This is a genomic window from Micromonospora sp. NPDC047812, from assembly GCF_040704175.1.
Taxonomy (GTDB): domain Bacteria; phylum Actinomycetota; class Actinomycetes; order Mycobacteriales; family Micromonosporaceae; genus Micromonospora.
This window is the reverse complement of sequence record NZ_JBEYRY010000002.1, coordinates 1,455,288-1,512,958: the sequence shown is the minus strand read 5'-3', so window position 1 is coordinate 1,512,958 and position 57,671 is coordinate 1,455,288. Positions and strand designations below refer to the sequence as shown.

The window sequence follows — 57,671 nt, the reverse complement described above, 5'->3', positions numbered from 1 at the left end:
CAGCGCCGGATCCGCGATCAGGCCGGCGCGCCGGGCGTGCGCGACGATCCGCACGGGTGCGGCCTGCTCGATCATCGCCGTGATCCGCTCCTGCGGGTAGGTGACGTCGATCGGTACGCACGCCGCACCGGACTTGGCAATGCCGTAGATCGTCGCGATCATCTCCGGCGACCTGTCCATGGCGATGCCGACACACGTGCCCGGACCCGCGCCGAGCGACACGAGCCGCCAGGCCACCCGATTGACGATCCGGTCGAACTCGGCGTAGGTCCAGCGCTCGGTCCCGTGCGCCACGGCGATGGCGTCCGGAGTGCGCGCCACGTGGCTTTCCAGGCGCCGCACGATGTCGCTCGGCGGGTCGACGGCGGGCAGCGGCTTGGTCGGCGGGTCGGCCAGGAACGTGAAGTCCACCGCGCCGTGCGGATCGTCGACGATCCGGCGCAGGATCGCGAGGTAGTAGTCGATCAGAAGGTCGGTCTGGGCCGGCGTGATCGTGCGGCCGTCGGTGTCCACCCGCAGCGAGACGCGCTCGTCCGTCGGGCTGACGACGGCGTTGAGCAGCAGCGTGAAGTTGGTCTCCTCCCGGGTCTGGAAGTCCAGCAGCTCGACGCCGGGCAGTTCGAAGATCGGCGTGAGCACGTGCATGTGGACGTAGTTGAAGACGGTCTCCAGCACCGGCGCGCCGCCCCGGTCGTTCTGGATGGCATGCAGCGGGTAGCGCCGGTGTGGGTGGATCTCCCGCTCCTGGCGGTAGACCTGGCCCACCACTTCCAGCCAGGTCTCCGCCGCCGGGCCGACCCGCAGCGGCACGGTGTTGAGGAACAGTCCGGCGATGCTCTCCGCTCCGGGTCGCTCAGGGCGGCCGTGCGTGATCAGGCCCGTGGTGACATCGTCCGTCCCGGACAGTAGCCGCAGCGTCAGGCAGTGCGCGGCGAGCAGGACGGACTTCACCGGAAGCTCGTGGGATCCGGAGAACTGCCGGACCCGTGTGTCGAGCCCGTCCGGCAGGCTGACCCAGCGGGTGTTCAGCTGGTCGTCACCGGGCGGCTCATACTGGCGGAAGCCGTCGAGCTGGGTCAGCTCGGCACCCTCGAGCGCCTCTCGCCAGAAGCGCCTGCTGACGGCGAACTGGATGGTGCGGCGCTCGTCGATCACGTACGCCGCAGCCGAGGGCAGCGCGGCAGCCGGAACCGGTGCGATGTCCACGCCGGAAAGATGCAGGTAGTCGCGCAGCAGCTCGCTGACCAGGTTCGCGACGCTCCAGCCGTCCAGGATCACGTGGTGGAAGCTGAACACCAGGTCCACCGCGGACTGCCTGACGTGCGCGCGGATCAGGTAGAGCGGCGGCCGGTCGAACTCGTACCGGTGGCGGCAGCGCTGCTCGATGTGCGCGGTGACCTCAGCCTCGGCGGCGTCCTCGCCGCCCGCGCGGAGATCGGCTATCTCCAGCCCACCGCGCGCCCGCGGGTGGACCAGCTGGAGGGGCTCGGAGAAGCTGCCCAGGTCGAAGGAGGACCGCAACACCGGGTGCCGCTCGACAAGCCGGTCGAACGCCTCCCGCAACGACTCTTCGCGCCACGGCATCCGGACCTTGTAGCGGAAGACGTCGTGGTAGACGGCGGATCCGTCGTGTTCCGCGCCGTGGTAGAGCAGGCCCAGCTGGAGCTGCGTCGCCGGGTAGGCGTCCTCCGCGCCGGACAGGCGCGACCTGTCCATGCTCGACACGAGCTGGAACGGGACGAGGTCCGGGATCGGGTCCGCCGGCGCCTCGGTCGAGACGCGGCGCGCCAGTGCGGCGATGGTCGGATACCGCACCAGGTCGGCCAGCTCGAAGTAGAGCCCACGCTCCTCGGCCTCGGCTCTGACCCGCAGGGCGAGGATCGAGTCGCCACCGATGGTGTAGTAGTTCCGGTGGATGCCGATCCGCTCCACGCCCAGCACATCCGACCAGATCGCCGCGAGCGCCGCCTCGGCCTCGGTGCGCGGCGGCTCGTCCGGCACGTCCACGGCGGCCGGGGACGGGAGCGCGGACCGGTCCAGCTTTCCGTTCGGCGTCAGCGGGATCCGGTCGAGCCGTACGAAGAACGCGGGAATCATGAACTCCGGCAACGTGTTCGCCACGTGCGTCCGGAGCCGGGCCGGGTCGACCTCCTCGCTGGCGACGTAGTACCCGACGAGACAGGTGCCCCGCGCCTCGGACCGGTGGTCGATCACGATCGCGTCGCGCAGACCGGGGAACGTGGCGAGGCTGTCGCGGACCTCCCCCAGCTCGACGCGGTTGCCCCGGATCTTCACCTGACCGTCGACACGGCCCAGGAACTCGAGGTTGCCGTCGGCCAACCAGCGCGCGAGATCGCCGGTGCGGTACATCCGCTCGCCCGGGTGGAACGGGTCTTCGACGAACCTCTCCCCGGTCAGCTCCGGGCGGTCCAGGTAACCCCGGGCGACACCGGCGCCCGCCACGCACAGCTCGCCGGCGACCCCGGCCGGCTGAGCCTCGCCGTGACGACCCAGGACGTAGAGCCGGATGTTGTCGATCGGCCGGCCGATCGGCACCCGGGACACCGGCCCCGGCGGGCAGTCGAAGGCAGACACGTCGACCGTGGCCTCAGTCGGCCCGTACAGGTTCACCAGCTTCGGGCCGCCAGCACCGAATACCCGGGTGAACTGCTCGACCCTGCCCGGCGTCAGCTCCTCGCCGCTGCAGAAGACCAGCCGCAGCGTGCCGGCGGCGTCGCGCAGCCGCGGCGAACGCTCGATCAGGTCGAGGAACGGCCCGAGCATGGACGGCACGAAATGGATCACCGTGACGCCGTGTGCGGCGATCGCGTCGAGGATCGCCTCCGGGTCCTTCTCCGCGCCGGCGGGTGGCAGCGCCAGTCGCGCTCCGGCGAGCGTCCACCAGAACAGTTCCCACACCGAGACGTCGAAGGAGACGGGTGTCTTCTGCAGCAACACGTCGGCGTCGCCGATGGGATAGCGCCGCTGCATCCACACCAACCGGTTCACCACCGAGTGGTGCTCCACCATCACGCCCTTGGGCTTTCCGGTCGAGCCCGATGTGTAGATGACGTACGCCAGGTCGTCAGCGGTCGCCACCGGCTCGACCGGCGCTCGCGAGCCGGTCAGCGCATCGACGTCGCGCACCGCGGCATCCACGGTGGGCGGCCGTGTCGCGCCGGACACGAGCACGACCTTGGCACCGCTGTCTTCGATGAGAAACCGGATGCGGTCGGCCGGATAGCTGGGATCGACGGGCACGTAGGCACCGCCGGCCTTGAGCACGCCGAGGATTGCGGTGAGCATCGTCGCGTCACGCTCGATCAGCACGGCCACCCGGTCGTCCGGCCGGATCCCGTCCTGCCGCAAGGCCCGGGCCACCCGGTCGGCGCGAGCGTTCAACTCCGCGTAGGTGAGGGCGCCGGTCACGACCGCTGTCCGGTCGGGCGTACGCGCAACCTGCTCCTCGAACAGGCCGGGCAACGTCTGGTGCCTCGGGTACCCGATCCGCGCCGGGTTCGCTGCCTGTACGAGGCGTGCGTGCTCGGCCGGCGCCAGCATCGCGAGACTCGACACCGGTGCGTCGGGCGCGTCCAACGCGTTGCCGATCAACGTCGTGAGATGGCCGGCCAGCGACTCGATGGGAAAGTCGTCGTCGAACACGTCCGCGGCGTAGTCGATGTCGATGACGACCGGGCCGTCCGCCGTGAACTCGTTGACGACGATCGCCAGCGCGTCGGTCTCGTGGGCGTGGCCGTACACCATCGTTTCGCGTGCCACTCCGGGTATCTCCGCGGAGTCGGGCCACCGCAGGGACGACAGTGTCACGTCGAACAGGTGGCGCGGCCCTGAGTCGGAAGGCCTGAGGTCCCGGAGCAGTTCGCCGGCCGGCAGGCGTTCGTGGGCGCGCATGGCACGGGTGGAGGCGCGAAGGCGCGTCACCAACTCCCGAAACGTCTCCCGCCCGGTGGTGTTCATCCGCAGGGGCATCGCGTTGGCGAAATGCCCGACGGTGTTTCGCTCGGCATCGGTGCGCCGGTTCAGCAGCGGGACGCCGATGACGACGTCGTCGGCGCGGTGGATGCGGGACAGGTAGATCGTCAACGCGGCGGCGACAATGGCGAACATCGAGCCGTACTCGCCGGTCCGGGCCCGTTCGACGGTGAACGTGTGGCGGCCCGTCCGGTAGGAGCCGTCCGGCGCCTTCCTCGTGAACAACGCCGGCTGGACTCCAGCGAGCTCTTCGCGGTAGAACGCGATGTCCGCGGCACGCTCGTCGGAGTTCAGGTAACGGCCCGCTTCCGTCACGAAATCCAGGTACGACGGCGCCCGATCGGCCGACTCCTGCTGGTATTCGGCCCTGATCTGGCTGATCAGCAGATAGATCCCCCACCCGTCGCACACCAGGTGGTGCACGTTGAGGTAGACGTACACGCTCGACTCGCTCTCCTTGAGCAGAGCCACGTCGAACATCCTGGCGCGTTTCAGGGAGTACGCGCGGGAGAACGGTCGACGCATCCACGACAGGCACGCCTGGCGGGGGTCCCGGTCACCGGACAGGTCGACGACCTCGATTTCCGGCACGTCCTCATCCACCCACTGGTACGGCGTCCCGTTCGCCTCGTCGAACCGAAGCCGCAGCCCGTCGTTGCGCCGCACGACCCGCTCGACACACGCTTTCAGGAGGGGCAGATCCAGTTCTCCGGTCAGTCGCTCGTAGACAAGTGTGTTGAACTGCGGAAGATCGGGACCCAACGAGCTGGCAAACCAGAGTTCAGACTGGTAAGCCGTCAGGGGAATGCGAGGGGAGAGACCCACGCCATGAGACTGCCCAAGGTGATCGACTGCCGGCACCTTCCAAAGTGCGTGGACTACGGGAGGCCGACCCGGCGGCTCACGGCCGGCGGCTGAAGACCGGCGTGAGGTGGGCGAGCGCGCCGTTCACGGCAGGTGGCGCCCATGGCTGGGCCAGGTGTGACGCGAACACCGAGGCCTGACCCGGCCGCAGGCAGAGTCCCGGCACCTGCCTTGTTTCCGGATGCTCTCGGAGCACTCTGTGAGTATTTCCGGACCGTTCTTCGGTCTACAGTGGGTCTCGCTCGGTGGAGAAGTGGGTTCTGCGCAATCCGTGCGCTTCTGGCCTGCCCGAAACGGGTCAGCGTTCCATTGTTCGCCCGAGCCGATTCCTGAACGCGCCCAGTTCTGCGATGAGGGGGAATTGTGGGTCGAAGGATCGCGAAGGGCCTCGCCCTCCTCATCGCCGCGGCGACCGTGGCAGTCGCACCTGCGGCGATCGGCGCCTCAGCGGCGCCCGGAGCGGACACGGCAGAGGCTGCCAGGATCACCTGGGAGCCCTGCGGGACGCCCGACCCGCAGGGGGTCGGCGCCGAGTGCGGCCTGCTCGACGTGCCGCTGGACTACGGCAAGCCGAACGGCAGGAAGATCCAGATCGCCGTCTCGCGGATCAGGTCGACGGTAGCCGCCAAGGACTACCAGGGCGTCATCCTGGCCCTTCCGGGTGGCCCCGGAAACTCCGGGCTCTGCACGTCGCCGGCAGCATGCGTCCCCACCAGCGTCGGGGGTGCGTACGACTGGATCGGCTTCGACCCGCGTGGCGTCGGCTCCAGTGTGCCCGCGCTGTCCTGCGACAACGACTACTTCGACGGGCCACGCCCGGAGTACGTCCCGTGGAGCCGGAACATCGAGCAGACCTGGCTCCACCGGTCGAAAAACTACGCCGACGCCTGCCGTGCGGCCGGCGGCGCGCTGCTGGACCACATGACCACGCTTGACACGGTCAAGGACGTGGAGTCGATCCGCAAGGCGCTCGGCGTCGACCAGGTCAACCTGTACGGCGTCTCCTACGGCACCTACATCGGCCAGGTGTACGGCACGCTGTACCCGGAGACGGTGCGCCGCATGGTGCTCGACAGCAACATCGACCCGCGCAAGGTCTGGTACCTGACCGGCCTGGATCAGGACGTGAACTTCGAACGCAACCTGCGCATGTGGTTCGAGTGGGTGGCAAGGTTCGACGACGTCTACCACCTCGGCAAGACCGCCGACCAGGTCAGACAGCGGTGGTACGCGGTGCAGAACAACCTGCGCACGGCGCCGGCCGGCGGCGTCGTCGGCCCGGCCGAGTTCACCGACATCTTCATGTACGCCGGCTACTTCCAGTGGATCTGGCCGACCCTGGCCGAGTTGTTCGTCAACTCCGTCAACGATCCCGACGCCGAGCTGTTGGTCGCGGCGTACGAGAGCTCCTTCCGCCCTGCCAACGACAACGGCTACGCGGTCTACAACGCGGTGCAGTGCACCGACACCCGGTGGCCGCGCGGCTGGAACACCTGGCGGCGCGACAACTGGCGCACGTTCCGCGGCGCACCGTTCGCTACCTGGTACAACGCCTGGTACAACGCGCCGTGCCTCTTCTGGCCCGGCAGGGTCTCCAAGCCGGTCGAAGTCGACGGCTCGAAGGTCAAGAGCGTGCTGTTCGTCAGTGGCACGCTTGACGCGGCCACGCCGTTCGAGGGCAGCCTCGAGGCGCGGCGCCGCTTCCCGAACGGCTCGCTTCTGGCGGAGGTGGGCCAGACCACCCACGTCAACTCGTTCAACGGCAACCCGTGCGTCACCAGCGCCATCGCCGACTACCTCGCGACGGGCAAGTTGCCGCAGCGCAGGCCCGGCAACCGACCTGACGCGACCTGCGACGCCCTGCCGCCTCCCGACCCGACCGCAACGTCGCCGCAGGCGACGTCCCCGCGTACCGACAACGGAGCGGTGCGTGCGCCGCTCTACGCAGTGCGCCGCTGAGACCTGTCCGTCCAGGTTCTGTGGCTCCGCATCGGGCTCTGACCCCCGCCACGACATCGACGAGGCCCGGGGGGTGCGCCCAGGACGGGGCCGAGCGCCGCCCGGCAGAGAGCAGCAAGCCGCAGTCGAGGCTCCAGAAGCAGCCTTGATACATCGGGCCGGAACTCTTCCCACTCCACGCCGAAAAAGACCTCGATCGATTAGATAATCGAATTCTGCGATGGAACCCGACCTCATCCCGACTGTACGATCCGGCAAAACCGTTCGGACCATTCAATCGGCGCGTCGTGCGCCCGCCGGAATGGCCGGAACAAAGGGAGGCTGGGAGATGAGGCTCCACCGCCACACGATCTTCGCCCGCGAGCGTCGAGCCGGAGCGGCCGTCATGGCCACGCTCGCCACCACGGTCATGCTCCTCACCGTGGCTGCCGGACCGGCCACTGCGACACCCGCCACGGAACCGCCGTCCGGAACGACCGCCGAGATCCTCGGCACCGGCAACGCCACCCCCGTGCCCGGCAGCTACGTGGTCATCCTCAAGGACAGCGGTGGTACGGCCGGCGACCGGCAGGCTGGCGTGTCCCACCTCGCCGACCGGTACGGCTTCCGCCCGGACCAGGTCTGGCGCGACGCGCTGAACGGCTTCTCCGTGCGGACCTCCGAGCTGGTGGCCCGCCGGCTGGCCGCCGACCCGGCGGTAGCGGCCGTGGAGCAGGACCGTTTGACCAGCCTGGCCACCACCCAGACGAACGCGCCGTGGAACCTCGACCGGATCGACGCATCGCTGGGACTCAGTGGCACCTACAACTTCACAAGTGTCGGTACCGGCGTCCGGGCGTACATCGTGGACAGCGGAATCCAGATCAACCATGTCGAGTTCGGCGGCCAGGCGGTGTACGGCTACGACGCCGTCGACGGCACGCTCCCGGCCAACGACTGCAGCGGGCACGGCACCCACGTCGCCGGCACCGTCGGCGGGACGACCTACGGGGCGGCCAAGGACGTCGTGCTGGTCGCGGTCAAGGTGTTCGACTGCTCCCTGCCGAGCACGCTGTCGATGTTGATCAACGGGATCAACTGGATGATCGCCAACCATCCCGCCGGGCAGCCGGCCGTGGCGAACATCGGCGTGCTGACCAGCCCCACCGTCGCGCTCAACACCGCAGTGACGAACGCGGTCGCCGACGGCATCACGGTGACGGTTCCGGCCGGCAACTCGAACGTGAGCGCCTGCACCGTCTCACCCGCGTCGGTGCCGACCGCGCTGACCGTAGGCGCGACGTTGACGAACGACAACCGGGCAAGCTGGTCGAACTTCGGTCCCTGCCTGGACATCTTCGCTCCCGGCGATCGCATCACGTCGGCCTGGTGGAACTCGGTCACCGCGACCCAGACGATCAGCGGCACCTCACACGCCGCGCCGCTCGTCGCCGGAGTCGCCGCTCGGGTGCTCAGCAACAACCCGACCTGGACACCGGCCCAGGTGGCCAGCTACCTGTTCAGCGTCGCCAGCCCGGTCGTGATCAACCCGGGGGCCGGCTCGCCCAACCGGCTCCTGTACCTGTCCCCGGCGCTCTGACCTGGCCCTGTCACCGGCCGGCCCACGCGGTCAACCGCTCGCCAGCGGAAACGGAGCGAGCAGGCCGCGCAGGGCCGGCCCGGGTCGCCCCGACCGGCTGCCCGCTCCACGGCCTGCGGCGGCGGTGTGGGGTCGGTGGTGTCTGCAGTGAGGGAGCCTGCGGAGAGCCGGAAGGGCGTACCGCTCGGACAAGCGCGAGGACGCCGCGCGCTGGGCCCGAGCTGGCTCGTCGAGGCTCCGCAGTGCCGGTACTGCGGTGACCGGTGCCGGCTCCGGTAATGTCGGGCGTTCGTCCGGGTATTCGCCGACCGTGACCTTCTCGATCGCCGCACGATGTCCGCGCACCGGCCAGCTCGGGGTGGGAGCCCTGACGGCCAGACCCGCGGTCGGCAAGCTTGTCGCACACGTCCACCCCGGTGGTGCGGTAGCGACCCAGGCCACCCCCAATCCATTCCTGGCCTACGACGCCCTGCCGCTGCTGGGCGAGGGCCGCTCGCCGCAGGATGTCCTGACCGAACTGCTGGCCCGGGACCCGGGTCGGGAGGTGCGGCAGGTCGGCATGGTCGACCGCCAGGGGCGCTCGCACGCCTTCACCGGATCCCGTACGAGGGACTGGGCGGGGCATCACACCGGGCCGGGTTACGCGGTGCAGGGCAACCGCCTGGCGGGCCCGGAGACCCTCGCGGAGATCGTCCGGGTGTTCGAGGACAGCCGGGAACTCGACCTGGCGGAGCGGCTGGTGCTGGCCATTGAGGCTGGCGAGGAGGCCGGCGGTGACCGGCACGGCGCGCGGTCGGCGACCGCGACGGTGATCGGCGATCAGCCGTACCCGCTCTGGGACGTGCGGGTCGACGACACCGAGCATCCGGCGCGGGAACTGCGCCGGCTGCACGGCGTCTTTCAGGAGGAAGTGCTGCCAACTGTCCAGGGGATGCCCACCCGCGACGACCCCATGGGTGAGGCCGCCCGGCAGGCGCTCGGATAGCCCGCGCTCTACCGTTGCCTGAGCGTGCGGCACACGGTGTCCGCAGCGGCGCCCGGACCGGGGAGTGCCGCGACAGCGGCACCGCCAGCGCCGGCAGCAACCGGGCCCCGCCATGCCCGGCCTCGTGGTGCTCGTGTGCACGACACCGCGAGGAGTAGCGGGCCGCCTCAGGTCACCAGGCCGCGGCGGTACGCGTACACCACGGCCTGCACCCGGTCGCGCAGGTCGAGCTTGGTGAGGATGCGGGACACGTACGTCTTGACCGTCTCCTGGCTGATCACCAGTGCCGCGGCGATCTCGCTGTTGGACAGGCCCTCCGCGATGAGGCGGAGCACCTCCAGCTCGCGCGGGGTCAGCACGCCGCCGCCCAGGTCGCCCTCGGCCGGGCGGATGCGCGCCGCGTAACGGCCCACCAGCTGCCGGGTCACCTCCGGGGCCAGCAGCGCGGAGCCCGTCGCGACCGTGCGGATGCCGTTGAGCAGCTGCGCCGGTGGGGCGTCCTTGAGCAGGAAGCCGCTGGCGCCCGCGCGCAGCGCCTCGTAGACGTACTCGTCGAGGTTGAACGTCGTCACCACGAGGACCTTCACCGGCTCGGGGACCCCGGCACCGGCCAGCAGGCGGGTCGCCTCGATGCCGTCGAGCACCGGCATCCGGACGTCCATCACCACCACGTCCGGCCGGAGCCGAACGGCCAGGTCGACCGCCGCGCGTCCGTCGCCGCACTCGCCGACGATCTCCATGTCGGGCTGGGCGTCGATGATCGTCGCGAAGCCGGCGCGGATCAGCTCCTGGTCGTCGCAGACCAGCACCCGGACCGGCGCGGTCACGACGGGTTTCCAGCCGGGATCCGGGCCCGCACGAGGAATCCGCCGCCGGCCTGAGGGCCCGCGCTGAAGTCGCCACCGACGACGGTGACCCGCTCGCGGAGCCCGGCGAGACCGCGCCCGCTGCCGCCCGGGGACGCGCCGCCGGATCCGGAGCCGTCGGTGCTGATCTCCACGGTCGTCTCCCCTTCCCCGTGGTGGACGCGAACCCTGGTCCGGCTGCCGTGCGCGTGCTTCAGCGCGTTCGTCAGCGCCTCCTGCACCACCCGGTACGCCGCCTCCTCGGCGCTGCCGGTGGCCGCCACCGACGTGCCCTCCCGGACGAACTCGACCGGCTGCCCGGCCTGCCGGGAATGGTCGACGAGGGCGTCCAGGTCACCGACGGAAGGCGTACGCGGATCGCCTGTGCTGTGATCCGGGTTGAGCAGGTCGAGCAGCTGCCGCAGGTCGCCGACGGCCCGACGGCCGGTGCCGGTGATCGCGGTCAGGGCCTGGTCCAGCTTGTCCGGTGCGCCCGTCAGGTAGCGCGCCGCCTCGGCCTGCACGACCATCGCCGTCACGTGGTGGGTGACGACGTCGTGCAGCTCCCGGGCGATGCGCGTGCGCTCCGCGGTACGGGTGGCCTCCTCGACATGGCGGCGGCGTTCCGCCTCGGCGGCCCGGTTCTGGCGCAGCCACGCCCCGACGCCCCACGCGAGCGCCAGCAACAGGTAGAAGGTGGTGAACCCCGCGACGCCCTCACCCGATCCGAGCCGGTCGAGGGAGATCGCCAGGGGCACGTACGCTGCCGAGGCGAGACCCGCGACGACCCGGCGGCGCCGCTCCAGGTGGGCGCCGGCGCTGATGAGCGCGATGGCCAGTCCCGTACCCGCGATGGTGTGGTAGCCGCGGAGCTGGTCGATCGCGAAGCCGAGCGACACCAGCGCGAGGCAGACGGCCGGCCACCGACGGCGTACGGCCAGCGGCAGGCACTCCAGGGCGACGACACCGACGGTCAGCGCGTCGTACGGGCGGTCCGGGAGGTCGCCGAGCTGCGTACCCTGCCGCTCCAGAGCCGGGACCACCGCCGCGAGGGCGAGGGCCAGGGCGAACGGGAGGTCCCGGACCGTGATCGGCCACTGCCGCCACAGATCCGGGAGCCTCCGGAGCCTGATCACTGAGCGACTGTAGCGGTTGCCGGGGCCTGCGCCGTGCGGTGGCGACGCGGGACGATGTGCCCGCGGCGCTTGGCCAGCCACAGGAACACCAGGGTCAGCACCACGCCGGCCAGCACCGCGTACAGGCTGCCCTCCGGCCCGAAGGCGCCGCCGCTGAGCGCGACCGGCCCCGACGTCGAGGCCTCGAGCAGCCCCTTCGACTCGCCGTTGCCCGAGACCACGACGCTGAAGATACCGCCGGCGGCGAAATTCCAGCCGAGGTGCAGGCCGATCGGGACCCACAGGTTCCGGGTGGCGGCGTAACAGGCGGCCAGCATGAACCCGGCCTCGATGGCGATGGCGGTCGCCCCCCACAGGGTGGCGTCCGGGTTCACCAGATGGATCGCGCCGAACGCCACGCCGGTCAGGGCGAGAGCGATCCAGGTGCCCGTACGCTCCTCGATGATGCGGAACAGCACCCCCCGGAACAGCAGCTCCTCGGTGACCGCGACGGCCGCCATGAACCCGAGCAGACCCAGCGCTCGCGTCGGCGAACCCCAGCCTTCGACGTGGTAACCGCCGAGGAACGCGATGGTGGCGATGACGGCCGCGAACATGGCGAAGCCGATCAGCGTCCCGCGGCCCAGCTTCCCGCCCCAACCGTCCTGGCCGAGCTCAATCGGCTCACGGCGCTCGGTGCGCCGCACGACCCACCGGTAGACGACAACGCCCAGCACCGCCGTCACAGCGCCGATCACCAAGGTGAGGAAGAAATTGCTCTCGGCTGCGGCGACGCTCTGCCCGCCGACGAGGGCGACGGCGGCGACAGCGAGAAGCTGTTTGACGACGCGCATGATGACTCCTTCGCAGACCGCGACCGGAGCGCCGCGGACACGAAGAAACCTATGGAGTTCCGCCGCCACAATCGTCACCGTGCGGTGGACACTTGCGGGTAGCTCGCACGGGGGACAAGACCCCTCCGGAGCCCGGCCACCCGGTTGGACATGACGAGATCCACCGCTCGCCGCTAGGCAGAAACATCGGAAAGCATGCGGCCATCGTCGATCGCTCCCGACGGGCGCGCGGCCTCCTCCCAACCACCCGTTGGCGTCCGAGGTCACGTCAGCGGACTGGCGCGCCGCGAACAAATGGAGCGGATCGCGGCATGAGCGTGCGCCTGGGTTCCATGTGTCATCGACCTGACCGAAACTGGCTGCGGTAACGTCCGGGGCCGGCAGCATCAGGAAGTTGCAGGCGTGGCTCGTCACGATCACGCGATGACATGGTTGCAGGGAGCAGACCCATCGACGCCTCCGACACGATCACCCTGTGGCGGCCCACCGGACAGGCTGAACTCGACCTTGTCGCGGCGTCCGGATGGCGGGCATGGCCACCACGCCTGCCGGACCAGCCGATCTTCTACCCGGTACTCAACCGCTGGTACGTCACAAAGATCGCCCGCGAGTGGAATGTCCCTGCCGGTGGCGTCGGCTACGTGACCCGGTTCGAGGTCCAGCGTGCGTACCTGGACCGTTACGAGGTTCATCAGGCCGGTGGCCGCGACGTGCTGGAGTACTGGATCCCCGCAGAGGAGCTTGCCGACCTCAACGCCCACATCGTCGGCGCGATCATCGAGGAAGCCGACTACCGCGGTCCCGTGGGCGACCAGGAGTTCACCGACGCCCACCACGCGCTGGGCAGAGAGCTACCGGCCGCGTGGCGGGCCTACCTGCAAGGTGCGTCGTGGTTCCGGCGAGGGTGGATGGCCGGCGGAGCCTATGTTTGGCTCAACACGCCGCGCGAGATGATCGAGCTGCACCAGGCATGGGACGAGAGCACCGACGCGCACCCCGGCATCGCGATCATCGGCGGTGACGGATCCCGCGAACAGCTCGTGCTTGACCTGCGCAGCGACCCCGCACCGGTGCTGCTGGTCGACATCACCAGCAGCGGATGGGACAACGCCATCCGGCAAGCCGATGATGTCGGCGAGTTCATCGACCGCATCGAGGCGGGCACCTTCGCGTTCGACTTCGAGGATTAGCGGACATCGGCGAGCGGCCCAACGCGCCCTCGCGGCAGATCCGGATGGCTGCGAGTTGACGAATTACCCGAATTTCGTCCATTGCCCTTCAGAAATCACCTCGACGGAGCCGTCGACGACCTTGATGGCCGTCTGTTCGTCGATGGCGTAGGCCGGGACGCCGATGTCGGCCGCCCACCGCTCGGCGTCGGCCAGGGTGTTCGTGGGGAAGAGGTTCAGGTGCGGGAAGATCGAGAAGTCGACGACTCCCAAAGCCCGGTCGTCCGGCGCCGACGCCCATTCGACGAAGTACGACCCGATCCGGGGGGTCATCACCATGCTTCCCGCGCTCACCCCCACCCAGACGGTGTCGGGCAGCGAGGGCAGCAGATCGGCCAGCCCGGACTCTCGCATCCAGTGGCACAGGTACGTCGCGTCGCCACCGTCGACCAGCAGCACATCGGTCTCCCGGACCCAGGGAATCCATCGCTCCGCGCCGATGCTGGGCAGCGCCGTGAGCTCAAGGACACCGAGCGAAGCCCAGCCCAGGCCGGACAGGTACCGCCAACCGGAAGCGGGGTCGGCGGCCACGAAGCCCTGCACCGATGCCGGTCCGCACATCGGGTGACCCCACTGTGCCGTCGGGACGCAGAGGGCCCGGCACTCAGAGACCGGCTTACCGAGAAGCTGCACGAGCGCCGAGTGGATGCTTGGGTTCGTCACACCGCCGGACGTGAGCAGAAGCTTCACGTTACCTCCAAGATCGTGAGCGGAGTCGAACGCGCTCGATGGGCAGGCGGACCGGGCCGGGGCACATCGTAGGCGGAACGTCCGCCTCCGCGACGTCCGTGAGACTGCTGCGGCGAATGCCGCGTCCGGTCCCACCTCGCACAACACATGCGCCTGACCGGGACGCGTCGGGCGGTCCTGTCGCGACGACCGCTCATTGGCGTGAGAGGGCACCGCCGGGCTGTCCCCGGCGGCAGTCCCCATGCCACAGGAGGGGCTGGATCGGCGTGCGCATGGTCGATCCGAATCCGCCGCCACCCCTGTCAGCGGCCGATCCCACTCATCGACGCTCGCCGCGCCGCCATTCAAATGCAGCGACCCCGCACCCACGCGCAGGTCACGGCCACTCGTGCTCCAGCCCGACCGGACCCGTCGCACACCAGCGCACCACTACCGACAGTTGTGGCTCAGGACAGCACAGGCCGCGCCGAAGCAGAGGGGCACCAACGGGAGCATCAAGCGTTCGCATCCGGAAGATCACGGCACATGCCGGGAAGCGATCAAGGCCGTGACCGGCGTTTCCGCTGTTCACGGCCTTAATCGTGAAGTGCGCCCGAAGGGACTCGGACCCCTAACCTTCTGATCCGTAGTCAGATGCTCTTTACGCAACCGGACGATCACCGCCGCGAGTGGCAACGGCCCACAGAGGCCCTCGCTGATCGCGCGGGGTTGTCTCGCTAACGGCACCTCTCTGTGTCAAGGCGTTGGCAGCAGAGAGGTCTCCGTTAGATCCACAGACCCCACGACGGCCGTCGCTGCTTGACAGTTACGCCCATCCGATATCTTGTCCGCGGAGGTCATCATGTTGCGCTGGTCAGCACGTCGATGATGCCGTGGATGCGGGCAGCGGTCAGGTCGTGAGCCGATCCCGGTAGCGCTGGCGAAGCCCAGACGAGGCGGCCCGCTGCGTCGGCGATGACCTGAACATTCACGCCGTGGCGCTTGTGCTTTCCTGAGTAGTAAGGCTTCTGGTCGGCGACCCGGTCGATCGGGATCAGGGTGCCGTCCAGGATCGCGTACGCCAGCATGCGGATCCGCTTCATCGCGGTGATTAGGTCGTCGGCGGATGCCGCGAGCAGGGCGATCGCTTCCTGCACGCAGCGCCAGGCGGTGGCGACGCCGATCGCAAACCCGCAGGCCAGCCGGGTGTACGTGTCGCCGTTACGCAGATGGGCAAGGGCGAGTAGTGCCTGGCGTCCCCGCATCGAGGCGCCGCCATCGCGATCGTTGCTGCTTACGGTGCTGGCGGATGCGGTCGGCGAGGTCGTTGAGGGTCCGGCTCGACGAACGAGATCGTGGACGGTAAGACAGCACAGGCGAGGCTCCCGGTCGGGCATCGGGCCGCCGCACCGAACGCACGACGGGTCATGCGCTGGCTGTCAGTACTGCCGACGCCACGTAGGTCCCGACGTCGGGAACGTAGTCAAGGTAAAGATCGCCATTACTCCGCAGCCTCAGAATGACTGTCGTGGGACTGTCACAGAACTTTACCTTGGTGGTGATGCGCTCTCTGATCTCCAACGATTCGCCGATTATCCGCGCCACCGACCATGTGCCCGTGCACAGGCCGGGGTAATAGACAGTTGCCGCTCGGGAACCGGCCGCGATGGTCACCCACATGTCCCAGGAGCCACTACCCCCAGTCTGCTCCAGCGTCCCCTCCCACGATCCTTCGAAGCTGGCAGGAAAGGTGAGGGCTGCTGACTCCGGTGACCGGGACGCGGGTCGATCCGCCGACGGAGATGCTGCGCCACCGCTCGGAGTCTCCACCGGGGGCGTGACGCCGCTCGGGGCGGAACCCGGGCTGGCAGGCCGGGGGTGGCCGTCATCCTGAACGGCCGCGACCACCACGCTGACAACAAGGAATCCAATTACGCTGGCGACCAGCACGCGAATGGCCACCGGAGGCAACTTCTGATTGATCATTCCTGCGACGACATTGCTGGCGATGCCGACGAGCGCCAACACGGCAGCGGAGATGAGCAGCTCCGGCTGGAAGATGGACACCTGGGCATGATACGGGTGTGGCGCAATGAGCCTTCCTCAAGCTGATCTTGTAGCTCAAGATGGTGCGGCGAGCCAGACGTCTGAGTCTCGGCGGCAGGTCAGAAGCCGCCTACGGGAAGGTGCCCCGCTCGCCTCCAGTGCACTCGCGCCAACCGTCGAAGCGTCACTCCATATGCTTCTCAAGCGCCCTCTGCCCGGAAGGTGCCGCCGCAAGTCCGCCACGGCGACACCTTCCGGGCAGGCTTATGAGGGGGGACAGCTCGCCGCATGCGGTTCACTGCACGTGGTATCCGTAATTTTCCCGGATCGGGTAGGTGGCATTGCAGTGCCTTACTGACTGACCGTCGCCGCTGGCGCGATCCATCCAGGTCCCGTACAGGGTGGTCTTCCTGCCGTTGTCGTTCCAGCAATCGATCCAGACTCTGTACTGGCCGTATCCTGCGGTGCATATCGCGTACGCCCAATTGCCGCCGTCTGTACCGGCATGGCAGTTGGTCGGCACGGCTGAAGCTGGCGCCGCCGAGAGCCCCACTGCGGCGACGACCGTAGCCAGTCCGAGTGCAAGTTTCCCCGTGAATTTGATCATGTGAGCGATGATAGCATCGGGGGCTTCCCCATAACAATAGGCGGGCGACTATCTCCGGAGCCCGGCGTTCAGTTCTGCTCCCTGCTGCAATGCGACACCATCACCCGCGCCCTTGCCGCCTGCCCGGCGCGGTATCTGATGATTGAGCAATCGCTTGTCCAGCGTGAAGTTGAGGAACAGAGGCGAAGTAAGCGGCCCCTCAGCTTCGACTCTGTCGTCACCACCGTCCGCTTGCGGCCTTGGCTGCGTTGGTTGCTCACGTCCGCTTCGTTTTCCATCACCACCGTCGGCTCGACCTGCACGTACCGCAGCGGTTCCGGCCGATCCAACTGCCCCGACCACGATGCCGGCAGCGGCTCCGGCCACGGGTGCACCACTGGGGCGCGGCGCTGCTGCAAAGGCCGCAGCGGAGACAGCAGCGTCGTGAGTTCCTGGCGCTGTTAGGCGTCCAGCGGATGGGTGCGGCCGGTGTATCGAAGCCGGCCTCGCCGGTCGAACCGGCCCAGCAGCAGCGTGTCTGGGTTGCGGAGGCTGCCCGTTACGCCGCCAATGATCGCTTCCGCGCACGACGGGCAGCTTGGATCTCGTCGCTGTTGGCCATTGCTTCTAACTCCGATCGCCCTGCAGACGCCGCAGCCCCGACGCGTGCAGACCACAGCTGCCAGCTCTGACAGTCACCGATGCGCCCGAAGGCCGCGCGTCGCTGCCGAACGCAGGTAGTGCCAGGGTCGTGCCCACAGCACATCTGTCGTCGGTCTCATTGTGAGACCAGCGGCGCCCCTGCAGGGCAGTTTGCGGTGTCAAAATTTGTCGGAGTTGATGTCGGCAGATGCCGACAATGTTGCAACTGGCCAGCGGCTCGGGTACCCCGCCGCCACCGGAAGCGGACCATCCGGCTTGATGTCGTTGACGGCCCGTCACCCGCCCTTCACGACCGGGCGGATGAAGCGACGATAGTCAACTGCCGCACCACACCGCGCGGCGGAAGCCCGGGCACCGAGGATCGCTGCGAGTAAAGCCCAGCGGCTCAGTCTTCGCGCCAGCGTTCCTCGTAGTGCCACTCTTCCTCGTACCAGACTTCTTCGTAGCCGCCGTCGTAGTCGTCGCCGCGGTCGCGGTTGAACCACGCGTAGCCGATGCCGATGGCGGCGAGGAGTCCGACGAGGCCGGGTCAACCGCGACCGACGCCCCGGGCATCCACCTCGGCACACAAGATCCACGACACTGACCACAATGGACACCGGTTCCATCAGGCACCGGTGTCCCGACCATGATCCAAATCAGCAGACACGCAAACGCACTCGGGCAGCACCGACCGGCACGGACCCCGCCTGGACAGCACGGCGACAACGGAGCACCATCGGAGCACCGGATTCCAAATCCTGGGACGCTTCGTACCAACTTGCAGAAGCGATCAAGGCCGCGGCCCCGCGTTTCCGCTGGCCACGGCCTTGATCGTGAAGTGCGCCCGAAGGGACTCGAACCCCTAACCTTCTGATCCGTAGTCAGATGCTCTATCCGTTGAGCTACGGGCGCTCGGTGCTTGGCCAGTCTACACACCCGGCTTTCGCGCGGAGACTCCGGGATTCGAACCCGGGAGGGGCTTTAAGACCCCAACCGCATTAGCAGTGCGGCGCCATAGACCAGACTAGGCGAAGTCTCCCTGGTGGCCCTGCAGACCACCGCGCCCGAGGATACAGGGCCTCACCCATCGGGAGCAAAGCGACTTCCCCGGTCCGCCCCTCCGCCTGTGCGCCTGGCCGTCGCCGGGCGGGGCCGGGACTCGCCCCGGCCTCGTCTTTCTCTGCTGTGCGCGGGCGTGATCGGGACTACGCTCCATCGATATGCAGGAGCAGCCGCCGCGCGAGCCGACCCGCCGAGAGCCTGCTGAGGGAGCGCGCCGACGCTCCCCGAAGGCGACCTTCAGTCCGCCCCCCGTGCCGCCTGAGCCGGCCGGGACGGAGGATTCCGGAAAGCGCCCCCGGCGGGCGAGGCCGGCGCCCGCGGTGCTCTTCCAGCCCCCCTCGGCCGATCCGCCGCTGCCCCACCAGGCCGATCGCGCAGCTGGACCGGCGTCACGGGAGCGGCCCGGCCGGGCGGAAGAGACCGGCGGGAGTGACGTCGCACACACCGGTGGTGGCGCGTCCGCCGCCGCCGGGGATCAGCCGGGATCCGCCACCGCTGCGGACCCGCCCGTCCGGGGTGCGGAGACCTCCGGCGCCGCGCCGAAGTCCCCCGCCGCGAGGAGATCGCCCACGGGTCGGCCCGCCCCGGAGACGCAGACCTCCGGCGGGAGCGCCACCCCCGCGCGCGGCGTGCCCGGGAAGAGGGCGGTCGCGAAGAAGGCCACGCCGGCGCGACCGGCGACGGCGGTGGAGGCGACAGACCGAGCCGAGACACCGACGGCGGCGCAGGCCACCGAGCCGGGGACAGCGGCGAAGGCCACAGGGCCGGGGACGGCGGAAGGCGCGGTGCCCCCGGCGGCGACGAAGGGCACGCCCGCCCGGAAGACCACCACCGCCCGGAAGGCCACGCCCGCGAAGAGAGCGACGCCCGCGAAGAAGGCCACACCCGCCGCAAGGACCGAGCCCGCCCGGAAGGCGACGCCCCCGAAGGAGGCGACGCCCGCGAAGAAGGCCGCCCCGGCGACGCTCACCCCGGCACCGGTCGCTGCCGAGGTCTCGGTCCAGGCCCCGGCCACCGCGCCCCCACAGGTGGTCGAGCCGCCCACCAGCGCCGAGGCGGCGGGCGCACCGCCGGGGCGTACGCCGGAAACGGTCCTTCGGCTGGCCGTCGCGCGGGTGCTGGAGCATCCCGCCTTCGCGCCGGAGCTGCTGGCCCTGGCCGCCGTCGAGGCGGTCGGGCCGCGCGCCCGCGACTGGGCGCAGCGGCTCCGCGACGCGTACCCCGATGCGGGAGCGGACGGCTTGGCGCGGCTCGCGACCCGGCGGTTCGTCCGGCAGGCCGGGGCGGGCGGGGCGACCGCCGCGCTGGCGGGACTCTTCGCGCCGGTGGCCGAGTTGGCGGCGGTGTTGTGGGCGCAGGCCAACCTGGTGCTGCACCTGGCTGCGGCGTACGACCGGGACCCGGCCCATCCGGACCGGGCGGTGGAACTGCTGGTGCTGACCCGCGTGCACCCGGACGCGGAGAGCGCGCGTGCCGCGTTGGTGGCGGCCCGGTCGGCGGAGGAGCCCGACGCGGCGGGCTGGCCGCGGGCGGCCGAGGCCGCGTGGCGGCTGGCGGCGCCGCTGGTCGCGCAGGCGGGCGGGTGGCTGGCGCTGCGGCTGGCGTCCCGGCTGCTGCCCGGCGCGGCGGTGCTCGTGGCGGCGGCCGGGGACGCGGCGGCGGCCGAGCGACTCGCCGCCCGCGCGGTCAACGCCTACCGGCGGGCCGCTGGTAGATCTTGGTAGGAGACGGCCCCTGGCGGGGCACTTTCCGACCAAGATCTGCCGAGGCGGCACCCGACGGCGGCTCCGGCGGAACCGGAGCCGGGCGGCGGTGGCGGAACGGCCGGGCGGCGTCAGAGCCAGTCGAACCACTCCCTCGGCAGCAGGGCGTAGCCGACGAAGGCGACCACGTCGAGCAGCGTGTGCGCGACGACCAGCGGCATGACCCGGCGGGTGCGCAGATAGAAGAGGCTGAACACGACGCCCATCACCACGTTGCCGAGGAACGCGCCGAAGCCCTGGTAGAGGTGGTACGAGCCGCGCAGCAGGGCGCTCGTCGCCACGATCGCGCCGACCCGCCACTGGAGCTGGCGCAGCCGGGTGACCAGGTAGCCGACCACGATCACCTCCTCCAGCACCGAGTTCTGCACGGCGGCGAGGACCAGCACCGGCACCGTCCACCAGAGTTCGGGCAGCGCGGCCGGCACCAGCGTGGCGTTGACGCCGAGCTGCGCCGCCGCCCAGAAGAGCGCCAGGCCGGGCAGGCCGATCAGCGCGGCCAGGCCGGCGCCGCGGGCCAGGTCCTGACCGGGTCGCCGGGCGTCCAGGCCGAGCGTCCGTGCCGGATCGCCGGGGTCCCGCGCCAGCAGGTGTACGGCGAGCAGCACCGGCAGCAGCGCGAAGACGATCCCGAGCAGCTGGTACGTCAGATCCAGCCACGGCCGGGGCGACACCGAGGTGTTGAGCGCGGCGGTCTGCTTCGACAGCGGCCCGTCTGCGGTCAGCTTCGCGACGATCGACACCGTCGCGTAGACGGCGGACTGGCCGAGCGAGAGGCCGAGCACGAGCAGCGTCTCGGTGCCGAGCATCCGGTGGGTCGCCGGGCGTTCCAGCTCAACGGTCACCGCACCACTCTGCCCGACGCCGACGGCCGGCGGCACCGCCCGAACGAGCCTCGCGAGCCGATCGCACATTCTGTGCGACCGGTCGACACGCTCCGTGGACATTCTATGGGTGCCCGATCCGCCGTCAGGAGAAGGAGCGCGCCCGTGGACGACTTCGCAAGGCTGCTGAAGGAGAGCTGGACCCTGGTCGAGGAGCACCGGGAGCGGCTGAGCGGTCACTTCTACGCCCGGCTCTTCCTCCTCGACCCCGAGCTGCGCAAGCTCTTCCCGGTGGAGATGACCGGGCAGGGCGACCGGATCCTGGAGGCGATCGTCACCGCGGCCCAGACGGTCGGCGACCCGGAGAGCTTCGACGAGTACCTGCGCGCGCTGGGCCGGGACCACCGCAAGTACCACGTCGACGCGGCGCACTACGAGACCATGGGCGTGGCACTGCTGGACGCGCTGCGCAGCATCGCCGGCGACGGCTGGAACCTGGAATACGACCAGGCGTGGCGGGACGCGTACGCGGCGATCTCGGAGAAGATGCTGGCCGGCGCGGCGGCCGACGACAACCCGCCGTTCTGGCACGCGGAGGTGCTGACCCACGAGCGGTACGGCAGGGACACGGCGGTGCTGACCTGCCGGGCGTTGCAGCATCCGCTGTCGTGGAAGGCCGGCCAGTACGTCAGCCTGGAGGTGCCCCGCCACCTGCCCCGGGTGTGGCGCACCTACTCGGTGGCGAACGCCCCGAACGACGACAACCTGCTGGAGTTCCACGTCCGTACGCCGGCGGGCGCCGGCTGGGTGTCCGGGGCGCTGGTCCGCCGGGTCAAGCCCGGCGACCTGCTCCGGGTGGCGGCGCCGATGGGGTCGATGACGCTGGACCGTTCCTCGGAGCGGGACATCCTCTGCGTGGCGGGCGGCGTCGGGCTGGCTCCGATCAAGGCGCTCGTGGAGGAGCTGGCCGGCTTCAACCGGACCCGCTGGGTGCACGTCTTCTACGGCGCCCGTACGGCGGCGGACCTGTACGGCCTGGCCGGGCTCCAGGAGCTGGTGGCCACGCACCCGTGGCTGTCGGTCACTCCGGCGTGCAGCGAGGATCCCGACTTCGACGGCGAGCTGGGTGACGTCTCCGACGTGGTCAGCCGGTACGGCCCGTGGACGGCGCACGACTGCTACGTCTCGGGTTCCGCCCGCATGGTCCGGGCCACGCTCCGGGTCCTCGCCGAGGACGGCGTCCCGCCGGAGAACACCCGCTACGACACCTTCGGAAACCTCTAGAAGCGTTCCTCCCCCCGAACCGGGGCGCGTGCTCCTGCCCCCTGGGGCACGCGCCCCGGTCCCCCAACGGGCGGACCGGCACCGCCCCGCACGACCACGTCCGCCCGGCCGTCCTTCCCACCCGTGCGGACGTGGTCGTGCCGCCGGTGCCCGTGCGGGCAGGTCAGTAGCGCCAGGGCCGGCCTGTCTCGCGGTACTCCTCGACCGGCACCAGCGGCACCCCCGGCGTCATCCGGTCGACGTAGAGCCGCCCCTCCAGGTGGTCGATCTCGTGGGCGACGAGCCGGGCCATGCCGAACTCGAACGAGGTGATGATCCGGCTGCCGTCGTACTGGGCGTGCTCCACGTCGAGCCGGAGCGGCCGGGGCACCAGGCCCCGGTGGTCGAAGAAGGAGAGGCACCCCTCGTACTGCTCGTCGCTGTCGGGGGAGGCGTCGACGACGCGGGGGTTGAGCAGCACGACGGGGTCGGCCGACCGGTCGGGGGGCCGCACCACCGCCGCCGCCCGGCCGAGGCCGAGCTGCGGGGCGGCGATGCCCACCCCCTTGCGGAACGGGTGCAGCTCGTCGAGGCGGACCAGGGTCGCCGCGAGGCGGTCGGCCACGTCCCGGGCCTCCCGCTCCTCGCGGGGGAGGTCGAACGGGCGCGCCGGCTGGCGGAGCAGGTCGGCGCCGCGCTGCACGATGCCGATGCCGCGCATCCGGTCGCTGGGCCGGACGCGTCCGGCCTCCTCGGGCTCGGCGTCCGGTCGGCCGCGGAACCGCCACTGCAACCGGTACCGCGCGTTGAGCGGCGGATCCTCGGTCGCCCAGTCGAAGATCACCCGGTCGGCGTCCTCGCGCCTGGTCACAGGCGTGCGCAGCGGGCCCTCCTCCGCCGAGAGCGAGGTCTCCGCGCCCCACACCTGCGGGTCGGCGGCCGCCGGAAGGTCCAGGCGTACGGCCATCTGCCGGGTGGGCAGCCGGACCGCCCGCTGGAACCAGGGGCCCCACTTGTCGTGCCCGACGCAGTACGCGTACTCGATGGTGGCCCGGTCCCCCGGGTAGAGCGGGAAGCGCCGGTCGGCGTTCTCGAAGAGCAGCCACAGCTCCTTGAAGGCGTCGCGGTCGTGCTTGGCCCGCCAGTGCATCGCCTCCCGCTCGTCCCCGTCCTCCCGGTAGGCCCGCAGCCGCAGTTCGGCGAAGGTCAGCGGGTGTTCCCGGTGGTGGAGGTTGGAGCGGCCCGGGTCGTTGGGGTAGCGGTCGACGGCGATCCGCACCAGGTAGCGGGTGACCGGCTCGGTGCCGGCGTTGTAGAGCTCGCGCCGGATGACGCAGCGGTAGGCGTCGCCGAGGTGGGTGAGCGTGGCGAGTTCCCGCTCGACGATCAACCCGGTGCCGGGCGGCATCCACTGCCCGGGTACGGGTGGGTCGCGGTGTGCCCGCTCGGCCCGGGCGTGCCGCAGCTCGTCGTACTCCTTGAAGCGCTGCCAGATCGCGCCGCCGGCCTCCAGCACGGCCTCGGCGCGGCGCGCGAAGTCCTCGGTGGGGCGGTGCCGCCGCCCCTCGACGTGGCTGACGTACGACGGGTCGAAGCCCATCAGGGTGGCGAGCTGTTTCTTGGACAGCCCCCGCCCCGTGCGGTGCCGGGCGATCTCGGCGGCGAAGGAGTCGGCAGCCCGATCGAGCGGTGAGGTCATCAGCTTCCTCGTGGCCGGGAGTATCAGTTTCACGTTCTGTGGCGACGCACACACGGAACTGGCACCTTGCCGACACGAACCTTGACATAAAGCGATGCCTGTCGATACTGGGCGGCGTTTTCCGCCCGGTTGACCGGGTAGTACGCCGGACGCGGGCGGAGCGAGCCGGCCCCTCCGGATCCGACGCAGGCGAGCCTTTCCTTATCCGACGAAGTGTGGTTAGGCTAGCCTTAGCTCAGCGACGGGCGGGTTGCCCGCCGACGGCGACGACGGGTGGGTGAGTCCAGTGACAGCGGTGCTGCCGGAGCGGGACACCGCCGCCACGCCGCTGGCCCCCGTCACCGCCGCCATGCGCGCGATGTTCGGCACCGACCACGTGCCCGGTCTCGCGCCCGGTCTGCTGGTGCACGACGAGTTCGGCTGGAGCCCGGCGACCACCCTGGTCGACGGCACCCTCCTGCCCGAGTTCCTGCGTTCGGCCAGCTCGCGCTGGGGCGGCACCCCGCACGCGTGCGCCGCGCTGGCCTGGAAGTCGTACAGCTACTGGACGGCGCTGCCCGTGGCGCTCGGCTGGGCCTCGGCCCGACGGGTGCCCCTGCTCGACCCGGCCGACGTGCTGATCCACTTCGAGGACCACCGACCGCTGCTCACCATGGGCCTGCGCCGCTCGACCACGGTCGCGGTGCTGCCGAGCGACCCGCTGGCGCTCGCCGGGCTGCCCGAGGTGCGGGTCGTCGCGGACGAGGCGGAACTGCTCCGGGTGCTCCGGGCCTCGCTGCTCGACGCCCACCTGGCCCCGATGGTCGCCGCGATCCAGGGCGAGGTCCGGATCGGCGCGCGCACCCTGCTCGGGTCGGTGGCCTCGGGCATCGCCCACGGCATCCTCCGGGCCGCCGACGGCCTGCCCGGCTCGTCGGTCGAGGCGATCGAGACGCTGCTCGGCGCGCTCGACCTCGCCGACCTGGTGGAGCTGGTCCCCGGCCCCAACGGCGAGCCGACCGTGCAGCGGCGCACCTGCTGCCTCGCGTTCACCCTCCCCAAGCCCAAGGTCTGCCAGGGCTGCTGCGTCCGTCAGGCCTGACCGGCCGCCTCTGGGCCGCCGGCGTCAGTCGGTGAACGGGCGGACGTCCCAGAGCCAGACCCCACCGGTGTACGTGGGGCGGATGCCGGTCAGCTCGGTCATGCCCCGGCGCAGCGCGTCGGCCTGCCGGTGCGGCCCGAGGACGACCGCCCCCGCCCGCCAGTACCGCAGGTCCCCGACCGCGTCGACCCGCGCCTGCGGGGTGATCGGCGGCACCGCGCCGGTCCGCCGGATCTCGGCGAAGAACTCGCTGGTGGGGCGGGGCGGCGCGGAGAAGAGGGCGACCCGGTCCCGACCGGGGCGGGTGTCCGGGCCGAGGAAGTAGCCGCGGGCGATGGGCATGTCCAGCCCGGTCCGCGCCGACCAGCGCAGCGGATCGGCGTAGTGGGTGTCGGGCAGCGGGAGGGTCACGATGCTCCGCCCGCCGTCCGCGTACGGCCGCCAGGCGCCCGACGTGACGAAGGCGGGCACGGAGTCGATCCGGGTGGTGGGCAGCGGGGTCGGCAGGATCGGCAGCAGGGCCATGGCCAGCACCGTGGCGGTGGCGAAGCGGATCTGCGGGCGTGCCCGCGGGTGCCGGGCGGCCAGGGCGCGCACGTGGTCCGCCCCGTAGGCGAGCAGCACCCCGACGATCGGGGTGATCGCCAGCGCCCACCGGGTCGGCACCACCGAGTGCAGGACGGGCAGGTTCTCCAACGCCGCCCACGGGCCGGGTATCCCGGTCCCCCTGCCGCCCAGCTGCACCTCCCGCCCGAGGGAGAGCAGGCCGAAGAGGAGCGCGAGGACGGCGAGGCCGCGTACCACGACGTGCCGGCGCAGCCACCAGACCAGGGCGACGACGAGCACCACCAGCGGCCAGCCGAAGAAGGCGTTCTCCTCGGTGGGGTTCTTCGCCAGCCCCTGCGCGCTGCGGGCGTCGCCGGCCAGGGACTCCCGCGAGTACGCCACGAACGACGCGAGGTCCGTCGAGTAGCCCCGGATCAGCCAGGACAGCCCGTGGTAGGCCCCCGGGCCGAAGAACTGGACGTGGAGCGGGTACGCGAGCACCAGCAGCGCCGCGGCGGCGGCCACCGCCAGGCCCGCGAGGAACGGCCGGGCCCGCCGGCGCAGCTCGGGCCGGCCGAGGGCGAGCGCCCCGACCACCACGCCCAGCCCGATGGCGGTCATCAGCAGCACCTCGAGGTTGAGGAAGGCCTGCCACACGATGACCGCCGCGAGCAGCAGCCCGTTGCGCAGCCAGCGCCCCGGCTCGGCGAGTCGCAGGGTGCGCCAGACGATCAGGGGCACCACGTACTGCGAGACGATGTTGGGGTGCGCGTTTGCGTGCGACACCATCGCCGGGGCGTACGCGCAGAACGCGGCGCCGAGCCAGGCCGGCCCGCGGGCCCCGACGACCACCCGGGACAGCAGGAAGTACCAGGCCGTCGCGGTGGCGATCATGCCCAGGGTGAGAAAGAGCAGAAACGACGCGCGGGTACCGAGCAGGAGCGTGACGGGCGTCATTGGCAGAGATACGGATAATACGGACGTATTCGCCATGAGATTGACGGTCTCCGGCACGTTCATCCGGTCCGACGTGAATGGATCAACAAAATCGGTCACCACGCGCGCGCCGTGCGCCATCATCCACTCGAACTGCGACTGGTCGGTGCGGTTGTCCCGGATGCCGTGCGACGGGCGCAGCCAGAGCCGCGCGGTCACCCAGAAGCCCAGCGCGACGAAACTCGCCACCGCGGCGACGTCCGTCCACCACCCCTTCCAGGGCCGTACGCCCCGGTCGGGCCCGCCCGCCGACGCCCCGGGCCCTGACTCGCCGGCGGGAAGGCCCGATTCAGGAGTAGTCATGACGATTCGTAGAGTAGTCAGGCTATGACGCCGCCGTGACATGTTTCGGGGTACTGGCGTACCATGTGCCGGGTTCGCCGACCGCCGATCACGTGCCCACCCCCGACCGCATTTCGGCCACCACGGGTGCCCCGATTTTTCTGCCGCCCGTGCGGATGATTCACTCAGTCGGTCCAGGCGCGGGTCGAGTTCATATCGTGAGGAATCGACGCATGGCAGAAATCACTGGGGATCAGCGCGTGCAGTCCGAGGTCCTGGAGGGCCTCGCGACGGCGGTCAACCACCGTCGCTGGTTCGTCGAACTGGCCCTGCCGTACCTCGGTGACAACCCGATCGAGATCGGCAGCGGCCTCGGCGACTACGCGCTGGAGTGGGCGGAGCACCTGCCGCGCTTCACCGCCACCGAGGCGGACCCGGACCGGCTCGTCTCGCTGAAGGAGCGGCTGGCCGACCAGCCGCACATCGAGGTCCGGCAGATGCTGCTGCCGCACCCCGACCGGGGCGACTACAGCGCCGCCGTGTCGTACAACGTGCTGGAGCACATCGAGGACCACGTGGGCGCGCTGCGCAGCATGCGCGACCTGGTCCGGCCCGGCGGCAACGTCATCATCATCGTGCCGGCGTTCCAGTTCGCGATGAGCCCGGCTGACATCGCCACCGGCCACGTACGCCGCTACACGAAGAAGACCCTGGCCGCCGCGATGACCGACGCCGGCCTGACGGTGGAGAAGATCCACTACGCGAACGCGCTCGGCCTGATCGGCTACTTCATGGCGACCAAGGTCTTCCGGCTGATGCCGAAGGAGGGCCCGATGGTCAAGGTCTACGACACCCTCGTGCTCCCCGCCACCAAGGCGGCGGAACAGCGCGTCCTCCCCCCGTTCGGCCAGTCGGTCTTCGCGGTGGCCCGCGTCCCCTCCTGAGGTCGGGGCGGGCCCGGGTTACTCCCTGATCTGGTAGGTGGGGCGGATCACGGCCCGGGCCAGGGTGTGGAAGGCCAGGTTGAAGCCCACGTAGGCGGGAGTCGCGTCGGGCGTGACGTCGAGCCGCTCCACGTCCAGCGCGTGCACGGCGAAGACGTAGCGGTGCGGCCGGTCGCCGGCCGGCGGGGCGGCGCCGCCGTAGCCCTGGTCGCCGTAGTCGTTGCGGACCGTGAAGGCGCCGCCGAGGTCGTCCCCGGCCGCGCCGCGCGGCAGCCGCGTCACGTCGGCCGGCAGGTTCACCAGGACCCAGTGCCAGAACCCGCTGCCCGTCGGCGCGTCCGGGTCGAAGCAGGTGACCACGAAGCCCTTGGTCTCGGCCGGGAAACCCGACCAGGCGAGCTGCGGCGAGACGTTCCCGCCCCCGACGCTGCCGTGGGCGTACGCGGCGTCCATCGGCTCGCCGTTCTGCACGTCGTCACTGGTCAGCGTGAACGACGCAACGGTCGGCAGCAGGTCGTACGGGTCCGGGGCGATCGGTCGTTCCAGGGTCATCGGGCGGTCCTTCCGGTGAGCGGTTGTTCCTCCGCCCCTTCTTACCCCGTCGACGCCCGCGATCGAACCGGAAGCGCCGGCCGTCCCGTCCCGTCCCGACCGCACGCACCCATCCGGCATCCCGGGGCCGCGCGCCGCCCTTCGGCCTCCGCCGTGCCGGGTCAGCTCCCGTACAGGCCGTGCTGTTCCCATCGGCGCAACGTCTGATAGTCCCGCTCGACCTCGGCCGGGTCCTCCGCGGCGAGGTACAGGTAGCCGGGCGCGCTGAACAGGTCGACGGTCTGCGGCAGTTCGGCCCCGGGGGAGCAGGTCGCGGCGACCGCCACGACCGCCGGCAGCTCCGCCAGTCGGGAACACCAGTCCCCCGCCTGCGCGGCGACGGGAGCCGGGTTGATCAGCGACACGTTCCGGACGGCGGCGGCCCAGCCCGGCGTACGGTCGTCGAACCGGTCGAGCGACGCCGGCTCGACGAGGTGCTGGGCCTGCAGGAAGGTCTGCGACACGCCGCAGAACTTCGCCACCACGTCGGGCAGGGTCGCGCCCCCGAGGCGGGCCCCGGTCTCGATCAACACCGGCCCCCGATCGGTGAGCATGAGTTCGGTGTGTGCCGCCGAGGACCGGATACCGAGCGCGTCCAGCACCCCGAAGACGAACTCACGGAGCTGCCGGGCCAGGGCCGAGCCCCGGTCGACCGGCTCCTCGTAGTCGTAGATGGGACCGCCGCCCGGACCTGGCCGTTTCGTGTACCGCCAGATCTCGGCGACCCGGTGCGTCCCCGCGTACGAGACCGTGTTGACGTAGAACTCGGTGCCGACGAGCCGCTCCTGGACCAGCACGCGTCGATTGGGGACGCCGTACAGGTTGGACGCGGCCAGGACCGTCGCGCAGGCGAGGCGCACCTCGTCGACACTCTCGCAGAACCGCACGTTGTCGGTGCCCGCGCCGTCCACGGGCTTGACGACGGCCGGGCCGGACAGGCTGTTCGCGTACCAGGCGACCGCCCCGTCCACGGACTCGAAGCACCGACCGGCGGGCACGGCGAGACCGGCGGCGGCCACGGTCGCCGCCATGGCCGACTTGTCGCGCCGCGCGGTGACCGTGGCGATGTCGTTGCCGGGCGTACCGAGCAGGTGGTTGAGCGTGTCGGCGAGGACCACCCCCGTCTCGGTGCCCGCGACGACCCGCTCGGTGCCGAGCGCTCGCAGCCGCTCGACGAGGCTGTCCTCGTCGGCGACGAAGCCGAGGTCGACCGCGTAGTCGCCGGGGCGGAACGTCTTCAGGTAGTAGTCGTAGAGGGAGCCGGCGCTGCGTACGTGGACGCAGGTCACCCCTCGCTCGGCCAGTGCCCGGCTGAGCGCGCTGCCTGCGGAGTACCCATCGACGATGGCTATGGTCGGCACGCTCTCCTCATCTCCGTACGGCCCGCCGGAGAGCGGCGGACATCAGAAGACCTTGCCGGGGTTGAGCAGGCCGGCCGGGTCCAGGGCGGCCTTGATCGCCTGGTGCACCCGCATGCCCACCGGGCCGATCTCGCGGGCCAGCCAGTCGCGCTTGAGCAGGCCCACGCCGTGCTCGCCCGTGCAGGTGCCACCCAGCTCCAGGCCGAGGCGGATGATCTCGTCGAACGCGCGCCGGCCGCGTTCGAGGCTCGCCGGATCGGCCCGGTCCACCACGATGTTCGGGTGCATGTTGCCGTCCCCGGCGTGGCCGACCACGCCGATCGTCACGTCACACTCCGCCGCGATCCGGGCCACCCCGTCGAGCAGCGCCGCCAACGCGGCCCGGGGCACCGCCACGTCGTCGATCACCATCCCACCGTTGCCGGCGGGGAACGACTCCCTGGCGAACTTCTCCATCGCCGCGTGCCCCAGCCGGCGGGCCTGCAGCAGGGCCGCCGCCTCCACGGCGTCGGTGGCCGCGTAGACCTCGTCGGCACCGGCCGCCTCGCACAGCTCGGCGAGCCGCGCCAGGTCCCCGGCGGCCTGGGACCCGGTGTCCGCCGACGCCAGCAGCAGCGCCTCGACGTCGGTACGCAGGCCCATCGGCCGGTACGCCTCGATCGCCCGCAGGTACGTGCGGTCGATCAGTTCCAGCAGGCTGGGGGTGAGCCCCTCTTCGGCGATCCGGGCGACCGCCCGGCCGGCGGCGGCGGTGGTGGGGAAGACCGCCACCATGGTCAGCGACTCCGGCGGAGCGGGCCGCAGCGCCACGGTCACCTCGGTGATCACGCCGAGGGTCCCCTCGGAGCCGACGAAGAGCCGGGTGAGGTCGTACCCGGCCACGCCCTTGGCGGTACGCCGACCGGTCCGCAACACCTCTCCGGAAGCCAAAACCACCTCCAGACCCAACACGTACTCCGTGGTCACGCCGTACTTGACGCAGCACATGCCACCCGCGTTGGTGGAGACGTTCCCACCGATCGTCGACATCTCCCACGATCCAGGATCCGGCGGATACCACAACCCCTGTTTCGCCACGGCCGCCGACAACGCCGCGTTCACCACGCCCGGCTGCACCACGGCGATCCGGCTGACCGGATCGATCTCCAGCACCGCGTTCATCGCGACCATGCTGACCACCACCGCGCCGTCGACGGCGTTCGCCGCACCCGCCAATCCCGTACGCGCGCCCTGCGGCACCACCGGCACCCCGTACCGCCCGGCGATCGTCATCACCTCGACCACATCGGCCGTACTACGGGGACGGACGACCACCAGCGGCGTGCCGGCCTCGCAGAGGTCGGCCTCGTCCTTGCGGTGCAACCGGAGCAGGTCGGGGTCGGTCAGTACGGTGTCGTCGCCGAGCGCCGCGCGCAGGTCGTTGACGAGGGGAGAACCAGACATGGCAGAGAGGGTACAGATCGACGTCACCCGCTCCGGAGCGCGAACGTTGGCGCCGCCGATCCAGCAACGGCGCTGGTGAGAGCGGTGTGAGCAACCCCGGTCGCTCGAACCCCTGTCCCATCGGAAGATCCTTCCGGGGCTGATCGAATTTTGTTACCGTCTACCGCCAACGAGGGCGCCCCTCCTCCGGCCAACGTCCCCGGCCTGCCACATCACCGCTCTCCCACCCCAAGATCCGCCGCAGGACGCGCCGTCCGGCCGGCACGGTGTCGAACCCGAAACCTGGTTCAGCTCGTGCCATGGCGAAGGATCGTTGCCCATGACAGAGGGATTGACAGAGTGAAGCGAACCGAGCTGCACATCGTGATCGGTGGAGGTATCGCGGGCTGCCTGGCCGCGATCATGCGCAGACGCGCGGGATACCGGGTCCTTCTGCTGGAGCGGGCCGAGGCCCGGTCGCCCGAGGCCCACCCGATCTGCACGGGGGCCAGCAACATCGTCAGCGAGAACCACAGCGGTGCCGAGTATCCGTTCGATCCGCAGAGCGCCCGGGACTGCTTCGACGGGCGACTGGTCAACGAACGCTTCTTCCCCAACCTCGTCTTCGGTGGCAAGGACTACAGCCGGGTCATCGCCTCCCGGGCCATGCAGGACAGCGGCACCGACATCATCGGCCAGTGCCGGGACAACATGCGGGTCATCCAGGACCGTTACGCGCAGCGGTGCGCCGAGGACCCGGCCAACGCGCTGTTCGGCGCACCGGAACAGGTCTGCCGCGAGATCCCGGCACCGGAGGGGATCTCCGACGTCGGTGCCACCTTCGTCACCCCACAGCGGGGCATCAACCCGGTCGTCGTCACCGCGCTCCTCGACCAGGAGCTGCGCCGATGCGGCGTCGAGGTACGCGGCGGCGCCGAGGTGACCGAGGTGAGCCGCCGCTCCGACGGCACCTACCAGGTGGAGTACGTCGAGGACGAGGTCCGGAAGACGGTCGTCGGTGACCAGGTGAGTCTCTGTGCCGCGACCGAGACCCCCGCGATGGCTCGCCGCCTCAACCCGTCGCTCGCGTTGCCGTCCATCTACATGGCGCTGCGTCAGATCCTCTTCGTGGACCTGCCCGACGGCACCACGAGGGACTACACGTGCCTGAAGCTCGAAGACGAGTACGGCGGCATGCTGAGCCCGTTCAGTCGGAACACCGCGCTCGTCTACTACCCCCCGGCGGCCCACATCGCGGTGCATCGCGTCGACCCGACGACCTATGCGCTGCCCGAGGACTTCCGGCACTACCTGCGCAACGGCCACCCCGAGGCGAGGGAGCGCGCCGAACTGGCGCTCCGCCAGCTCAGCCAGTGGTATCCGGAGGTGCGGGGCGCCGAGGTGGTGTCCGCCCACCTCAAGGTGGCGATCAACACCACCGACTCGTCGCGGCTCCGGCGCAACGCCGGGGTGCTCGACGTCGCACCTGGTTGCACCGCGACGGTCCTGCTGAAGTGGACGATGTGCGTCGTCAACGCGCAGCGCGACCTGGAGGCGGCCCTCCGGCACTCGATCGCCACGGGCAACGCGGACCGCGACGAGTACGCGGAGCTGGTCGCCCGCGCCACCGTGCCGATCGCGCCGCCGGCCGACATGGCTGCCTGGCAGCGGCGGCTCGGGGTGTTCGCCCGCAACATGGGGGTGCCGGAGAGATTGGCGGTGCCGTTCGTGGCCGCCGGTGAGCCGGACGGTGGCCTGGCCCGCACCGTACCGTCGCTCGCGTCGAGTTGACGTCGGCCGAGGGTTTCGGCTCCTGAGACACCTGCACAAGGAGCCAACACCCGTATAGGGGGAGGCACAGGGGTTCGGCCGTCTTCCCGTTGCGCGATGCACGGTATTCGATGATCATAGGCCCGCGTCGACTGGTTGCCCCTCGTCGGCGAAGGCCTGTCCTGGCGGGCTTCAGGGAGCGCTCCGCCCGGTCCCACAAGCGAGGAGGGCACGATGACCACCACACTCGACCTGACCGACCTCCGTCTGCAGGCCGACACCACCATCGACCGGCTGATCGACGAGGCCGGCCTCACCCGGCGCAACAACCGGTTCTTCGCCGGCGCGAAGGAGGCCACCTCCGTGAGCCCCGCCGGCGCGCTGCGGATCGCGGAGAAGTGGCAGCGGACCACTCAGTCGTTCATGTTCACCACCATCTCCAGTCTCGGTGCCCACGGGCGGCGCCTGGCTCGCGACTACACAGTGAGTCGAGAGGTGCTCGGAGCGTATCAGATGGCGTACCGCGTCATCGGGGACGATCTGGACAACCGCGCGGCGGCGTTCGCGGAGGTCGCACCGGAGGGTGTGGACGGTATCCACTACCTGTGGTGGGCGGACACGATCTGCGCGCCGCTGCGCTCGGCCCTGGGCAGCGCCGACGCGCCCGCCGAGTCCGCCGCGCTGGCCCGCATCCTCGACGTCATGGACTCCATGGCCGCCGAGGAACTGGGCGGTGCGGTCCAGCTCCGGGTCGTGGAGACCATCGCCCTCGACATCGCGGTCGCGTTCCGGCGCCTGTACGCCAAGGTCACCGTGGACGGTCGCCAGGTCCTTCCCGAGCAGCGCGACTACGCCTGGATCGACTCGCACATCCGGGCGGAGACGGGGCACGCCGCGTCCGTCAGCGACGACGAGGCCGGCATGAGCCACCTGATCTCCACCCCGGCCGAGGCGCGGCACTTCGTCGCGCTCGCGGAGTCGTACATCCCGGCGTGGGCGGACCTGCTGGACGACTTCGCCCGGGACCTGTCGTAGCGACCAACCGGGGTCGGCACTGACGGCCGCCATCGACGACGCCCCGGGCCCGTGGTGGCAACCGCCGGAGTCATCCGGTTTCGAGGAAAGGAGCTGCCATGCGATCGTCCCTCCCAGCAGTGGAAACAGACGCCGTCGTCAACGAAGTGAACGAGCTGCGTGCCCGCTACCAGCGCGAGACCGAGCCCGGATCGCCGGAGGCGCTGCGCCGGCTGGCCGGTTGGATCGCCGACTCGGCCGTGCTCGGTGACCGGCCCGTGGCCCGGGCACTCGTCGAGGATCTGTCCGGCGCACACGACACGCCGCAGCTCACGGCCACGAAGCGGCACATCAACTCGCGGGCCGACAACATGCTCCTGTCCGTGTTCTCGGCCGCGTACTTTCCGTCCCTCGGTCTGGACTACCTGGAGTACGAGCCCATCCCGTCCGACCCCGTGCTGGTGAGCCGCTACCCGAGCCCGACGATGCCGGTCAACCTGCTCCGGCACAGCGCGGGTTTCGACAGTCGGGTCGTCGTGGCGCTCTTCCCGGAGAACCACATCGACGGTCGCCAGGAACCGGACGACCTGATCTTCTACTTCATCGACAAGTTCGTCGCCCGGCACCGCCTCACCCGCCGGCTCATCGACGCCGCCATGGTCCCGGGCTCGTTCCCGCTGCTGTCCGGCGTCGACGACGCCGGCGTCGAGCGGGCCGCCGGTTCCTGGGTGCGGCTGCACGAGTTCCACCACCGCACGGGAAGCATGCCGATCCCGCAGTTCCTGTCCGCGAAGAGCTACAAGCCGCTCGCCGGCCTGGAGGAGATGCGGGTCGACGTCAAGTCGATGCTGGTCTGCCTCGAGGACGCGGACATCGACCGTGAGCTCGCCGCGCTGACCTTCGAGTTCGTCCTGGCCGAGCGGCTGCTGCGTTACTCGGTCGAGGGGATCCCGAAGCCGAACTACGACGCGATCGCGTCGCAACTGCTCTTCAACTACCTGCGCGAGCAGGGCGCCCTGACGATCGACGAGGGGCGGATCCGGCTCCTGCCGAGCCTGCCCGAGGCGCTGAGCACGCTCGTCACCGAGATCACCGAGCTGGAGGACGTCGTCCTGACCGAGGATGTCGAGGCCGCCCGCGCCGGACTGATCGACTTCACCCGCCGGTACACCCGGTACGACGCGGAGAAGCGGGAGTTCCTCCACGTGCCCTTCTTCGCCGATCTCAAGGAGCGACTCGGCGTGTGAGCCACGCCGGCCGCCCTCTCCAGAACGACGTGCGGCCCCGCCCTCTCCCGCTGGAAGGTACCGACCATGACCACCGTTATGAACTCGACCGAGACCGGCATCCTCGGCACCTGCGACATCGACGCCGACGGCCTCGCCACGGACCTCGACACCATGGCGTCGTTCCCCTACACGGACAAGTACAGCGACTTCGTCTGCGGCGCCTGGAAGAGTTGCGCGGTCTGGAACGGCACGGGCCAGGGCCTCGACGCGGGACTCGACCCCTACGAGGGCCCGGCCGTCGTCACCGACCTGGGCGAGCGCCTGCCGTACGTGCGGCATCTGGTGGGTGAGCTGTTCGACCTGTCCCTCCTCAAGTACGGCCGGCTCGCCCGGCTGACCCCCGGCAGCGCACTCGTGCCGCACCGGGACTACCTCGAACTCGACACGAACCTGATCCGGATCCACCTTCCACTGGAGACCGACGAGTCCTGCGTCAGCTCGCACAACACGACGCTCTACCACATGAACGTCGGTGAGATCTGGTTCCTCGACGCGACCCAGGCCCACAGCGCGGTCTCCGACTGGACGAAGGACCGCACCCACCTGGTGCTCGACTTCCAGGCCGACTCGCTCGCCGCCTGCTTCACCGGCGAGGTCCAGTCGCCCAGCATCCCGAGCACGCACCAGGTCGCGCGGCAACCGGTCGACCGGGAGGAACTCGCCGCGTTCGAGCGCGCCGGGGTCCTCATGGACACCACCAACTACCGGGACTTCCTGAAGATCGCCATCAAGACGATGTTCACCCGGGACATCACCCCCGACGGCGTGTTCGACCTGCTGGAGGGGGCGGCCCGGCACTCGCCCGCCGCCGCACGGCTCGACATGATCCCTCCGATGCGGAGGTACTTCCTGCTGGCACGAGAGTCCTGAGGCGGATCATGCGACACGCCAGCGAAGTCTGTGTCGTCGTGGACGGGTACTCGACGGCCAACGCGCTCGCGCCGGCCCTCGCCGGTTACGGCTTCGGCGCGGTGCACGTGCAGAGCGACCCGGACCTGCCGCAGTTCCTCCTGCGCACCGGAGCCGACCACGCCTATCTCGACACCTACCTCCACGACGGCGACGTCAACACGATCGTCGACCGGCTCGACCGTGCGGGCCTGCGCCCACGCAGCGTGGTGGCCGGTGCCGAGACCGGTGTCGAGCTGGGTGACCAACTGGCCCGAGCGCTGGGCGTACCCGGCAACGATCCGGGGACGACCCGGTGCCGCCGCGACAAGCACCACATGGCACAGGCCGCGGCGGCCAAGGGCGTCGCGGTCATCCCGCACCTGAGCACCTCCTCCCGCGACGACGCGGCGGAGTGGCTGCGCGCGGGGGGTTGGCTGGGCGACGCCGTCGTCAAGCCCCGTGCGAGTTCCGGCAGCTTCGGCTTCCTGCGGTGCCGCTCCGAGGCGGACCTCGACACCGCGTTCAAGAGCTGGCTGGGCGCACCCGACGTGTTCGGCTCCCCGATCGGTGAACTCCTCGTCCAGCCCTTCATGACCGGCGACGAGTACGCCGTCAACACGGTCTCGGCCGGGGGCGAGTACGTCGTCTCGGACATCTGGCACACGAAGAAGCGCCACGAGGGCGGTACGGCGCTCTACGACCTTGAGCGGCTCGTCGACCCGGGCGATGCCGTCTTCGACCAGTTGCACGGCTTCGTCGGGCGCGTGCTCGACGCCCTGGACATCCGCGAGGGCACGGCGCACACGGAGGTCATGATGATCGCCGGTGAGCCGGTGCTCGTCGAGACCGGCGCCCGGTTCATGGGCTCGATCGACATCTCGCAGGTGACCGAGGCGACGGGCACCAACGCGGTGCAGCTGGTGGCCGAGACGATCGTGGCCCCGGACCGTTTCGCCGCCCGGCTCCGCGAGGACTGGCGTCCCGCTCTCCGCCGGCACGCCGCCATGGTGCAGTTGCTGTCGCGGCACTCGGGGACCCTCGCCGGCTACGACCTCCGCCTGCTCCGCGCGCTGCCGTCCTTCCACGCGGTCGACACGTATCTCGAGGCCGGCGACCCGTTGCAGGTCACCGTCAACTCGTACACGACCCCGGGCCTGGTCTTCCTGGTCCACGAGAGCCCGGAGACGATCTCGGATGACTACCGCAAGCTACGCGAACTGGAGGCAGCCGGTGCCTTGTTCCTGTCGGCCTGACGGGCGCACGCCACGGCGGCCCGCCGTCGGCACCGCACGCCCACGCCGGCGGGCCGCCACGCGGAAGCCAGCCGCATGAGCGCGCCGGAGCGGTCGGTCTCGCAGGACCCGGCGACGGACTACCTGCGGGCGGTACGCGACGGTGAGCTGCCACCGGATCTGCCGGCCCGCACGGCGGCCCGGGTGCTGGGCCCGGACATCGAGGCTCAGAGCTTCCACCGCGTGATGTTCGTCGACGAGCGGGAGCTCGCGTCGTTCTACGCCGACTTCACGGTGCTGCTCGACGTCGTGGGACGGTTGCCCCACCTGCTGGCGGGTGGCAGCACCTCGGCGTTCGGCGAGCTGACCGACGTGCCGGCGGTGCTGCGCCCGCTGTTGGCCGGAACCGACCTGCCCGACCTGGTGCCGTACGGCCGCGCCGACCTGATCCACGACGGGACCGGCTTCAAGGTTCTGGAGCTGGGCCTGAGCCCCGCCGTCGGCGGCGCCGAACGCACCGCCTGGCTTCCCGCCGTCATGGCGGAGCCGGCCTTCCGGCCCTTCGCCGAGCGGCACGGGCTGCGACACCCCGACCCCATCACCGCCCTGCTCGACGTGCTGCGCACCGTGGAGACCACGGGCGCGGGCCACGACGCCGAGGCGCCCGGGCCGGCGGAGGTGCTCATGGTCGAGGCGACCGGCGCGCTCGAAGAGTGGGCCGACGACTGGCGTCCCCTGGGCGACTGCCTGGAGGCGTACTCCGATCGTCCGCTGCGGGCCCGCCTGGCGGAGGTCGCGGACCTGCACGGGCCGGACGGCAGCGTCGCCGACCACGTCGCCGGGGCGACCCACCTCCTGCGGTTGTTCAACCTGACGGAGCTCGCCGAGGAGCCGGATCCCGTGCTGGCCTGGCAGCGGCTGCATCCGGCGCCGGGCTCCGCCCTGCCGCCGATGGTCACCTCGCCGGTGCACGACATGTACAACAGCAAGGCGTGCCTCGCCCTGGTGTGGCTCCCCGAGGTGCAGGACGCGCTGACCGACGGCGAACGTGCCGCGTTGCGGCGCATCCTTCCCGAGACGACCCACGTCGACGCGGCCACCGACCTGACCGGTTTCGTCCGCGACCGGGCGGGCACCATCCTGAAGCCCACCACCCTGGCCCGTGGTGAGGGCACGGTGGCCGGCTGGACGGTCGACGACGAGACGTGGCGGGCGGCGCTCGCCTCGGCGGCCGAGAACGGACGCCACATCCTGCAACGCAGGGTCGTCCAACGGGCGGAGCCGGGCTTCGACACGGACGGCGACACGGAACGGAACTGGTACGCGGTGTGGGGGATGCACTACGGGCCCGGTGGGTGCACCGGCTTCTCCTGCCGCCTGACCTCCGTGCCGGGGGCTGTGGTCCGTGGCATCACCAACGTCCTGCTGGCACCGGTGCTGCTGCACCCGGGGGCCTGAACATCGCCGCCGGTCACGGGTAGGAGATCACCCTGAAGAAGAACTTCCGCCTGCTCTGGACGGCGGAGACCGTCAGCCAGTTCGGCTTCGAGGTGGCGACGGTCGTCATCCCGCTGTTCGCCGTGAAGACCCTGCACGCCACCCCCGCGCAGGTCGGGTTCCTGGTGACCTGCGAGTTCCTGGGCTTCCTGCTCATCGGGCTGCCGGCGGGGGCGTGGATCGACCGTCGGCGCGGGGAACGGGTCCTGGTGCTGTCCAGCCTGGGCCGTACGGCCGTGTTCGGGGTCGTCGCGGCGCTGGCGCTGGCCGGCGACCTCACCATGCCCGCGCTGTACGCGTTGATGTTCGCGGGGAGCCTCTGCACGGTCTTCCTGGGGATCTCCTACCAGAGCGTCCTGCCGCGGATCGTGGACCGGCAACTGCTGCCCGGTGCCAACTCGCGGGTGGAGTTCACCCTCTCGCTGGCGGAGATCACCGGCCCGGCCATCGCCGGCTTCCTGCTGGCGCTGGCCACCTCGTCGTACGTCCTCGGCGCCTCGGCCGTCTGCTTCGGCATCGCCACGCTGCTGCTCAGCCGGATCCGGGTGACCGGGGCGACGGCGGCCCCGCCGCCACGCACCACCACGCTCTTCAAGGACGTACGCGACGGCATCAGGTACGTGCTGCGGGTGCCGATGTTCCGGGTGATGGCCATCCGCAGCTCGACGTACAACTTCTGCAACATCGCGACCACCACCATGTTCCTGCTGCTGCTGGCGTCGGTGCTGCGGCTGCCGTCGGCGTACATCGGGATCATCTTCTCCGGCGCCGGTGCCGGCGCGACCCTCGGCGCCCTCCTCGCGGTGCGGCTGTCCCGGCGCTTCGGCGTCGGGCCGACGGTCCTCGGCGCGTGCGTGCTGGCGGGAGTCGCCTCGATTCCGCTGCCCTTCGCGCGCAGCGGTACCTGGCTGATCGTCGCCGCCATCGGCTACGGCATCGCCTCGGGATGCATCGTCGTCTCCAACATCCTGCAACTGTCGGTCCGGCAGGCGCTGTGCGCGCCGGGCATGCAGGCTCGGTTGAGTGCGACGATGCGGTTCCTGGTCTGGGGCGTGATCCCGTTGGGCGCGTCGGTCGCGGGGCTGGTCGCGAACGTCATCGGCGTCCGCCAGACCCTCGCGCTCGCGGTCGCCGGCGAACTCGTCTCCATCGTCCCGCTGTACTTCTCGCCGCTGCGTCGGGTGGTCGGGATGCCCACCGAGCCTGAGCCCGAGCCGGCCCCGGGGCCGCAGCCCGAACGGGCGGCGGGCGACGGGGCGCGGCCCGAGGCACGACAGCTCAGCGACTGAGTCGAGCGACCTCGTCGTCGTCCAGCGTGATGACGCCGGCGAGGTACTGGCGCGTCGACCCGCCCAGGATGACCCGGTCGTCGCGCAGCTCGCAGTTGGCGTGGATGGTCAGCGTCTTGCCGAGCCGGGGGGAGAACTGACGGGAGGTCAGGCTGGTCCTGCCCAGCACCTCCGCCCAGTAGGGGACCAGCATGCAGTGGGCCGACCCGGTGAACTGGTCCTCCGGGATCGACTGCTTGGGGCCGAAGAAGCGGGCGACGAAGTCGGAGGAGATGCCGGGGGCCGTCACGACCACCGCGCGGCGGTCGAGGGTCCCGAGCATCCGCTGGTCGGGTTCGATCGCGCGCAGGTCCTCCTCGTTGTCGTAGACCGCCATGTAGTCCATGCCCCCGTACACCGCGGTGGGCGCGATCGACAGCCCGGCGAGCAGGGCCTCCGGCGGGTCGACCCGCTCGCGCGGCAACGCGGGGAAGGACATCATGAACTGCCCCTCCGGGGTACGGCTGACGATGAGAGGTCCCGTGTTGGAGTGGAAAATGACCTCGTCCCACTCGGGCCGCAGGTGGTTCAGCACCACGTGGGCCGCGGCGAGCGTGGCGTGCCCGCACAGGTCGACCTCCATCGACGGGGTGAACCAGCGCAGCGCGAAGCTGTCGCCCCGGTCGATGATGAACGCGGTCTCCGCGAGGTTGTTCTCCAGGCCGATCGCCTGCATCACCTCGTCGCTGAGCCACTCGTCCAGGGGGCAGACCGCGGCCGGATTGCCGAAGAACACCCGGTCGGTGAACGCGTCGACCTGGTACAGGGGAATTTCCATCGTGCCTCCAACTGGTGTCAGTGTCGTTCGCGGGCCGTCGGCCCGATCGCCTGCACGCGCTCGATGAGCCGTCGCCGTTCGTCGGCGTCCATGGGGATGGCCCAGCCGCTGGCCGCCGACTGGTGGATGTTGACCACGGCCGAGCCCTGGTCGGCGCGGATGTTCATGCCGGAGCACTCGCCGCCGAGCACGTAGAGCCCGAGCACCACGTGGTGGGGCACCGGCTCGGCACCGGCCTCGGGGGCGAACCGGCACTCGGCGAGTTGCACGCGACGCTGGGCGAGCCAGCCGTCGGGGCCACGCTCGGCCAGCCGGGCGGCGATCGTGTCCGCGTCGTGGTCGGCCCCGAGCATGACGTCGTGCCCGCCGGACGAGTGCCCGAACTTGAACACGTACTCGGCCCGGTCCGCCAGCAGGCGGTCACGGTTCTCCGGGGTCACCGAGACGGTGTGGGGCACGTAGCGGGCGACCATGTCGCGTACGCCGGCGGGCAGCAGGCTGGCGAAACGCTCCTCCCAGAACATCGCCATCCAGCGCTTGTGCGTACGGATCTCGGCCTCGAAGAGGTTGATCACGGAGGCGCCGCTGCCGACCAGCCGGGTGATGAAGTCGTAGTCGTCGTCCATGTCCTCGTGCATGAAGCCGCGATAGACCAGGGTGCGCTTGCCGGCCGACGGATCGAGCCACCGCTGCGGATAGTCGGCGTGGTAGACCAGTTCGACCGGCACGTCGGGCAGTCGCCGGCGCAGCGTCTCGGTCAGCAACTCGAAGCCGAAGTAGCCGACTCCGATGCGGCTCGACCAGTCACACACCACCACCCGGTCGAAACTGCCCTCGTGGAAAGCTCTGATGACGACGTCCGCGATCTGTTCCTCGGGCCGGGGCGTGTCGGCGAGCCACGGGATGTCGAGTGCCTCGCCCATCACCTGATAGCAGTCATGGAACTCGAATCCGGAAATGGACGAGTCGACGTTGAATTCACAGAACTGGTATCCGGACGGGGTCGGCAGAACGTCGACGCGGGCGAAGACCTGCTCGACGGAATCCAATTGTTCCCAATTGACGAAGGGCGCGATAGCGGCGGGTAGACCGAATTCCGCCAACAGTCGCTCGGGAGGCCCCGACCGGAGGAACTCGCGAATCATCGCCGTCTGCGCCTCCAACAGGGCGCAGGCCGCCTCGGCCATCCGGTCGAACTCGTCCCGGTCGATGACGAGCGGATAGGGGATGAACCGCATCCGGGTGGCACCGAGGTCGTCCATGAAACGCCGCACCGGCGGCGCGGCCGCGACGAACGCGGACCGCGCCGGCTCAGCCTGCAGCGCGGCCACCAGGGGCGCGTTCAATTCCGCGAAATTGCAGTCCGAGTTGTCATGCCGCACCGTTGTCCGCACCCCTTCGCCCGCCTCGTTATTGAATCGGATGCGAGTGTACGACACGAGCGGCCCGGCAGGCAGGGGCAAACTCGCGGTATTGAATGCGGACACGGTAAGTGTCGAACATTTCAGGGGTCGACCGGCGCGGGGTCGCCGAGTACAGTGCCGACCGGTCCACGGCGACGACACCGGCCTCCGCAATCCCGATTTTCGGGCGTGCCCGCATGCCGAACACGAACCGCGGCGGAACCATTACCGGAGAATCATCCGCGGGACCCGCACCCGGAATCGGCCCGGTACGCATCCGTCATCGCCGTAGAGACAGGATCACCACCATGACCGCACTCCTGGACGCCGTCGCCGCGGGCGTCACCATCCACGACCTCAGCCAGCCGTTCGAGGAGGGGATGCCCTGCGCGCCGAACCACCCGGGATTCCGCCTGGCCCTGCTCCGCCGGCACGGCGACGTGGTGCGGGCCGACGGGGGCTCGTCGGCCGGCGAGCTGATCGTCACCGGCGGGCACGTCGGGACCCACGTCGACGCGCTGTCGCACATCTCGCAGGACGGGCTGCTGCACGGCGGCCACGACGCCGCCGAGGCGCAGTCGGGTGGCCGGTTCCGCGTACACGGCACCGAGACGATTCCGCCCCTCGTCCGGCGGGGGGTGCTGCTGGACGTCGCCTCGGCCCACGGGGTCGACGTGCTTCCCGGCGGGTACGGCGTGACCGCCGACGACCTCCAGCGGTGCCTGCGGCGTACCGGCGTGCGGCTGGGCCAGGGCGACGTGGCACTGGTGCGTACCGGCTGGGCCCGGCACTGGACGGATCCGACGGCCTACCTGGGCCTCGACACGGGGGTGCCCGGCGTCGACACCTCCGGCGCGGCCTGGCTCGCGGAGCACGGGGTCGCCCTGACGGGCGCGGACACCACCGCCTACGAGCAGATCCCGCCCGGCGCCGGGCTCCGGACGCTGCCGGTCCACCGCCTCCTGCTGGTGGAGGCGGGCATCTACATCGTCGAGCACCTGCGGCTGGACTCGCTCACGGAGGCCGGCGTGAACGAGTTCCTGTTCGTCCTCGCCCCACTGCCGATCGTCGGCGGCACGGGCTCGCCCGTACGCCCGCTGGCCGTCGTGTGACCCGCGCCCGGCTGTTTCGCGCCACCGCCCGTCGTCGCTCGGCACGTAGTCTCGCCCGGTGATCGAGATGCCTCTCACGGCTCGGCAGTGGCGTCGCCGGGCGGCGGTCACCGCTGCCGTCGCCTTCGCCGTGGCCTGCATAGGCGCGCCGGTCAGGCAGGCGGTGACGAGGGCGCTCGATGCGGGGCGGGGCGAGAAGACGCCCGCTGCGGCGGCCGAGGCGTACCTCCTGGCCGTCTTCCAGCCGGACGACAACCCCGACATCAACCGGTGCCTGTGCGGCGACAACCGGGACGAGTTGTTCCGACAGGTCCGCGACCTGCGCAGACAGGTCGAGTCGCGGGTCACGTTCGGCGTGCGGGTCGAGACGACGAACTGGCACACCGACGACTCGGACGGCACGGTCTCCGCGATGGTGGACCTGCGGTTCACGGAGGTCGGCTCCACGGGAAGCGTCACCTTCACCGGCGCCACCCACCGGTGGCGCTTCCACACGACGGAGGAAGGGGGCGTCAGCGGCGGCTGGAAGGTCTGCCGCGTCGACGCGCCGCCGCTGTGCGGCACCTACCTCCGCTGCTGACGGCACCTGCGCACACGCACTCGGCGAGCCGAGCGAGCGGGCGGAAGCTCTACCACGGGTCTCGAAGGGAAATGCGAGCTGCGGGAATGCGTTGCCCGCAGGGCGGCGATCTTTTGGAGGCTTTCAGTACCCTCTCATAGACGGTGATGAGAGGTGATCATTGAGCACGCAGGCATCGCAGTCCTCGCAGCAGGATCCACAGCGGAAGTACAAAGCGCTGGTGGCCGTACTGGCGACGGCTATAGGGCTTCTCTTCGCCGGCGTCTCTGCCGGAGTCGACATCGGATTACTTCGAAGGGACAAGCAGGCCCCGACCAACCCGACAGCGGTCAGCACCCCGCCCACCGGTGGCCCCGTGCCCAGCGATGGGTCCCCGCCGGTCAGCAGCATCGCGTCGGATGGCAGCGACGGTACGGCACCCACGCCGGCAGGGCCGACACAGTCCGCGTCGTCCGGGTACGTCGTCATCCATGCGCTGGATGAGCTGCGGGTGCCCAAACCCGGGTTGGCCTGCAAATCGACCAGGGTCGACCTCGACCGGTTCTCATCCAAGTCTTCGAGCGACAGCGTCCCTGACGGCACGGACCTGCTGTACTCCGACTGCGAGAACGGCGGCGGGCTCGCGAATTATCATGCTGAGAACCTCGGAACAGGCCCCCTACGGCAGCCCAGCGCCGAGAACTGCGAACAGGAGGCCGGCAAGTCAGCGGTCGAGGTGATCGAGGCGGCTGACGCACGGCCGGGCAAGACGGCGTTCTGCGTTGTGACGAACGAAGGGCGCATCGCGTGGATGTACCTCACCAGTAAGGGCCCGCTCGACAACTACGAAAATGCCGATTTGAAGTTCCGCGCGATCGTGTGGGAACTCAAGCCCTGAGAGCGCGCTTCACACGCCGCCGAAGGCGAATTTCCCGGAGGGGACGGGGCGGCTTCACCTCAGCGGCTTGATGCAGCAGGCCGCACGGCCTGCGACATGCTGCCCGTGTCGCTCTTGCTCGACGCGGGGGGGCGCCGGCTACCCGGGTCGCCCAGTGGCCTGGCACAGCGTTCACGTGCGGTTGAAGGTCGACCAGTGAGACATGACGGCCCGGGTGGGACGAACAGGCGGAGGGTGTGGGATTCGAACCCACGAAGGACATCGCTGCCCTTACCGGTTTTCAAGACCAGCGCCATCGGCCACTAGGCGAACCCTCCCGGGCCGCGCTCCCCGTGGGGTGCGCGACGTGCCTAGTCTGCCACGGACCCGCCCCGGGCGAGCGGGCACCGCACCCGCGCTGGCATGATCGACGGCGTGTGGGAGACCCCGTCGGTGGTGCTGGTCAGCGGAATCATGGCGGCCGGAAAGTCCACTGTGGCCGAGGCGCTGGCCCGGCGGCTGCCCCGCGCGGTGCACCTGCGCGGCGACGTCTTCCGGCGGATGGTGGTCAGCGGGCGCGAGGAGATGACCGCCGAGCCGTCGCCGGAGGCGTGGCGGCAGCTGCGGCTGCGCTACGACCTCGCCGCGTCGGCGGCGGACCGGTACGCCGCCGCCGGCTTCACCGTGGTGCTCCAGGACGTGATCCTCGGCGCGGAGCTGCCGGCGATGGTCGACCGGATCCGGCACCGGCCGCTGGCGGTCGTGGTGCTCGCGCCGAGCCCCGAGGCCGTCGCCGCCCGCGAGGACGCGCGGGAGAAGAAGGGGTACGGGGACTGGCCGGTCGCCGACCTGGACGCGCAGTTCCGGGCGGAGACGCCCCGGATCGGGCTCTGGCTGGACACCTCCGCGCTCACCCCGGCGCGGACGGTGGACGAAATCCTGGCCCGGGCGTGGACCGACGGACGGGTGGGGTAGACACGGAACATGCGCGCGATCACGATCCCGGAGCCCGGCGGACCCGACGCACTCGTCTGGAGCGAGGTGCCCGATCCCGAGCCCGGCCCGGGTGAGGTGGTCGTCGACGTGCGGGCCAGCGCGGTCAACCGGGCCGACCTGCTGCAACGGCAGGGGCACTATCCGCCGCCGCCGGGCGCGCCCGCGTACCCCGGGCTGGAGTGCTCCGGGGTGATCAGCGCGGTCGGTCCCGACGTGGCCGGCTGGGAGGTGGGCCGGGAGGTCTGCGCGCTGCTGGCCGGCGGCGGCTACGCGGAGCGGGTCGCGGTGCCGGCCGGGCAGCTCCTGCCGGTGCCGGCCGGCGTCGACCTGGTCGACGCCGCGGCGCTGCCCGAGGTCGCCTGCACGGTCTGGTCGAACGTGGTGCAGGTGGCCCGGCTCGCCAAGGGTGAGACGCTGCTGCTGCACGGCGGCGGCAGCGGGATCGGCACCTTCGCGATCCAGCTCGCGGTCGCGCTCGGCGCCACCGTGGCGGTCACCGCCCGGGCCGGCAAGCACGAGCGGCTGCGTGAGCTGGGCGCGGCGCACACGATCGACTACCGCGAGCAGGACTTCGTCGAGGAGGTCCGGCGGGTCACCGGCGGCCGGGGCGCGGACGTCATCCTCGACATCATGGGCGCCGCCTACCTGCCCCGGAACGTGGCGGCGCTGGCCACGGGCGGCCGGCTGGTGGTGATCGGCATGCAGGGCGGCCGCAAGGGCGAGCTGGATCTCGGGGCGCTGCTGGCCAAGCGGGGCACGATCGCGGCCACCGCGCTGCGGTCCCGGCCGCTGGCGGAGAAGGCGGAGATCGTGCGCGGCGTCCGCGAGGAGGTGTGGCCGCTGGTCGGGTCGGGGGCGGTCCGGCCGGTCGTGGACCGGCGGGTGCCGATGGCCGAGGCGGCGCGGGCGCACCGGCTGGTCGAGTCGAACGACCACGTCGGCAAGGTGCTGCTCACCACCGGCTGACGCGCGGTCCGCCCCGGCGGAAGACGGGCCGGGCGGGTCAGGGTGTCGGCGTCGTCTCCTCGGCCCCGCGGGGGAGCACGAGGCGGGCGCCGGGGCCCTCGCCGGCGAGCGAGTCCCCGGGGTTGTTGAGCGTGCAGCGTTGCAGGGACAGGCAGCCGCAGCCGATGCAGCCGTCGAGGTCGTCGCGGAGCTTCGTCATCAGCCGGATCTTCTCGTTCAGCCGCTCCCGCCAGGTCGCGGAGAGCCGCGCCCAGTCCTCCGCGCTGGGCGTGCGGGAGGCCGGCAGGGAGTCCAGCGCCTCCCGGATCTCCTCCAGCGAGATGCCCACCTGCTGGGAGATCCGGACGAACGCCACCCGGCGCAGCTCGGTGCGGGCGTAGCGGCGCTGGTTGCCGCCCGTCCGCTCCGCCCGGATCAGCCCGAGCCGCTCGTAGTAGCGCAACGCCGAGGGCGCGACGCCGCTGCGGGTGGAGAGCTGGCCGATGGTCAGAGACTCGTGCATCACGTCGCCTTGAGTTGAAGTGGACTTCAACTTGCAGGCTAGCGGCATGACCACGACCACCGCCAGCGCGGGCCCGGCCCCGACCGCCGCGCCACCCCGTGATCCGACCACCACGCCACGCCGCCACCCGACCGCCCCGCCGCTGCCGGGACCCGTCGCGCCGCTGTACGAGCGGGTCCGCGCGGGCCGGGAGTTCGGCGCGAACGTCCGCTCCACCGTCGACGTGCTCTGGGTGCTCTACGACCGGATCCTCCGGATCGCCCCGGAGACCGTCGACGACCCCGGGCGGGACCGGTTCCTGCTCTCCAAGGGCCACGCCGTGGCCGGCTACTACGCCGTACTCGCCGCGAAGGGGTTCGTGCCCGCCGACTGGCTCGACGACCAGGGCGGGCCCGGAAGCCGGCTCGGCGACCACCCCGACCGGGTGCTGGTGCCCGGGGTGGAGATCGGCTCCGGCTCGCTGGGCCACGGGCTCGGGCTCGGCGTCGGCACCGCGCTCGGGCTGCGCGCCCAGGGACTGCTGACGCCCCGGGTGTACGTGCTGCTCGGCGACGCGGAACTGGACGAGGGCTCCAACCACGAGGCGATCGCGTACGCGGGGGCGACCGGGCTGGGCGGCCTGACCGCGATCGTGGTCGACAACGGCTCCGCCACGCACGGCTGGGCCGGCGGCGCCGCGGCCCGGTTCACCGTCAACGGCTGGACCGCCGCCACCGTCGACGGGCACGACCACGAGGCCCTGCACACCGCCCTGACCGGGCACGACAACCACCGGCCGCACGTCGTCGTCGCGGTCGTCGACCAGGGGGAGTGACCGTGCGGAACCGCTTCATCGAGACCACCACCGCGCTGCTGGCGGAGGATCCGCGTACGGCCCTGGTGCTGGCGGACATCTCCGCCGACGCGTTCGACCCGGCCGCGTACCGGCACCCGGACCGGGTGCTGAACGTCGGGATCCGGGAACAGCTGATGATGGGCGTGGCCGGCGGGCTCGCCCTGACCGGGCTCCGACCGATCGTGCACAGCTACGCCCCGTTCCTCGTCGAGCGGGCGTACGAGCAGATCAAGCTCGACCTGGACCACCAGGGCGTGGACGCGGTGCTGGTCAGCATCGGCGCGTCGTACGACCGGGCGGAGTCGGGGCGCACCCACCTGTCCCCGGCCGACGTCTCGCTGATCGACACCCTGCACGGCTGGACCGTGCACGTCCCCGGCCACCCCGAGGAGGTGCCGGCGCTGCTGCGGGACGCGGTGGCCGCCGACGGTTCGGCGTACCTGCGACTGTCCACGCTGCACAACGCCCGGCCGTACGGCGGCGACGGCGCGCTGCGGGTGCTCCGGGACGCGGGGCCGGGCGCACCGCTGCTGGTCGCGGTGGGGCCGGTGCTGGACGCGGCGGTGGCGGCGGTGGCCGACCTTGGCGTGACGGTGGCCTACACCCACCGGCCGCGGCCGTTCGACACGGCGGGGCTGCGGGCGCTGGCCGGCGACGCGGTGATCCTGGTGGAGCCCTACCTGGCCGGCACGTCGGCCCGGGTGGTGTCGGCGGCCCTGGCCGACCGGCCGCACCGGCTGCTGGCGCTCGGCGTCGGACGGGAGGAGTTGCGCCGCTACGGCTCGGCCGAGGACCACACCCGCTGGCACGGGCTGGACGCCGCCGGGCTGCGCCGCTCGGTCGCCGGGTTCCTGGACGCGGCGCCGGTGCCGGCCGGCCGCTGAGCCACGCCGGGCGTCGGCGGGCCGTGCACCGCCGACGGCGGGCGGCGCGGGAGGGCGGGAGGGGTCAGCGGGTCGGGGCGCCGAGGGGGCGGCGGCGGGTGCGCTCGCGGCCGAGGATCCAGATCGCCTCGACGCCGTCCTTCCAGGTGATCTTCTTGCCCTCTTCGCGGCCCCGCGCGCGGTAGCTGATCGGGACCTCGTAGGGGCGGATGCGCCGGCGCAGCAGCTTGCCGGTGACCTCGGCCTCCATGCCGAAGCCCCGGGAGCGGATGTCGAGCGAGCGGTAGAGCGCGACCGGCATCAGCTTGAAGCAGGTCTCCAGGTCGCCGATGTAGGAGTTGAACAGGACGTTCGCCGCCATCGTGACGCCCTTGTTGCCCATCACGTACCAGAAGCTGTAGGCGCTGTGGCTGCCGAAGGTGCGGTTGCCGTAGACCACCTCGGCCCGCCCGTCGAGCACCGGGTCGAGCAGCTTCGGGATGTCCATCGGGTCGTACTCGAGGTCGGCGTCGAGAATGACCATGTAGTCGCCCTCGGCGTTGTCGACCGCCGTCTTGATGGCGGCGCCCTTGCCGGCGTTGCGCTGGTGGGTGATGACCCGCAGGCGCGCATCGTCGGCCCGACCGAGGATCTCACCGGTGCCGTCCCGGCTGCCGTCGTCGACCACGACCAGCTCGATCTCACACGGGTAGTCGACCGCCAATGCCTGCTTGAGGGCATCCGCGATGCGTTCTTCCTCGTTGTAGACCGGCATGAGGATCGAGAGCTTCACGGGAATCTCCACGGTGGCGACGATATGTCGGCCCTAGCCTAGCCTGGCGGTTGACGACGCGGTGCTCAGCACTGCGGGCATTGGGCGCGGCGACCTCAGGTTCATGGTGTTTACTGCCGCCATGTCGGCAGTCGGCTACCCGCTCGCCCTGGCGCCGGTCGCCGCGATCGGACTGCTCGCCGTCGCGCTCCGTCCGGTCGCGGCCGGGACCGTGGCGGGGCGGCGCCTCGCGCTGGTCCGGGCGGCTCTGGTCACCGGCGCGTTCGCGGTGCTCACGGTGGAACTGCTGGGCGCGCTGCGGCTGCTCACCCTGCCGGCGTTCGCCGTGGCCTGGCTGTCGCTCCTCGCCGGCGCGGTGGCCGCCGTCGGCTGGCGACGCCGCCGGGACGCCGCGCGTGGCACCGCCGTGGTCGCCGCCGCGCACCGCGCGGTCGAGGTCGTCACCGCGCCGGAGCCCGCGCTGGTCGGCGCGACGGCCGGCCCGGCCGTCGGCGCCCCGCCCCCTCCGCCGGCGCCGCACGCCGCCGCACGCCGCGTCGCGCCCCGCCGCGCCGGCTGGTGGACCCGGCTGGCCTCCGCCTGGCGTACGGCGGGCCGGGGCGAGCGGCTGCTCGCCGGCACGGTCGGCGGCCTGCTGCTGGTCGAGTTGCTGATCGCCCTGCTGGCCGAGCCGAACAACTTCGACTCGCAGACCTACCACCTGCCCAAGGTGGAGCACTGGGTGGCCCAGGGCGGCCTGGGCTTCTGGCCCACCGCCATCCACCGGCAGGTGACCATCCCGCCCGGCGCCGAGTATCTGCTGCTGCACCTGCGCCTGTTCACCGGCGGGGACGCGCTGCACAACCTCGTGCAGTGGGCGGCCGGCGTCGGCGTACTGCTGGCGGCCACCCGGATCACCGCGCAGCTCGGTGGGGGACGGCGGGCCCAGCTGCTGACCGCGTTCGTGCTCGCCACCACCCCGATGGTGGCGCTCCAGGCGACCAGCACCCAGACGGATCTGGTCTGCGCCGCCTGGGTGGCCTGCGCCGCCACGGCGGCGCTGGACGGGCTGCGCCGACGCGCCGGGACCGGGGCGATGCTGGCGCTGGGGGCGGCCACCGGGCTGACCGCGCTGACCAAGACCAGCGGCCTGGTGGCGGTCGGGCCGTTGCTGCTGCTCTGGGGGCTGGCCCAGCTCCGGCTGGCCCGCACCGGCTCCGCGCCCGACCGCGCCGGACCGCCCGGCCGGGGCACCGACGCGTCCCGGACCCGTGACGGCCGGTCGCGGCGCCAGGTGCGCCGGACGGTCGCCGGATCGGCGCTGATCCTGCTGGTGGCGGCGGTGGTGGTCGGGCCGTTCCTGGCCCGGGTGACCGCCGAGTTCGGGCATCCGCTCGGGCCGCCCCGGCTGCGCGAGTCCATCCCGATGGAACGGCACGACCCGCCGTCGCTGCTGGTCAACGCGCTGCGGATCGCGCACACCGCGTTCGACACGCCGCTCGCGCCGCTGCGCCGGGCGGGCGCCGAGGCGATCGTCGGCGGCGCGGAGCTGATCGGGGTGGACCCGCAGGACCGGGCCACCACCTTCGGGCGGGAACGGTTCCCGGTGCCGTCCTGGTATCCGGACGAGGACCGGGTGGCCTTCCCGCTGGCCGGGGCGCTGGCGGCGATCGGGGCGGCGTACGCGCTGGCCCGGCCCGGCCGGGTCGCCCCGACGCAGGCGGGTCCGCTGCGCGCGTACGCGGTGGTCGTGGTGGCGGCCGTGCTGCTGCACACCGCCATGATCAAGTGGCAGCCGTGGGGGAACCGCCTGCTGCTCTACGCGCTGGCGCTGGCCGTACCGCTGGCGGGGCTCTGGCTGGACGCGCTGTTCCGGCGCCGGGCCGGCGGCACGGACGGACGGCGGCCGGTGGCGGCCGGGCTGGCGGTGAGCGTGCTGGCCACCTGCGCGCTCGCCGGGGTGCTGGCGGTGTCGTACGGCTTCCCGCGCCGGCTCGTCGGGGCGGGCTCGGTCTTCACCACCTCCGAATGGGACACCCGGTTCCTGCGGCGCCCCCAGTGGGCGGCGGAGTTCCGCTGGGCGGCCGAGGCGGTACGCGCGACGGGCGCCCGCCGGATCGGCCTGGTGCAGCAGAACGACAACTGGGAGTACCCCTGGTGGCTGCTGCTGCGCGACGCGGACGGCCGCCCGCCGGAGCTGGTGGCGCTCCAGTCGGTGCTGCCCGAGCGCCCGCCGGCCGATCCGGCCTCGGTGGACGCCATCGTCTGCACGGGCAGCCGGCCGGCGTGCACGGCGCTGGTGCCGGCGGGCTGGCGGGTGCAGTTCCGGAGCTACGTGGGCTACGCCCTGCCGCCCGGGAGCTGACCGCCAGGAAGCCGACCGGCGCGCGATTCGACCGGATCGCCCGGTTCTGCACTCTGCGGCAACGATTACGAGACGCATTCACATACCTCGAAGCCGACGCTACCTTCTGGTAACTCGATCGACGTCCCGCGATCGAGCCGAAAGGAGTGCGTCGATGCTTGGTTCCTCCGCCAGGCGCGAACGCGCGACCCGACGACGGGCCCTCACCGTCGTCGCCGCCGCCGCTCTCGTCCTGCCGATGCTCGCCGGAACGGCCACCCCCGCCACCGCGGCCGACCGTCCCGCCGTCCAGCCACTCCCCGCCAACCTGGAGACGATCCGCGCCGCCGAGGCCACCGCGCTCTACGGCACGCCGGCCGTCCGCCCCATCGAGCAGCGCCGCACCGCGCTGATCACCATGGGCGACAGCGAGATCTCGGGCGAGGGGGTCGGCAACTACGTGCCCGGCACCCACGAGCCCGGCAACTGGTGCGATCGCTCGTACGACCAGGCGGTGTTCCGCACCGGCATCGCCGCCGACGAGAAGTACAACATCGCCTGCTCCGGCGCGACCCCGTGGAACCTGATCCGGGGCGGGCCGACCCAGCACAACGAGCTGAACCAGGGCGACCACCTCGCCATCAAGGCGCGCAACACGCACATCAAGCTGATCTGGGTGGTGGTCGGCGCCAACGGCGACGGCACGATCCAGTTCGGCCCGGTCGCCACCGACTGCACCGTCCGCCGGGTGCTCCTCCAGGGCGCCTGCTACCCCACCTACACCGACCAGTGGAGCGTCCGCACCGACGGCAGCCGGCAGGCCGTCGAGGACGCCCTCGAAGACATCCGGCAGACGATGACCGGCGCCGGCTACCTGCGCTCGGACTACGAACTGGTGCTGATGTCGTACCCGAGCCCGGGCAGCCCGGACGTCGAGGACAACCCGAACTTCCCCGGCTGGTACGCCGGCGGCTGCCTGCTCTACCTGGCCGACGCCGCGTTCGCCCGGAACAAGGCGGTGCCGATGTTCGAGTCGGCGCTGCGGGCGGCGGCGACCAACACGGGCACCCGCTACCTGGACGCCAGCCGACTCTTCCACGGCCACGAGGTGTGCACGGACAACACCTCGGTCCGCGGGCTCCACATCGAGCTGGGCATCTGGGACGAGAACGCGGCCCGGCAGTCGTTCCACCCGAACAAGCGGGGGCACGGCATGTTCGCCCAGTGCGTCACCCAGTTCGTCGACTCCGGTCAGCAGCGGGCGACCTGCGTGGACCCGGCCAGCACCGGCAACGGCGTGCTCTACGACGGGCTCTTCGAGTTCAAGCAGCTGCGCAACGCCGCCACCGGCACCTGCGTCGACGGCAAGGGCTACGACTCGCGCAACGGCACCCCCCAGCAGTCGTACGGCTGCCACGGTGGGCGCAACCAGGGCTTCTGGTACGACCCGACCCGCCAGTCGCTGCACTCGGAGCTCTCCCACGACCGCTGCCTGGACGTCTCGGGCGGTTCGCTCAGCGCCGGTACGGCGGTGAACATCCACGACTGCCACGGCGGCGCCAACCAGAAGTTCGTGCTGGCCGGCAACCAGATCAGGACGGCCGGCAACGCCAACCTCTGCCTGGCGTTCGACAACCCGCTGCTGGGCACCCCCCGGCTGCGCCTGGCCGCCTGCTCCACCAGCGCCCGCCAGCAGTGGTCCTTCGAGTCCCGCAACTTCGCCAACCCCGTGGGCTACGGGCACGACGACTTCATCGGCTCCCGCGTCTACTGAGTCCGGCCCTCCCCGCGTGAGCGGTGCCGCCCTCCCCGGGCGGCACCGCTCACACCGACCGGCGTGGTGTGGCCCGCCGTCGCCGACGGGCCACACCCCACCTACTTCTGCCGGGCCGGCACGACGATCAGGCGGGCGACCCCGCCGTCGCCCTCCTTGGCACCGGCCACGCCGACGGTCGTGCCGACCTTGACGTCGGCGGACCGGATCGTCGTGCGACGCTCCACGACGCGCAGCTTGTCGCCGAACGTCCAGGTCATGGTGAAGCCGTCGGCGGACTTCACCGTCATCGAGTCGCCGTCGACGGCGGTCACCTCACCCCGCTGCACCGCGACGGTCCGCGTACCGCCGTCCTTCGTCCGCACCACGGCCTCGCCGTGCAGGGCGTCCCGACGCAGCAGCACCCGGGCCTGCCGGCGCTCACGGCGCTCCTCCGCGCGCTCCCGCCGCTTCTCCCCGGCCGCGCCCGGCGACGCCTCCGGCGAGGCGGGTGCGGCCAGCGGCTCGACGTCCAGGTCGCCGGCGTCGAAGCCCAGCGCGGCCAGGGCCTGGCCCTCCGCGCCCAGCGCCGCGGCGACCTCGACGGCGGTCTCCCGGGCCGGCTGACCGGCCGGCCCGGCGGCGCCGCATCCGCCGACGCCGAGCGCGACCGCCGCGAGCAGCGTGGTGGTGGCGATTCCCCAACGTGCCATGAGTCTCCCTCTCGTCCGTGGAGCCCCAGCCTCCCGCCGGCCGGCGAGCGGAGGGTCAGACCGATGTTCGGGTCAGGTAAGGATCCGGCGGCAGCCGGACGGTGAACGCCGCGCCGCCCTCCGGCGCGTGCCCGGCCGCGATCTCCCCGCCGAGCCGGCGGACCAGGCCGGCGGCGAGCGCCAGCCCCAGCCCGCTGCCGACCTTGCGCACCCCCCGGTAGCGCTGGTGCAGGGCGCCGCGCTCGAAGGCGACCGCCAGGTCGTCGTCGGTGAAGCCCGGTCCGCCGTCGCGGACCTCGACGACGCCGCCCGCCAGCGGGTCCGCGCCGGCCGCCCGGACCGCGAGCACGATCGGCGCCCCCGGCGGTACGACCCGCAGCGCGTTCTCCAGCAGCCCGTCCACCACCTGCCGGATGCGCCCCGGATCGGTGTACGCCGGCACCGGCGCGTCCGGGACCTCCGCGCGGAACGGCACCCCCACCTTCGCGCACCGGTCGGCCCAGGTCCGGCCCGCGTCGGCGGCCAGCCGGGCGAGGTCCACCGGCACCGGTTCGAGCGGGAAGTCGGCGGCCTCCAGCCGGGCCAACGCCAGCAGGTCGCTGACCAGCCGGTCCAGGTGCTGCGCCTCCGCGAGCACGGTACGACCCGCGCCGGGCGCGTCCGCCGGCTCGATCACCCCGTCGGCCAGTGCCTCGGCGTAGCCCCGGATCGCGGTCAACGGGGTGCGCAGCTCGTGCGAGACGGAGAGCAGGAACTCCCGCTGCCGGCCCTCGCTCGTGGCCAGCGCGGCGGCCAGCCCGTTCAGCGCGTACGCCAGGTCGGCCACCTCGTCGGGCGGCTCCACCGGCACGCGTACCGCCCGGTCCCCGGCGCGCAGCCGGGCGGCGGCGTCGGCGGCGCGCCGGATCGGTCGGGCCAGCCGGCGGGCGAGCAGCAGCCCGGCGACCACCCCGGCGGCGAGGCCGGCCAGCAGCGGCAGCCAGAGGCTGGGCACCACCTGCCGCCACGGCGCGGTGGGCTGGGAGCGGATCAGCACCACCCCGTTGCCGCCGGGCAGGGCACGTCCCTCGATCAGCGTGCGCCGCCCGTCAAGCGGACGGCGGGTCGACACGTTGCGCCCCTCGGCGACGCGCCGGACCACCCGCGGCGGCAGGCCGGGGCGCTCGGCCACCCCGCCCCGGACGAGGTACGCGTCGACGCCCTGGGCGTTCAGCTGCCGGACGATCCGCTCCTCGTCGGCGGTGCGCCCGGTCTCCAGCCGGGGACGCAGCACCGCGGCCGCGAGCCGGGCCTGGGCGGCCAGCGCCTCCTGGTCGCGTCGTTCCACGCCGCGTACCGCCAGGGGCACCGCGACGATCGCGGTGACCAGCACCGAGACCAGGGCGACCGCGCAGGTGACCAGCACCGCGCGGGACGTCAGCGTCCGGCCGGGACGGTGCCGCGGCGCCGGCGGCGGCGCGACGGTCGGCTCAGCCATCGGCGGAGTACCCGACGCCCCGGTGGGTGCGGATCACGCCGGCCGTGCCCAGCTTCGCCCGGACCTGCGCGACGTGCACGTCGACGGTCCGGGTTCCGGCGTGCGCCGCGTACCCCCAGACCCCGGCGAGCAGCTCCTCCCTGGTGAAGACCCGGCCCGGTCGGGCCATCAGGTGCGCCAGCAGGTCGAACTCGGTGGAGGTGAGCTGGACCGGGGTGCCCGCGGCGGTCACCGTCCGGCGGGTCGGGTCGAGGGCCACCGCGCCGACGACCCGGGGCAGGCCCGTGCCCTCGGGCGTCCCGGCGGTGCGTCGCAGCACCGCCCGCACCCGGGCGACCAGTTCGCGGGGGCTGAACGGCTTGGTGACGTAGTCGTCCGCCCCCAGTTCCAGCCCGACGACGCGGTCCACCTCGTCGTCGCGGGCGGTGAGGAAGATGACCGGCGTCCAGTCGCCGGCCTCGCGCAGGCGCCGGCAGACCTCGGTGCCGGTCAGGGCGGGCAGCGCGATGTCGAGGACGCAGGCCACCGGGCGCAGGCGGCGGGCGGCGGCCAACCCGGCCGCCCCGTCCCGTTCCAGGTGTACGCCGAAGCCGTCCCGGGTCAGGTAGAGCCGGACCAGGTCGGCGATGGCCGGCTCGTCCTCCACCACGAGGACGAGCCCGCGGGGCGCGGCGTCGACGGTCACCGGCCCATGATGGCCGACCGGGTGCCGCCGCGACGGTCAGCGGATGTTCGGGTTCGGTAAGAAGACGGTCAGCGCACCACGGCGGGGCGGAAGGCGACGGGCCGCGCGACCGGCGGGGCCTCGCCGATGGTGGCGACGAGCCGCTCCCGGGGCGTCCGCAGCCGGGTCCGGAACGCGTGGTTGAGCAGGGCGTCGAGCTGCCACACCTGCTTCGGGTGGCGGGTGCGGATGAGGAACCGCTCGCGGATCCCGTCGATCGCGGTGGCGGCCATCTCGACCGACTGCAGGCGCGGGTCGGGGCTCCAGGTGACGTTGCTGAGTTCCCGCAGTTCCGTGTTGAGGTGCAGGCGCAGCCGGTGCAGCACGCGGGTCTGCTGGGTGACGACCAGCCGTCGGTGGGTCAGCAGGAGCAGGTACTCGCCGGCCATCGGGCGGTCCGGCCGGGCGCACCGGGTGACGAGGATGGTGGCGTCGCCGGAGCCGACGCAGCGTCGGAAGACCGGCATGTGCCGGGTGACGGTCTGCACCGCCAGCCCGGCCTCGGAGGCGGCCGGGAGGAACGTTCGGGAGAAGACGTCCATGCCCTGCCCAACGAGGCGCGACCTGGGGTGACGTGGGTCACGCCGGAATTTTGGAACTTCCACGCGCGCGCGTCGCACCGCACGTCCGGCTTCGGCGCCGGCCACGGCGGGACCGGCCGAGCGTCGCCGGGCCGATGGCGGGCCGGGCCGATGGCTGGCCGGGCCGGGCCGTCTGGGTCGAGACGGGACGGGCCGAGCCGTCGGGGCGGCTCAGACCGGGTCCGGCGCGAACAG

The 57,671-nt window shown here is 71.4% G+C and carries 46 protein-coding genes, 3 tRNA genes and 2 pseudogenes (2 of these 51 cut by a window edge); 24 read left to right on the top strand and 27 right to left on the bottom strand.

The window, feature by feature from the left end; all coding sequences use genetic code 11:
* Positions 1-4,854: the 5' portion of an amino acid adenylation domain-containing protein gene (locus AB0883_RS14890; protein WP_366641646.1), read on the bottom strand. It extends 2,283 nt beyond the left edge of the window; the window shows 4,854 of its 7,137 coding nt (coding positions 1-4,854); its start codon is at positions 4,852-4,854; its stop codon lies beyond the left edge, outside the window.
* Between the two features lie 366 nt (positions 4,855-5,220).
* On the opposite strand from AB0883_RS14890, the gene AB0883_RS14885 reads away from it, so the two are divergent.
* The 3 genes from AB0883_RS14885 to AB0883_RS14875 all read left to right on the top strand — a co-directional run bounded on the left by AB0883_RS14885 (position 5,221) and on the right by AB0883_RS14875 (position 9,380).
* The gene (locus AB0883_RS14885) at positions 5,221-6,816 is read left to right on the top strand and encodes an alpha/beta hydrolase (RefSeq protein WP_366641645.1); all 1,596 of its coding nucleotides are present in this window, start codon (positions 5,221-5,223) and stop codon (positions 6,814-6,816) included.
* 220 nt (positions 6,817-7,036) lie between these two features.
* Positions 7,037-8,395, top strand: coding sequence for a S8 family peptidase (locus tag AB0883_RS14880; RefSeq protein WP_366641644.1), 1,359 nt, complete (start codon positions 7,037-7,039; stop codon positions 8,393-8,395).
* Positions 8,396-8,705: 310 nt separating this feature from the next.
* Positions 8,706-9,380 carry a DUF1028 domain-containing protein gene (locus AB0883_RS14875; protein WP_366641643.1) on the top strand — a complete coding sequence of 225 codons (675 nt, stop codon included), beginning with the start codon at positions 8,706-8,708 and terminating at the stop codon, positions 9,378-9,380.
* A gap of 167 nt (positions 9,381-9,547) precedes the next feature.
* On the opposite strand, the gene AB0883_RS14870 is transcribed toward AB0883_RS14875, so the two are convergent.
* The 3 genes from AB0883_RS14870 to AB0883_RS14860 are packed head-to-tail and all read right to left on the bottom strand — an operon-like array spanning position 9,548 to position 12,194.
* The gene (locus tag AB0883_RS14870) at positions 9,548-10,207 is read right to left on the bottom strand and encodes a response regulator transcription factor (RefSeq protein ID WP_366641642.1); all 660 of its coding nucleotides are present in this window, start codon (positions 10,205-10,207) and stop codon (positions 9,548-9,550) included.
* On the bottom strand, positions 10,204-11,361 hold the full coding sequence (locus AB0883_RS14865; RefSeq protein ID WP_366641641.1) for a histidine kinase: 1,158 nt from the start codon (positions 11,359-11,361) through the stop codon (positions 10,204-10,206). The genes AB0883_RS14870 and AB0883_RS14865 overlap by 4 nt, the downstream gene beginning before the upstream one ends.
* On the bottom strand, positions 11,358-12,194 hold the full coding sequence (locus tag AB0883_RS14860) for a CPBP family intramembrane glutamic endopeptidase (protein WP_366641640.1): 837 nt from the start codon (positions 12,192-12,194) through the stop codon (positions 11,358-11,360). The genes AB0883_RS14865 and AB0883_RS14860 overlap by 4 nt, the downstream gene beginning before the upstream one ends.
* A 428-nt stretch (positions 12,195-12,622) precedes the next feature.
* Here AB0883_RS14860 and AB0883_RS14855 point away from each other — a divergent pair.
* Positions 12,623-12,970, top strand: a pseudogene (locus tag AB0883_RS14855) (ADP-ribosylation/crystallin J1); the annotation flags it as partial.
* A gap of 477 nt (positions 12,971-13,447) precedes the next feature.
* On the opposite strand, the gene AB0883_RS14850 reads toward AB0883_RS14855, so the two are convergent.
* The 7 genes and pseudogenes from AB0883_RS14850 to AB0883_RS14820 form a co-directional block, all read right to left on the bottom strand.
* Complete coding sequence (locus AB0883_RS14850; RefSeq protein WP_366641639.1) at positions 13,448-14,113, bottom strand: Type 1 glutamine amidotransferase-like domain-containing protein; 666 nt, start codon at positions 14,111-14,113, stop codon at positions 13,448-13,450.
* A gap of 851 nt (positions 14,114-14,964) precedes the next feature.
* A pseudogene (locus AB0883_RS14845) lies at positions 14,965-15,466 on the bottom strand (transposase family protein); the annotation flags it as partial.
* A 51-nt stretch (positions 15,467-15,517) separates the two neighbouring features.
* Positions 15,518-16,159, bottom strand: a complete 642-nt coding sequence (locus AB0883_RS14840) for a hypothetical protein (RefSeq protein ID WP_366641638.1) — start codon at positions 16,157-16,159, stop codon at positions 15,518-15,520.
* A gap of 274 nt (positions 16,160-16,433) precedes the next feature.
* Complete coding sequence (locus AB0883_RS14835) at positions 16,434-16,745, bottom strand: hypothetical protein (RefSeq protein ID WP_366641637.1); 312 nt, start codon at positions 16,743-16,745, stop codon at positions 16,434-16,436.
* Between the two features lie 1,463 nt (positions 16,746-18,208).
* Positions 18,209-18,281: transfer RNA gene (locus AB0883_RS14830), tRNA-Arg, on the bottom strand.
* Between the two features lie 36 nt (positions 18,282-18,317).
* Positions 18,318-18,408, bottom strand: a tRNA-Ser gene (locus tag AB0883_RS14825).
* 498 nt (positions 18,409-18,906) lie between these two features.
* On the bottom strand, positions 18,907-19,446 hold the full coding sequence (locus tag AB0883_RS14820) for a hypothetical protein (protein ID WP_366641636.1): 540 nt from the start codon (positions 19,444-19,446) through the stop codon (positions 18,907-18,909).
* A 13-nt stretch (positions 19,447-19,459) separates the two neighbouring features.
* Between AB0883_RS14820 and AB0883_RS14815 the strand changes: the two genes are divergently transcribed.
* Positions 19,460-20,155, top strand: coding sequence for a hypothetical protein (locus AB0883_RS14815; protein ID WP_366641635.1), 696 nt, complete (start codon positions 19,460-19,462; stop codon positions 20,153-20,155).
* Positions 20,156-20,265: 110 nt separating this feature from the next.
* Here AB0883_RS14815 and AB0883_RS14810 read toward each other — a convergent pair whose 3' ends face one another.
* Complete coding sequence (locus AB0883_RS14810; RefSeq protein ID WP_366641634.1) at positions 20,266-21,036, bottom strand: CPBP family intramembrane glutamic endopeptidase; 771 nt, start codon at positions 21,034-21,036, stop codon at positions 20,266-20,268.
* A 144-nt stretch (positions 21,037-21,180) separates the two neighbouring features.
* On the opposite strand from AB0883_RS14810, the gene AB0883_RS14805 reads away from it, so the two are divergent.
* Positions 21,181-22,299 (top strand): globin domain-containing protein, encoded by a 1,119-nt coding sequence (locus tag AB0883_RS14805; RefSeq protein WP_366641633.1) that lies wholly within the window; start codon positions 21,181-21,183, stop codon positions 22,297-22,299.
* A 163-nt stretch (positions 22,300-22,462) separates the two neighbouring features.
* Here the strand turns inward: AB0883_RS14805 and AB0883_RS14800 are convergent, their stop codons facing one another.
* Positions 22,463-23,980, bottom strand: coding sequence for a peptide deformylase (locus AB0883_RS14800; RefSeq protein ID WP_366641756.1), 1,518 nt, complete (start codon positions 23,978-23,980; stop codon positions 22,463-22,465).
* A gap of 295 nt (positions 23,981-24,275) precedes the next feature.
* Between AB0883_RS14800 and AB0883_RS14795 the strand changes: the two genes are divergently transcribed.
* Positions 24,276-25,058: an IucA/IucC family C-terminal-domain containing protein gene (locus AB0883_RS14795; protein WP_366641755.1), complete on the top strand. Its 783-nt coding sequence runs from the start codon at positions 24,276-24,278 to the stop codon at positions 25,056-25,058.
* A gap of 24 nt (positions 25,059-25,082) precedes the next feature.
* Here the strand turns inward: AB0883_RS14795 and AB0883_RS14790 are convergent, their stop codons facing one another.
* On the bottom strand, positions 25,083-26,903 hold the full coding sequence (locus AB0883_RS14790) for a hypothetical protein (protein ID WP_366641632.1): 1,821 nt from the start codon (positions 26,901-26,903) through the stop codon (positions 25,083-25,085).
* A gap of 212 nt (positions 26,904-27,115) precedes the next feature.
* Between AB0883_RS14790 and AB0883_RS14785 the strand changes: the two genes are divergently transcribed.
* Positions 27,116-27,826 (top strand): class I SAM-dependent methyltransferase, encoded by a 711-nt coding sequence (locus tag AB0883_RS14785; protein ID WP_366641631.1) that lies wholly within the window; start codon positions 27,116-27,118, stop codon positions 27,824-27,826.
* A gap of 18 nt (positions 27,827-27,844) precedes the next feature.
* Here the strand turns inward: AB0883_RS14785 and AB0883_RS14780 are convergent, their stop codons facing one another.
* The 3 genes from AB0883_RS14780 to AB0883_RS14770 form a co-directional block, all read right to left on the bottom strand.
* On the bottom strand, positions 27,845-28,378 hold the full coding sequence (locus tag AB0883_RS14780; protein WP_366641630.1) for a YbhB/YbcL family Raf kinase inhibitor-like protein: 534 nt from the start codon (positions 28,376-28,378) through the stop codon (positions 27,845-27,847).
* A 161-nt stretch (positions 28,379-28,539) separates the two neighbouring features.
* Complete coding sequence (locus AB0883_RS14775) at positions 28,540-29,778, bottom strand: ATP-grasp domain-containing protein (protein WP_366641629.1); 1,239 nt, start codon at positions 29,776-29,778, stop codon at positions 28,540-28,542.
* Between the two features lie 42 nt (positions 29,779-29,820).
* Entirely contained in the window at positions 29,821-31,221 is a 1,401-nt protein-coding gene (locus tag AB0883_RS14770; protein WP_366641628.1) for an FAD-linked oxidase C-terminal domain-containing protein, read from the bottom strand.
* Between the two features lie 339 nt (positions 31,222-31,560).
* Between AB0883_RS14770 and AB0883_RS14765 the strand changes: the two genes are divergently transcribed.
* The 7 genes from AB0883_RS14765 to AB0883_RS14735 all read left to right on the top strand — a co-directional run bounded on the left by AB0883_RS14765 (position 31,561) and on the right by AB0883_RS14735 (position 40,182).
* Entirely contained in the window at positions 31,561-32,991 is a 1,431-nt protein-coding gene (locus AB0883_RS14765) for an FAD-dependent oxidoreductase (RefSeq protein ID WP_366641627.1), read from the top strand.
* Between the two features lie 213 nt (positions 32,992-33,204).
* Positions 33,205-34,005 (top strand): DUF6202 family protein, encoded by an 801-nt coding sequence (locus AB0883_RS14760; protein ID WP_366641626.1) that lies wholly within the window; start codon positions 33,205-33,207, stop codon positions 34,003-34,005.
* A gap of 98 nt (positions 34,006-34,103) precedes the next feature.
* The gene (locus AB0883_RS14755) at positions 34,104-35,231 is read left to right on the top strand and encodes a DUF6421 family protein (protein WP_366641625.1); all 1,128 of its coding nucleotides are present in this window, start codon (positions 34,104-34,106) and stop codon (positions 35,229-35,231) included.
* A gap of 66 nt (positions 35,232-35,297) precedes the next feature.
* A complete protein-coding gene (locus AB0883_RS14750) occupies positions 35,298-36,143 on the top strand; it encodes an aspartyl/asparaginyl beta-hydroxylase domain-containing protein (protein ID WP_366641624.1) in 846 nt (281 codons plus the stop codon).
* An 8-nt stretch (positions 36,144-36,151) separates the two neighbouring features.
* Complete coding sequence (locus tag AB0883_RS14745; RefSeq protein ID WP_366641623.1) at positions 36,152-37,417, top strand: ATP-grasp domain-containing protein; 1,266 nt, start codon at positions 36,152-36,154, stop codon at positions 37,415-37,417.
* A gap of 75 nt (positions 37,418-37,492) precedes the next feature.
* Complete coding sequence (locus AB0883_RS14740; protein WP_366641622.1) at positions 37,493-38,854, top strand: hypothetical protein; 1,362 nt, start codon at positions 37,493-37,495, stop codon at positions 38,852-38,854.
* 26 nt (positions 38,855-38,880) lie between these two features.
* Positions 38,881-40,182, top strand: a complete 1,302-nt coding sequence (locus AB0883_RS14735) for an MFS transporter (protein WP_366641754.1) — start codon at positions 38,881-38,883, stop codon at positions 40,180-40,182.
* Here the strand turns inward: AB0883_RS14735 and AB0883_RS14730 are convergent.
* On the bottom strand, positions 40,172-40,999 hold the full coding sequence (locus AB0883_RS14730; RefSeq protein ID WP_366641621.1) for a PhzF family phenazine biosynthesis protein: 828 nt from the start codon (positions 40,997-40,999) through the stop codon (positions 40,172-40,174). The genes AB0883_RS14735 and AB0883_RS14730 overlap by 11 nt on opposite strands.
* Positions 41,000-41,016: 17 nt before the next feature.
* Positions 41,017-42,486: a hypothetical protein gene (locus AB0883_RS14725; RefSeq protein WP_366641620.1), complete on the bottom strand. Its 1,470-nt coding sequence runs from the start codon at positions 42,484-42,486 to the stop codon at positions 41,017-41,019.
* A gap of 224 nt (positions 42,487-42,710) precedes the next feature.
* On the opposite strand from AB0883_RS14725, the gene AB0883_RS14720 reads away from it, so the two are divergent.
* From AB0883_RS14720 to AB0883_RS14710, 3 genes are all read left to right on the top strand, one after another.
* The gene (locus tag AB0883_RS14720; RefSeq protein ID WP_366641619.1) at positions 42,711-43,514 is read left to right on the top strand and encodes a cyclase family protein; all 804 of its coding nucleotides are present in this window, start codon (positions 42,711-42,713) and stop codon (positions 43,512-43,514) included.
* A 58-nt stretch (positions 43,515-43,572) separates the two neighbouring features.
* Positions 43,573-44,094 (top strand): hypothetical protein, encoded by a 522-nt coding sequence (locus tag AB0883_RS14715; RefSeq protein ID WP_366641618.1) that lies wholly within the window; start codon positions 43,573-43,575, stop codon positions 44,092-44,094.
* 160 nt (positions 44,095-44,254) lie between these two features.
* Entirely contained in the window at positions 44,255-44,971 is a 717-nt protein-coding gene (locus AB0883_RS14710) for a hypothetical protein (protein WP_366641617.1), read from the top strand.
* Between the two features lie 228 nt (positions 44,972-45,199).
* On the opposite strand, the gene AB0883_RS14705 is transcribed toward AB0883_RS14710, so the two are convergent.
* Positions 45,200-45,288, bottom strand: a tRNA-Ser gene (locus tag AB0883_RS14705).
* 85 nt (positions 45,289-45,373) lie between these two features.
* Here AB0883_RS14705 and AB0883_RS14700 point away from each other — a divergent pair.
* Complete coding sequence (locus AB0883_RS14700) at positions 45,374-45,925, top strand: AAA family ATPase (RefSeq protein ID WP_366641616.1); 552 nt, start codon at positions 45,374-45,376, stop codon at positions 45,923-45,925.
* 9 nt (positions 45,926-45,934) lie between these two features.
* Positions 45,935-46,912: an NAD(P)H-quinone oxidoreductase gene (locus AB0883_RS14695; protein WP_366641615.1), complete on the top strand. Its 978-nt coding sequence runs from the start codon at positions 45,935-45,937 to the stop codon at positions 46,910-46,912.
* A gap of 37 nt (positions 46,913-46,949) precedes the next feature.
* Here AB0883_RS14695 and soxR read toward each other — a convergent pair whose 3' ends face one another.
* Complete coding sequence (gene soxR / locus AB0883_RS14690) at positions 46,950-47,414, bottom strand: redox-sensitive transcriptional activator SoxR (protein WP_366641614.1); 465 nt, start codon at positions 47,412-47,414, stop codon at positions 46,950-46,952.
* A gap of 19 nt (positions 47,415-47,433) precedes the next feature.
* Between soxR and AB0883_RS14685 the strand changes: the two genes are divergently transcribed.
* Positions 47,434-48,228, top strand: a complete 795-nt coding sequence (locus AB0883_RS14685; RefSeq protein ID WP_366641613.1) for a transketolase — start codon at positions 47,434-47,436, stop codon at positions 48,226-48,228.
* A gap of 2 nt (positions 48,229-48,230) precedes the next feature.
* Positions 48,231-49,133 (top strand): transketolase, encoded by a 903-nt coding sequence (locus tag AB0883_RS14680; protein WP_366641612.1) that lies wholly within the window; start codon positions 48,231-48,233, stop codon positions 49,131-49,133.
* A gap of 64 nt (positions 49,134-49,197) precedes the next feature.
* On the opposite strand, the gene AB0883_RS14675 is transcribed toward AB0883_RS14680, so the two are convergent.
* Entirely contained in the window at positions 49,198-49,905 is a 708-nt protein-coding gene (locus AB0883_RS14675) for a glycosyltransferase family 2 protein (protein WP_366641753.1), read from the bottom strand.
* Between the two features lie 121 nt (positions 49,906-50,026).
* Here AB0883_RS14675 and AB0883_RS14670 point away from each other — a divergent pair, with 121 nt between their 5' ends.
* Complete coding sequence (locus tag AB0883_RS14670; protein WP_366641611.1) at positions 50,027-52,249, top strand: hypothetical protein; 2,223 nt, start codon at positions 50,027-50,029, stop codon at positions 52,247-52,249.
* Positions 52,250-52,403: 154 nt separating this feature from the next.
* The gene (locus tag AB0883_RS14665) at positions 52,404-54,002 is read left to right on the top strand and encodes a ricin-type beta-trefoil lectin domain protein (RefSeq protein ID WP_366641610.1); all 1,599 of its coding nucleotides are present in this window, start codon (positions 52,404-52,406) and stop codon (positions 54,000-54,002) included.
* 101 nt (positions 54,003-54,103) lie between these two features.
* Here the strand turns inward: AB0883_RS14665 and AB0883_RS14660 are convergent, their stop codons facing one another.
* From AB0883_RS14660 to AB0883_RS14640, 5 genes are all read right to left on the bottom strand, one after another.
* The gene (locus AB0883_RS14660; protein WP_366641609.1) at positions 54,104-54,694 is read right to left on the bottom strand and encodes a hypothetical protein; all 591 of its coding nucleotides are present in this window, start codon (positions 54,692-54,694) and stop codon (positions 54,104-54,106) included.
* A 55-nt stretch (positions 54,695-54,749) separates the two neighbouring features.
* Positions 54,750-56,171: a HAMP domain-containing sensor histidine kinase gene (locus AB0883_RS14655; RefSeq protein WP_366641608.1), complete on the bottom strand. Its 1,422-nt coding sequence runs from the start codon at positions 56,169-56,171 to the stop codon at positions 54,750-54,752.
* On the bottom strand, positions 56,164-56,856 hold the full coding sequence (locus AB0883_RS14650) for a response regulator transcription factor (protein ID WP_366641607.1): 693 nt from the start codon (positions 56,854-56,856) through the stop codon (positions 56,164-56,166). The genes AB0883_RS14655 and AB0883_RS14650 overlap by 8 nt, the downstream gene beginning before the upstream one ends.
* A gap of 68 nt (positions 56,857-56,924) precedes the next feature.
* A complete protein-coding gene (locus AB0883_RS14645) occupies positions 56,925-57,437 on the bottom strand; it encodes a hypothetical protein (protein WP_121397519.1) in 513 nt (170 codons plus the stop codon).
* Between the two features lie 210 nt (positions 57,438-57,647).
* Positions 57,648-57,671: the 3' portion of a phosphotransferase gene (locus tag AB0883_RS14640; protein WP_366641606.1), read on the bottom strand. It continues 975 nt past the right edge of the window; the window shows 24 of its 999 coding nt (coding positions 976-999); the start codon falls outside the window, past its right edge; the stop codon is at positions 57,648-57,650.

Excerpts from the sequence above, each read along its gene's own strand:
- AB0883_RS14880 (WP_366641644.1), top strand. The coding sequence starts at position 7,037 with ATGGAACCCGACCTCATCCCGACTGTACGATCCGGCAAAACCGTTCGG.
- AB0883_RS14860 (WP_366641640.1), bottom strand. The coding sequence starts at position 12,194 with ATGCGCGTCGTCAAACAGCTTCTCGCTGTCGCCGCCGTCGCCCTCGTC.
- AB0883_RS14835 (WP_366641637.1), bottom strand. The coding sequence starts at position 16,745 with ATGATCAAATTCACGGGGAAACTTGCACTCGGACTGGCTACGGTCGTC.
- AB0883_RS14790 (WP_366641632.1), bottom strand. The coding sequence starts at position 26,903 with ATGACTACTCCTGAATCGGGCCTTCCCGCCGGCGAGTCAGGGCCCGGG.
- AB0883_RS14785 (WP_366641631.1), top strand. The coding sequence starts at position 27,116 with ATGGCAGAAATCACTGGGGATCAGCGCGTGCAGTCCGAGGTCCTGGAG.
- AB0883_RS14780 (WP_366641630.1), bottom strand. The coding sequence starts at position 28,378 with ATGACCCTGGAACGACCGATCGCCCCGGACCCGTACGACCTGCTGCCG.
- AB0883_RS14770 (WP_366641628.1), bottom strand. The coding sequence starts at position 31,221 with ATGTCTGGTTCTCCCCTCGTCAACGACCTGCGCGCGGCGCTCGGCGAC.
- AB0883_RS14760 (WP_366641626.1), top strand. The coding sequence starts at position 33,205 with ATGACCACCACACTCGACCTGACCGACCTCCGTCTGCAGGCCGACACC.
- AB0883_RS14755 (WP_366641625.1), top strand. The coding sequence starts at position 34,104 with ATGCGATCGTCCCTCCCAGCAGTGGAAACAGACGCCGTCGTCAACGAA.
- AB0883_RS14750 (WP_366641624.1), top strand. The coding sequence starts at position 35,298 with ATGACCACCGTTATGAACTCGACCGAGACCGGCATCCTCGGCACCTGC.
- AB0883_RS14745 (WP_366641623.1), top strand. The coding sequence starts at position 36,152 with ATGCGACACGCCAGCGAAGTCTGTGTCGTCGTGGACGGGTACTCGACG.
- AB0883_RS14740 (WP_366641622.1), top strand. The coding sequence starts at position 37,493 with ATGAGCGCGCCGGAGCGGTCGGTCTCGCAGGACCCGGCGACGGACTAC.
- AB0883_RS14730 (WP_366641621.1), bottom strand. The coding sequence starts at position 40,999 with ATGGAAATTCCCCTGTACCAGGTCGACGCGTTCACCGACCGGGTGTTC.
- AB0883_RS14720 (WP_366641619.1), top strand. The coding sequence starts at position 42,711 with ATGACCGCACTCCTGGACGCCGTCGCCGCGGGCGTCACCATCCACGAC.
- AB0883_RS14700 (WP_366641616.1), top strand. The coding sequence starts at position 45,374 with ATGATCGACGGCGTGTGGGAGACCCCGTCGGTGGTGCTGGTCAGCGGA.
- AB0883_RS14695 (WP_366641615.1), top strand. The coding sequence starts at position 45,935 with ATGCGCGCGATCACGATCCCGGAGCCCGGCGGACCCGACGCACTCGTC.
- soxR (WP_366641614.1), bottom strand. The coding sequence starts at position 47,414 with ATGCACGAGTCTCTGACCATCGGCCAGCTCTCCACCCGCAGCGGCGTC.
- AB0883_RS14670 (WP_366641611.1), top strand. The coding sequence starts at position 50,027 with ATGTCGGCAGTCGGCTACCCGCTCGCCCTGGCGCCGGTCGCCGCGATC.
- AB0883_RS14665 (WP_366641610.1), top strand. The coding sequence starts at position 52,404 with ATGCTTGGTTCCTCCGCCAGGCGCGAACGCGCGACCCGACGACGGGCC.
- AB0883_RS14660 (WP_366641609.1), bottom strand. The coding sequence starts at position 54,694 with ATGGCACGTTGGGGAATCGCCACCACCACGCTGCTCGCGGCGGTCGCG.
- AB0883_RS14655 (WP_366641608.1), bottom strand. The coding sequence starts at position 56,171 with ATGGCTGAGCCGACCGTCGCGCCGCCGCCGGCGCCGCGGCACCGTCCC.
- AB0883_RS14645 (WP_121397519.1), bottom strand. The coding sequence starts at position 57,437 with ATGGACGTCTTCTCCCGAACGTTCCTCCCGGCCGCCTCCGAGGCCGGG.